The 56,170-nt window shown below is 49.3% G+C and carries 58 protein-coding genes, 3 pseudogenes and 1 other annotated feature; of the genes and pseudogenes, 10 read left to right on the top strand and 51 right to left on the bottom strand.

Annotation, left to right across the window (positions count from 1 at the left end):
* Positions 1-16: 16 nt before the first annotated feature.
* Positions 17-814, bottom strand: a complete 798-nt coding sequence (locus J7E21_RS14865; protein ID WP_251048043.1) for a M15 family metallopeptidase — start codon at positions 812-814, stop codon at positions 17-19.
* A 190-nt stretch (positions 815-1,004) separates the two neighbouring features.
* Between J7E21_RS14865 and J7E21_RS14860 the strand changes: the two genes are divergently transcribed.
* Positions 1,005-2,156 (top strand): 3-phenylpropionate MFS transporter, encoded by a 1,152-nt coding sequence (locus J7E21_RS14860; RefSeq protein ID WP_215109173.1) that lies wholly within the window; start codon positions 1,005-1,007, stop codon positions 2,154-2,156.
* A 220-nt stretch (positions 2,157-2,376) separates the two neighbouring features.
* Here the strand turns inward: J7E21_RS14860 and J7E21_RS14855 are convergent, their stop codons facing one another.
* The 4 genes from J7E21_RS14855 to J7E21_RS14840 all read right to left on the bottom strand — a co-directional run bounded on the left by J7E21_RS14855 (position 2,377) and on the right by J7E21_RS14840 (position 5,677).
* Positions 2,377-2,622 (bottom strand): hypothetical protein, encoded by a 246-nt coding sequence (locus J7E21_RS14855; protein WP_215109170.1) that lies wholly within the window; start codon positions 2,620-2,622, stop codon positions 2,377-2,379.
* 48 nt (positions 2,623-2,670) lie between these two features.
* Positions 2,671-3,504: a membrane protein insertase YidC gene (yidC, locus tag J7E21_RS14850; protein ID WP_215109167.1), complete on the bottom strand. Its 834-nt coding sequence runs from the start codon at positions 3,502-3,504 to the stop codon at positions 2,671-2,673.
* A 218-nt stretch (positions 3,505-3,722) separates the two neighbouring features.
* Positions 3,723-4,508 (bottom strand): AraC family transcriptional regulator, encoded by a 786-nt coding sequence (locus tag J7E21_RS14845; protein WP_215109165.1) that lies wholly within the window; start codon positions 4,506-4,508, stop codon positions 3,723-3,725.
* Between the two features lie 275 nt (positions 4,509-4,783).
* Positions 4,784-5,677 carry a diacylglycerol/lipid kinase family protein gene (locus J7E21_RS14840; protein WP_215109162.1) on the bottom strand — a complete coding sequence of 298 codons (894 nt, stop codon included), beginning with the start codon at positions 5,675-5,677 and terminating at the stop codon, positions 4,784-4,786.
* A 197-nt stretch (positions 5,678-5,874) separates the two neighbouring features.
* Between J7E21_RS14840 and J7E21_RS14835 the strand changes: the two genes are divergently transcribed.
* Complete coding sequence (locus J7E21_RS14835; RefSeq protein ID WP_215109159.1) at positions 5,875-6,996, top strand: MFS transporter; 1,122 nt, start codon at positions 5,875-5,877, stop codon at positions 6,994-6,996.
* A gap of 75 nt (positions 6,997-7,071) precedes the next feature.
* On the opposite strand, the gene J7E21_RS14830 is transcribed toward J7E21_RS14835, so the two are convergent.
* Positions 7,072-7,476 carry a hypothetical protein gene (locus J7E21_RS14830; RefSeq protein ID WP_215109156.1) on the bottom strand — a complete coding sequence of 135 codons (405 nt, stop codon included), beginning with the start codon at positions 7,474-7,476 and terminating at the stop codon, positions 7,072-7,074.
* Between the two features lie 60 nt (positions 7,477-7,536).
* On the bottom strand, positions 7,537-8,001 hold the full coding sequence (locus tag J7E21_RS14825) for a GNAT family N-acetyltransferase (protein ID WP_215109154.1): 465 nt from the start codon (positions 7,999-8,001) through the stop codon (positions 7,537-7,539).
* A gap of 94 nt (positions 8,002-8,095) precedes the next feature.
* Between J7E21_RS14825 and J7E21_RS14820 the strand changes: the two genes are divergently transcribed.
* Positions 8,096-8,587: a GNAT family N-acetyltransferase gene (locus J7E21_RS14820; RefSeq protein ID WP_215109151.1), complete on the top strand. Its 492-nt coding sequence runs from the start codon at positions 8,096-8,098 to the stop codon at positions 8,585-8,587.
* Positions 8,588-8,688: 101 nt separating this feature from the next.
* Here J7E21_RS14820 and J7E21_RS14815 read toward each other — a convergent pair whose 3' ends face one another.
* The 6 genes from J7E21_RS14815 to mntR all read right to left on the bottom strand — a co-directional run bounded on the left by J7E21_RS14815 (position 8,689) and on the right by mntR (position 13,698).
* The gene (locus tag J7E21_RS14815) at positions 8,689-9,234 is read right to left on the bottom strand and encodes a DUF4064 domain-containing protein (protein WP_215109148.1); all 546 of its coding nucleotides are present in this window, start codon (positions 9,232-9,234) and stop codon (positions 8,689-8,691) included.
* 493 nt (positions 9,235-9,727) lie between these two features.
* Positions 9,728-10,009: a GNAT family N-acetyltransferase gene (locus tag J7E21_RS14810; RefSeq protein WP_215109145.1), complete on the bottom strand. Its 282-nt coding sequence runs from the start codon at positions 10,007-10,009 to the stop codon at positions 9,728-9,730.
* Between the two features lie 21 nt (positions 10,010-10,030).
* On the bottom strand, positions 10,031-10,999 hold the full coding sequence (locus J7E21_RS14805) for a ring-cleaving dioxygenase (protein ID WP_215109143.1): 969 nt from the start codon (positions 10,997-10,999) through the stop codon (positions 10,031-10,033).
* A 451-nt stretch (positions 11,000-11,450) separates the two neighbouring features.
* Positions 11,451-12,338, bottom strand: coding sequence for a DUF1002 domain-containing protein (locus J7E21_RS14800; RefSeq protein ID WP_215109140.1), 888 nt, complete (start codon positions 12,336-12,338; stop codon positions 11,451-11,453).
* A gap of 52 nt (positions 12,339-12,390) precedes the next feature.
* Positions 12,391-13,251, bottom strand: coding sequence for a CvfB family protein (locus tag J7E21_RS14795; RefSeq protein WP_215109138.1), 861 nt, complete (start codon positions 13,249-13,251; stop codon positions 12,391-12,393).
* 24 nt (positions 13,252-13,275) lie between these two features.
* Positions 13,276-13,698 (bottom strand): transcriptional regulator MntR, encoded by a 423-nt coding sequence (gene mntR / locus J7E21_RS14790; protein ID WP_215109135.1) that lies wholly within the window; start codon positions 13,696-13,698, stop codon positions 13,276-13,278.
* A 230-nt stretch (positions 13,699-13,928) separates the two neighbouring features.
* Here mntR and J7E21_RS14785 point away from each other — a divergent pair, with 230 nt between their 5' ends.
* Positions 13,929-14,084: a lmo0937 family membrane protein gene (locus J7E21_RS14785; RefSeq protein ID WP_215109133.1), complete on the top strand. Its 156-nt coding sequence runs from the start codon at positions 13,929-13,931 to the stop codon at positions 14,082-14,084.
* 60 nt (positions 14,085-14,144) lie between these two features.
* On the opposite strand, the gene J7E21_RS14780 is transcribed toward J7E21_RS14785, so the two are convergent.
* The 3 genes from J7E21_RS14780 to J7E21_RS14770 are packed head-to-tail and all read right to left on the bottom strand — an operon-like array spanning position 14,145 to position 17,703.
* Entirely contained in the window at positions 14,145-15,263 is a 1,119-nt protein-coding gene (locus J7E21_RS14780; protein WP_215109131.1) for a GNAT family N-acetyltransferase, read from the bottom strand.
* Between the two features lie 21 nt (positions 15,264-15,284).
* Positions 15,285-17,354 carry a heavy metal translocating P-type ATPase gene (locus tag J7E21_RS14775; RefSeq protein WP_215109129.1) on the bottom strand — a complete coding sequence of 690 codons (2,070 nt, stop codon included), beginning with the start codon at positions 17,352-17,354 and terminating at the stop codon, positions 15,285-15,287.
* Entirely contained in the window at positions 17,332-17,703 is a 372-nt protein-coding gene (locus J7E21_RS14770; RefSeq protein ID WP_215109125.1) for an ArsR/SmtB family transcription factor, read from the bottom strand. The genes J7E21_RS14775 and J7E21_RS14770 overlap by 23 nt, the downstream gene beginning before the upstream one ends.
* Positions 17,704-17,884: 181 nt before the next feature.
* On the opposite strand from J7E21_RS14770, the gene J7E21_RS14765 reads away from it, so the two are divergent.
* Together J7E21_RS14765 and J7E21_RS14760 are read left to right on the top strand one after the other, a co-directional pair.
* Positions 17,885-18,304 (top strand): universal stress protein, encoded by a 420-nt coding sequence (locus J7E21_RS14765; protein WP_215109122.1) that lies wholly within the window; start codon positions 17,885-17,887, stop codon positions 18,302-18,304.
* Positions 18,305-18,427: 123 nt separating this feature from the next.
* The gene (locus J7E21_RS14760; protein ID WP_215109121.1) at positions 18,428-19,414 is read left to right on the top strand and encodes a DmpA family aminopeptidase; all 987 of its coding nucleotides are present in this window, start codon (positions 18,428-18,430) and stop codon (positions 19,412-19,414) included.
* Positions 19,415-19,461: 47 nt separating this feature from the next.
* Here the strand turns inward: J7E21_RS14760 and J7E21_RS14755 are convergent, their stop codons facing one another.
* The 5 genes from J7E21_RS14755 to murB form a co-directional block, all read right to left on the bottom strand.
* Positions 19,462-19,800, bottom strand: coding sequence for a fluoride efflux transporter FluC (locus J7E21_RS14755; protein ID WP_215109118.1), 339 nt, complete (start codon positions 19,798-19,800; stop codon positions 19,462-19,464).
* Positions 19,797-20,150, bottom strand: coding sequence for a fluoride efflux transporter FluC (locus tag J7E21_RS14750; RefSeq protein WP_215109115.1), 354 nt, complete (start codon positions 20,148-20,150; stop codon positions 19,797-19,799). Before J7E21_RS14750 ends, J7E21_RS14755 begins: the two co-directional genes overlap by 4 nt.
* Positions 20,151-20,182: 32 nt before the next feature.
* Positions 20,183-22,537, bottom strand: a complete 2,355-nt coding sequence (locus J7E21_RS14745) for a penicillin acylase family protein (RefSeq protein ID WP_215109112.1) — start codon at positions 22,535-22,537, stop codon at positions 20,183-20,185.
* An 85-nt stretch (positions 22,538-22,622) separates the two neighbouring features.
* Positions 22,623-24,098 carry a potassium/proton antiporter gene (locus J7E21_RS14740; RefSeq protein ID WP_215109181.1) on the bottom strand — a complete coding sequence of 492 codons (1,476 nt, stop codon included), beginning with the start codon at positions 24,096-24,098 and terminating at the stop codon, positions 22,623-22,625.
* Between the two features lie 98 nt (positions 24,099-24,196).
* A complete protein-coding gene (gene murB, locus J7E21_RS14735) occupies positions 24,197-25,114 on the bottom strand; it encodes a UDP-N-acetylmuramate dehydrogenase (protein WP_215109109.1) in 918 nt (305 codons plus the stop codon).
* A 201-nt stretch (positions 25,115-25,315) separates the two neighbouring features.
* On the opposite strand from murB, the gene J7E21_RS14730 reads away from it, so the two are divergent.
* Positions 25,316-25,840, top strand: a complete 525-nt coding sequence (locus J7E21_RS14730) for a YceI family protein (RefSeq protein ID WP_215109107.1) — start codon at positions 25,316-25,318, stop codon at positions 25,838-25,840.
* A gap of 52 nt (positions 25,841-25,892) precedes the next feature.
* Here J7E21_RS14730 and J7E21_RS14725 read toward each other — a convergent pair whose 3' ends face one another.
* From J7E21_RS14725 to J7E21_RS14710, 4 genes are all read right to left on the bottom strand, one after another.
* Positions 25,893-27,446, bottom strand: coding sequence for an FAD-dependent oxidoreductase (locus J7E21_RS14725; RefSeq protein WP_215109105.1), 1,554 nt, complete (start codon positions 27,444-27,446; stop codon positions 25,893-25,895).
* A gap of 709 nt (positions 27,447-28,155) precedes the next feature.
* Positions 28,156-28,794, bottom strand: coding sequence for an FMN-dependent NADH-azoreductase (locus J7E21_RS14720; RefSeq protein ID WP_215109103.1), 639 nt, complete (start codon positions 28,792-28,794; stop codon positions 28,156-28,158).
* 96 nt (positions 28,795-28,890) lie between these two features.
* Positions 28,891-29,607 carry a DsbA family oxidoreductase gene (locus J7E21_RS14715; RefSeq protein ID WP_215109100.1) on the bottom strand — a complete coding sequence of 239 codons (717 nt, stop codon included), beginning with the start codon at positions 29,605-29,607 and terminating at the stop codon, positions 28,891-28,893.
* A gap of 113 nt (positions 29,608-29,720) precedes the next feature.
* Complete coding sequence (locus tag J7E21_RS14710) at positions 29,721-30,647, bottom strand: manganese-dependent inorganic pyrophosphatase (RefSeq protein WP_215109098.1); 927 nt, start codon at positions 30,645-30,647, stop codon at positions 29,721-29,723.
* Positions 30,648-30,868: 221 nt separating this feature from the next.
* Here J7E21_RS14710 and J7E21_RS14705 point away from each other — a divergent pair, with 221 nt between their 5' ends.
* Entirely contained in the window at positions 30,869-31,675 is an 807-nt protein-coding gene (locus J7E21_RS14705; RefSeq protein ID WP_251048042.1) for a GNAT family N-acetyltransferase, read from the top strand.
* 71 nt (positions 31,676-31,746) lie between these two features.
* On the opposite strand, the gene J7E21_RS14700 is transcribed toward J7E21_RS14705, so the two are convergent.
* The 22 genes from J7E21_RS14700 to J7E21_RS14605 form a co-directional block, all read right to left on the bottom strand.
* Positions 31,747-33,042 carry an arsenic transporter gene (locus J7E21_RS14700; RefSeq protein WP_215109094.1) on the bottom strand — a complete coding sequence of 432 codons (1,296 nt, stop codon included), beginning with the start codon at positions 33,040-33,042 and terminating at the stop codon, positions 31,747-31,749.
* A 15-nt stretch (positions 33,043-33,057) separates the two neighbouring features.
* Positions 33,058-33,387: an ArsR/SmtB family transcription factor gene (locus J7E21_RS14695; protein WP_215109091.1), complete on the bottom strand. Its 330-nt coding sequence runs from the start codon at positions 33,385-33,387 to the stop codon at positions 33,058-33,060.
* A 134-nt stretch (positions 33,388-33,521) separates the two neighbouring features.
* Positions 33,522-34,040, bottom strand: coding sequence for a type 1 glutamine amidotransferase domain-containing protein (locus tag J7E21_RS14690; RefSeq protein ID WP_215109088.1), 519 nt, complete (start codon positions 34,038-34,040; stop codon positions 33,522-33,524).
* A gap of 70 nt (positions 34,041-34,110) precedes the next feature.
* Positions 34,111-34,704, bottom strand: a complete 594-nt coding sequence (locus J7E21_RS14685; RefSeq protein WP_215109087.1) for a DNA-3-methyladenine glycosylase — start codon at positions 34,702-34,704, stop codon at positions 34,111-34,113.
* Positions 34,705-34,725: 21 nt separating this feature from the next.
* Positions 34,726-35,496, bottom strand: a complete 771-nt coding sequence (trpA, locus tag J7E21_RS14680) for a tryptophan synthase subunit alpha (RefSeq protein ID WP_215109086.1) — start codon at positions 35,494-35,496, stop codon at positions 34,726-34,728.
* A complete protein-coding gene (trpB, locus tag J7E21_RS14675) occupies positions 35,493-37,301 on the bottom strand; it encodes a tryptophan synthase subunit beta (RefSeq protein ID WP_215109084.1) in 1,809 nt (602 codons plus the stop codon). The genes trpA and trpB overlap by 4 nt, the downstream gene beginning before the upstream one ends.
* Positions 37,298-38,071, bottom strand: a complete 774-nt coding sequence (trpC, locus tag J7E21_RS14670; protein WP_215109083.1) for an indole-3-glycerol phosphate synthase TrpC — start codon at positions 38,069-38,071, stop codon at positions 37,298-37,300. Before trpC ends, trpB begins: the two co-directional genes overlap by 4 nt.
* Positions 38,068-39,060: an anthranilate phosphoribosyltransferase gene (trpD, locus tag J7E21_RS14665; RefSeq protein WP_215109081.1), complete on the bottom strand. Its 993-nt coding sequence runs from the start codon at positions 39,058-39,060 to the stop codon at positions 38,068-38,070. Before trpD ends, trpC begins: the two co-directional genes overlap by 4 nt.
* Before the next feature lie 62 nt (positions 39,061-39,122).
* Positions 39,123-39,350, bottom strand: a binding site (T-box leader).
* 146 nt (positions 39,351-39,496) lie between these two features.
* Positions 39,497-40,480 (bottom strand): CaiB/BaiF CoA transferase family protein, encoded by a 984-nt coding sequence (locus J7E21_RS14660; RefSeq protein ID WP_215109080.1) that lies wholly within the window; start codon positions 40,478-40,480, stop codon positions 39,497-39,499.
* The gene (locus tag J7E21_RS14655; RefSeq protein WP_215109079.1) at positions 40,481-41,629 is read right to left on the bottom strand and encodes an acyl-CoA dehydrogenase family protein; all 1,149 of its coding nucleotides are present in this window, start codon (positions 41,627-41,629) and stop codon (positions 40,481-40,483) included.
* A 24-nt stretch (positions 41,630-41,653) separates the two neighbouring features.
* Positions 41,654-42,424: a 3-hydroxyacyl-CoA dehydrogenase gene (locus J7E21_RS14650; RefSeq protein WP_215109077.1), complete on the bottom strand. Its 771-nt coding sequence runs from the start codon at positions 42,422-42,424 to the stop codon at positions 41,654-41,656.
* 30 nt (positions 42,425-42,454) lie between these two features.
* Positions 42,455-43,606 (bottom strand): thiolase family protein, encoded by a 1,152-nt coding sequence (locus J7E21_RS14645; RefSeq protein ID WP_215109076.1) that lies wholly within the window; start codon positions 43,604-43,606, stop codon positions 42,455-42,457.
* A 175-nt stretch (positions 43,607-43,781) separates the two neighbouring features.
* Entirely contained in the window at positions 43,782-44,675 is an 894-nt protein-coding gene (locus J7E21_RS14640; RefSeq protein WP_215109075.1) for a glycine betaine ABC transporter substrate-binding protein, read from the bottom strand.
* A gap of 89 nt (positions 44,676-44,764) precedes the next feature.
* Positions 44,765-45,403 carry an ABC transporter permease gene (locus J7E21_RS14635; RefSeq protein ID WP_215109073.1) on the bottom strand — a complete coding sequence of 213 codons (639 nt, stop codon included), beginning with the start codon at positions 45,401-45,403 and terminating at the stop codon, positions 44,765-44,767.
* Positions 45,400-46,368, bottom strand: a complete 969-nt coding sequence (locus J7E21_RS14630) for an ABC transporter ATP-binding protein (protein WP_215109071.1) — start codon at positions 46,366-46,368, stop codon at positions 45,400-45,402. Before J7E21_RS14630 ends, J7E21_RS14635 begins: the two co-directional genes overlap by 4 nt.
* Before the next feature lie 53 nt (positions 46,369-46,421).
* Positions 46,422-47,276, bottom strand: a complete 855-nt coding sequence (locus J7E21_RS14625) for a GNAT family N-acetyltransferase (RefSeq protein ID WP_215109069.1) — start codon at positions 47,274-47,276, stop codon at positions 46,422-46,424.
* Between the two features lie 118 nt (positions 47,277-47,394).
* The gene (locus J7E21_RS14620) at positions 47,395-48,612 is read right to left on the bottom strand and encodes an MFS transporter (protein WP_215109067.1); all 1,218 of its coding nucleotides are present in this window, start codon (positions 48,610-48,612) and stop codon (positions 47,395-47,397) included.
* A gap of 26 nt (positions 48,613-48,638) precedes the next feature.
* Positions 48,639-48,905 carry a DUF4003 family protein gene (locus tag J7E21_RS16375; RefSeq protein WP_251048041.1) on the bottom strand — a complete coding sequence of 89 codons (267 nt, stop codon included), beginning with the start codon at positions 48,903-48,905 and terminating at the stop codon, positions 48,639-48,641.
* A gap of 50 nt (positions 48,906-48,955) precedes the next feature.
* Positions 48,956-49,099, bottom strand: coding sequence for a DUF4003 domain-containing protein (locus tag J7E21_RS16370; protein WP_251048040.1), 144 nt, complete (start codon positions 49,097-49,099; stop codon positions 48,956-48,958).
* A 3-nt stretch (positions 49,100-49,102) separates the two neighbouring features.
* The gene (locus J7E21_RS16365) at positions 49,103-49,543 is read right to left on the bottom strand and encodes a DUF4003 family protein (protein WP_251048039.1); all 441 of its coding nucleotides are present in this window, start codon (positions 49,541-49,543) and stop codon (positions 49,103-49,105) included.
* A gap of 80 nt (positions 49,544-49,623) precedes the next feature.
* The gene (zupT, locus tag J7E21_RS14610) at positions 49,624-50,433 is read right to left on the bottom strand and encodes a zinc transporter ZupT (RefSeq protein WP_215109065.1); all 810 of its coding nucleotides are present in this window, start codon (positions 50,431-50,433) and stop codon (positions 49,624-49,626) included.
* Positions 50,434-50,538: 105 nt separating this feature from the next.
* Positions 50,539-51,177: a uracil-DNA glycosylase gene (locus tag J7E21_RS14605; protein WP_215109178.1), complete on the bottom strand. Its 639-nt coding sequence runs from the start codon at positions 51,175-51,177 to the stop codon at positions 50,539-50,541.
* 197 nt (positions 51,178-51,374) lie between these two features.
* Between J7E21_RS14605 and J7E21_RS14600 the strand changes: the two genes are divergently transcribed.
* Both J7E21_RS14600 and J7E21_RS14595 read left to right on the top strand, forming a co-directional pair.
* A complete protein-coding gene (locus J7E21_RS14600; RefSeq protein WP_215109064.1) occupies positions 51,375-51,716 on the top strand; it encodes a P-II family nitrogen regulator in 342 nt (113 codons plus the stop codon).
* A 12-nt stretch (positions 51,717-51,728) separates the two neighbouring features.
* Complete coding sequence (locus J7E21_RS14595) at positions 51,729-53,012, top strand: ammonium transporter (RefSeq protein ID WP_215109062.1); 1,284 nt, start codon at positions 51,729-51,731, stop codon at positions 53,010-53,012.
* Positions 53,013-53,093: 81 nt separating this feature from the next.
* Here J7E21_RS14595 and J7E21_RS14590 read toward each other — a convergent pair whose 3' ends face one another.
* From J7E21_RS14590 to J7E21_RS16620, 4 genes and pseudogenes are all read right to left on the bottom strand, one after another.
* A complete protein-coding gene (locus J7E21_RS14590) occupies positions 53,094-53,738 on the bottom strand; it encodes a phosphatase PAP2 family protein (RefSeq protein WP_215109060.1) in 645 nt (214 codons plus the stop codon).
* Between the two features lie 149 nt (positions 53,739-53,887).
* Positions 53,888-54,542, bottom strand: a pseudogene (locus tag J7E21_RS14585) (iron ABC transporter ATP-binding protein).
* A gap of 92 nt (positions 54,543-54,634) precedes the next feature.
* A pseudogene (locus tag J7E21_RS16360) lies at positions 54,635-55,006 on the bottom strand (iron chelate uptake ABC transporter family permease subunit); the annotation flags it as partial.
* 7 nt (positions 55,007-55,013) lie between these two features.
* Positions 55,014-55,303, bottom strand: a pseudogene (locus J7E21_RS16620) (iron chelate uptake ABC transporter family permease subunit); the annotation flags it as partial.
* Between the last annotated feature and the right edge of the window lie 867 nt (positions 55,304-56,170).

The raw sequence follows: 56,170 nt of genomic DNA, 5'->3' as shown, positions 1-56,170 counted from the left end.
GATTTATGAAATTGATTCAAATACCTAAATATTCTTCTAGCGTGATGTTTTGCTTGTAGATCGCGGTGGCGGCTTCTTTGCCGACATAGCGGAAATGCCAGGATTCGTGCATATAGCCGGTAATTTGTTCCTTGCCTTCCGGGTAGCGCAGGATAAAGCCATAGTTATGGGCGTTTTCTTTCACCCATTTGCCTCCGGCTGTTTCGCCGAAGGATGCGGATGCCCAGTGCTGTTCCTGGCCGGCCTCGCCGATGTCAAAAGCCATTCCTGTTTGGTGCTCGGAGAAGCCAGGACGTGCGCTGTAGCGGTCGGCAGCTTGCTGGCCGTCTTTAGCAACATAGCCTTCGTATAATTCTTTTTGTCTCGCAAAGCCGCGGTATGTGCTGAATGCGACCAACTGCAACCCGTCGTCAGCGGCCGCTTGAGCCATTGTGTCATATGCGGCGCGCGTATCTGCATCTTCACCTGGCGCGTAAGTTTCAGGCAGCGGGTGCTGTTTGTTTGCCAGCAAGATGCCGCCCACTATGGTCGGTTCTGTCGGCAATTGGTCGATGTCCGGGTAAACTGTTGCGTCTTTTGGTGCCGGTGCTGCAGGGGCTTCTTCTTTTGGCTCTGCTGCAGGCTGTTCGGCTGGTTCTTCAGGGGTTTGTTGTTCTTCGCTCACTGCCGGTTCCTCCTGTTCGTCTGGCACTTGCTGTTCGGTTTCTGCTGGTTGTTCGGTAAATGCTTGCGCTAATGCTTTCATGCTTTCTTCCGTATCCCAGTTATGCATAGAGAGCCAGACTGCGGCAAGTGCTGCCCATATTGCTGTCATTGCGATCACCATCCATTTTATATAAAATTTCCTGTCGAATTCGATTTTCTTTTTTTGAGGTTTCATTGGCTGGCCAACTTTCCTATGATTTCCTTTTCCATTCTATCATTTTCTTTCTGGAAATTCCCCTAGCGAGAAAATATTTCGGTATACTTTAAAAAGACTTTCTGAAAAGAGTGGAGATTTATTCATGAACAATCAAAAATGGCTTTCATTGAACTTTTTTGCGTTCTTCTTTACATGGGGCGTCTTTTTGCCTTACTGGACCGGCTGGTTGACGAATGAAAAAGGACTCAGCGTCTCGGCTGCCAGTGTGATTATGGGCGCTGGCATGATCGCCCGTTCGCTTTCGACTTTGTTTTTCTTTCCGCTCCTGACACGCCTGTTTTCACTCGGGCGCTTGATGCAGATCTTGGCCATCCTGTCGTTTATCATGATGGCTTTCTACATTCCGGCAAACTCCTATACAATGCTTTTCATCATTACATTCGCTTTTAGCTTTGTGTATCCGAATTTGCTGCCCGCGATGGAAAGTGGTGCGACGGTATTGATGCAGACGGACCGCATCCATTATGGCAAAAGCCGGTCTTACGGTTCTCTTGGCTATACCATCGCGTTATTGATTGTTGGTGCGGCGACTGCCATATGGCAGGAAAACGCAATTTTATGGACCATGCTTTTAGGGCTTCTTTTTATGGCGGTCACCCAGTCACTAGCCTCCCCGGTACCGCTTCAGACCAAGCCCGAACGGCGACAGTCCAAAGGGCCTAGCACGACGATGGAACTGCTGAAATCAAAAGGGTTTTTGACGATACTCATCATCACCATCCTGCTCCAGGGGGCGCATGCCGCCTATTATAATTACGGTTTTATTTACCTTCAGGACATCGGTGTCAATAGCTTCTATATTGGCCTTATTTTAAATGTGGCGGTCATTTTCGAAATCGTCTTTTTCGTCAAAGCCGATACACTGTTCGAGAAATGGTCGGTGTCCTCGATGTTCCTGCTTGCGGGAGTAGGGTCGACCGTGCGCTGGATTTTGATTTTCCTGTTCCCATCCGTCTGGGTGTTCATCCTGGCACAGACGCTTCATGCGTTATCTTTCGGCGTGGCGCATTTCGCCTTTATCCGCTATATTTTTAAAAAGCTCGATCCCGTGTATATTCCCGCCGCGCAAGGGATGTATGCAGCGCTTGGCATGAGTCTCAGTGTAGCGCTTTTGACATTCATCGGCGGCTATTTATACGAAATCGATCCGGGCTACGCATTCCTCGGCATGGCTGCATCATCATTCCCGGCTATTGTGCTTGTCTTATTGACGCGCAAGCGCTTCGGCTATTAATAATATTTAAAAATAATGTTTCGACCCCCACATTGTTGCCAAACGCGACGAATCATTTGGTATAATTGTGAAAGGGAGCTGGGAACTTTTGAAACAAATATCAGAGTGCGACATCCTGACCCTCATGAGTCAGTTGGACTTTCTGCTCGAAGAACGCAAAAAAGATAAACACCATTATACAGAAACAGCACAGGCTAATTAGCCCGTGCTGTTTTTTTCTTTAGATGAAGATGGTTCCAAGAACGACGAAGAACAAAATAGCGAAGATGATCGCCATCCCCTTCATCCATTTTGCTTCGCGGTCCATGCCGCGTTCTTTCATTTGTTTATAGCGGAACGTGTTCGTCAAAACGAACAGCAGCGTCATGAACAATACAGCGATTTCCATTCTGCCCATAAACAAAAAGGCAATAGCGATAATACTTAAAAACAAAATCAAAACACCTTGTATGATTTTCGCACTCATCAACATCTCTCCTAAAAAAGAGGCCGGCATTTGTGCCGGCCCTTGTGGTTATTTTTTCTCTTCATCTGTTTCCTTCTCTTCATCTGTTTCCTTCTCTTCATCTGTTTCCTTCTCTTCCACTGCTTCCAACGCTATTTCCGGGTGCTCCGAATAGAATTTCCGGCCGATGAACGTTTGAATGATCAACAAGACCCCTCCGACTGCCCAGTATACCGGCAAAGCGGCCATGGACGTGAATGAGATGAACATGATCATGATCGGCGATAGGTAGATGAAAAACTTCATCTGCTTTTGCTGTTGCTCCGGCATGGTCCACATGGACACTTTCGCCTGGAAGAAGTAGACTGCACCAGCGATCAGAGTCATCGCGATGTCAGGCGATCCGAGGCTGAACCAGAGGAATTCATGCGAACGCACATCCGGCGAGTAGAGAATCGCGAAATACAAGCCCATGATAATCGGCATCTGAATCACAACGGGCAAACAGCCCATATTGAGCGGATTGACGTCGTGCTTCTTGTAAAGCCCCATCATTTCCTGCTGGAGTTTCGTTTGCTCTTCTTTATCCTTTGTTTCTTTCAAGCGCTTCTGGATGTCTTCCATTTCTGGACGCATCTTATCCATCTTCACTTTCATTCCTTGCTGGCGCTTATATGTGCGCAGCATGAACGGCATCAGGACGAGGCGGATGATGATGGTGATGACGACAATCGCCATCCCGTAGCTTCCTCCGAAGAGGTTCCCTAAATAATCGAGTGAGAAATCAAATGGCGCTACAAAAACGGTGTAGAAAAATCCTTCTTTGTTTTCAACAGCTGAACAGCCGCTCAAGAACGCGATCGTTGCCGCAAGCATGAGTAGTAATGTAAGTTTCTTTTTCACGTTTGTCACCTTCACCTTTTTGGACTACTAAGAAGTATAACGATATGACTGCAAAATTTCAATGCACGGTCTAGACACTAGCCGCTTTTTTCATTTTTGTGACAGAAATTAGGCATAAGAAAAAGGAGAAACCATTCTCCTTTTTCTCGCTTCATCGGCCCGTAAGACTACTTCTTCTTCAAGCAGGAGTTGAACCCCCACGGACTATAAGCTTGTCTTTATTTAGCATTCGGCAACGTATAGCGGAAATATGGAATGTGCTGGCTATCGCGGAATTGCTTCGGCGTCACCGAAGTATATTTTTTGAAGATCCGTGTAAAATAACTTTGGTTGCAGAAATGGAACTGCTTGGAGATTTCTGAAATCCCTTTATTGGAGTGGCGCAAATAGTACTGGGACTCTTCGACACGGCGTACATTCAAGTATTCAACTAAGGTAATGCCGGCGTGTTCACGGAAAATACGCGACAAGTGGCTCGTCGAAATATTGAAATGCTTGGCGATTTCCTCTACCGATAAATCCCGCTCGACTTCATCGTTGATGAAGATCACGACTTTGTTGACGGTTTGGTGGCCGAATGACGGTTGCTTGCGTTCTGAAATGATGGATGTGAAAAATTCGATCAACTCATCAGCTACGTACATGAACTCGGAATCGTTCATATGCTTGTCGACCAATTCGACACAAGCCGCATTGAAGGCAAAAGCTTTTTTCGGCGGCACTCGCATTTCATATAATTTTCGCGCCATGACAGATGACAAAATAATGTAATAATTACGCACAGTACGGATAATGTCTTTTCCTGCATGAAGGGCCAGCATGTCGATTAATTCACGCAAAGTTTCTTTCGCACGATCTTTCTCCAAGTTGTGGATTTCATGCATCAGTTGAGTTTCCACTTCAAAGAACCTTTCGAGTCCCTCGAGCTGAGCGACTTTTTCAGTTTCGTTCATAAAAATTCTGGAAATAGTTTCCTGAATGGATGGTGTTTCGAGTATATTCATCTTCTCCCCGGCTTTCTATGCAAAAAATTTATTGAATCTATTCTTTTAAATAACTACTGAATAAATAATAATAATAGCGTTTTACAGATAATTTTACAAGTTTTTAAGCATATTGTTCTAATTTTTTTTACAAACATATGACATCAGTAACATATAAAGCCAATTATACACTTATCAGTACGATTCAGCGATGGAAAAGTTTCATTTCCCAGTAATTTTACAGAAAATAACAAAGAGACCGCCATAACCGAACGGTCTCTTGCAGCTAGCCGCTATTATTCGAGTTCTCCCGGCACGATAGCACGGATATGCCGCGGCAAAATGTCAATATCAAAAGGCGTGGTGCTTCCTTCATCCCCGTCAATATTGCAGGATAAGGGCTCACTGGTGCGGATTGATACATGCGTCGTTTGAATGGCTTCAACAGCCGGGTCCTCTTCAAACTTCCCACGGACCAATGCTGCCGCCATCCGCGCATATGCAGGAAGCGCCGAATTTTCAACGATGTACATATGCAGCAGGCCATCGTCGGTCAACGCTTCAGGCGCCAATTTTTCAAAGCCTCCGACCGAATTGGTCAATGCCACGAGAACGAGTTTTGCTTCCCCTTGCCACGCTCCGTGATCGTGTTCGATGACAAATTCGGTTGCTTGATCGGAAGCCGCCGCTTTGATGCCTTCGACAAAGTAAGCGAAAGCCCCGAGTTTTGTTTTTTGTTCCGGTTCTACTTCATAGGTCGATTCAGCGATATCGCCGATTGCTAAAATATTCATGAAATAATGATCGCCGACTTTGCCGATGTCGACACGCTTTTCACGCCCGGTCTTCAAGCCTTCAATCGCCTCGTCCGGCTTGAGCGAAATGCCGAGTGCACGGGCGAAGTCATTTACTGTGCCGAGCGGAACCAATCCAAACAGCGGTTCGTGCGGCTTTTCCGCCAGGCCGGATAACGCTTCGTTGATCGTGCCATCCCCACCCATCGCGACGACTAGATCATATTGTTTCTCACAAGCTTCCTCGGCAAACTGGGTGGCATCGCCAGGGCCTGTCGTTTCACGGGTATCGGCTTCATACCCCATCTCCCCCAATGTTTCTTCTGCCAAGTCCTTATAATCCGCTGCCTGTTCCTTCCCTGAGGAAGGGTTCCAAATGAACATCGCTTTTTTCATCTTTTTCCCTCCGGTGCTATAATAAGTTCACATTGCTTCAATACCCTAACCACTAGCTTTTGTAATCCACCTCATCGCAATTTTTTTGCGAAGCTCGACTAAATAAAAATTTGAGCAATCAGCCGTTTTTTGGAATATCATCAACTATAACCACATGGTCAATTTAATATATTCATTCACAGGAAGTGGGGAACCCGTTGCGCTTTTTTATTTACGTCATCATATTCTTCGCTTTTTTCGACTTATTTGCCCAATTGCCTATCATTAGTCCGTTTGCCGTGTCGCTCGGTGCCGGCCCGTTCTTGGCAGGGCTCGCTGTCGGCATGTATTCCTTGTCGAATACATTCGGCAATATTCTCTCAGGCATCTTCTCGGATCGTAAAGGCCCGTTTGCCATTCTATTGATCGGACTCGCCTCCACGAGCGCGGCGTTATTCATTTACGGATTTGCCGAAGGCCCATATAGCCTCTTGGCCATCCGTTTTGTCCATGGTTTCGCCGCTGGATTGACGGTTCCGGCAGCTTTTACGTATTTGGCGAACCGCACGGACCATAGCCGGCGCGGCAAAAACGCGGCTATTTCAGGCGCTTTTGTCGGCCTTGCAGCTATTATCGGCCCAGCATACGGCGCCATTTATACGAGCCGCGGCAGCGTTCCGGAAACCATGGCGCTGACTGGCAGTTTGATTGCCTTCATCGCCATTGCGGCATTTTTCTTTCTGCGCAACCACCAAGTAAAGAATCCTCCGAAAACAGCAGAACAGCGCGCCGCGTTCCATTGGAATCCAGGAATTGTGCGCTCGTTTTCCGGCGCGTTCTTCTTGATGTTCTCACAAGGCGTGCTCGCTTATATGCTGCCGCTGAAAGTCGAAGCGCTTGGCTATTCTGCGCAGCTGAGCGGCTTGTTGCTGAGTGCTTTCGGCTTATCGGCCATTCTTGTGTTCTTGCTGCCGATTAACCGGCTATTTGACGCTGTGCAACCGCTTGTTACCTTGATCACCGGCTTTTCCATCATGGGCGCCTCTATGCTGGCGCTTGCGAATGTTTCGACTGAAGCTTTGCTATACGCGACGATGTGCACATACGGCTTCGGCTTTGCCTTATTGTTCCCTTCCATCAATTCTTTATTGGTCGATGCGACAACCCCCGGTTCCCGGGGGCGTGCTTACGGCTATTTCTACGCCTTTTTCTCACTCGGCGTTGTCGCGGGTTCAAGTGTGACAGGTGCACTAGCGCTCAGTTCAGATGGTGGTTTTCTGTTTACAGGTATATTATTGTGGATCATTGCCTTATCCAATTTATTCGTGCACAAGCGGTAATTGCTATTGTGTATGTTAAGGCTAACAAAAAGGCCGCCCCGGCAATTGAATGCGCCGGGGCGGCCTTTTAAAAAATTAGAGCTTGTCCGTGTTCAAACGCGGTTCTGAAGAAACGGATTGCGTGTTTTCAGCCTTTTCTTCGCTGTCATCGTTTGAAGACAATTTAACATCCTCTTTTTTTTCATCCTTTTCTTTTTGCTCTTTTTCATTGTAATATTGGACAGTTGCTTGTGTGCCGCCTTCTGCAGTCATTTTGTTTTCCTGCAGGTCTGTCTGGTCCAAGCCTTCACTTTTTTCATCTTGCTTGTTTTTGTTCTGATCTAAGTTTTGGGATTCCATATACTCACTCACCTTCGCTTTCACGTCATTAAATGCAACAGTTGCTTTCTCGCGGTTTTCCGGTTTCTTGAAATATGCATATGCACCGGCTGCCAGTCCTGCTAAAAGCAGGCCTCTGCCGCCACCTTTTCTCTTCGCCATTTGCAGCACTCCTTTTACATCTATTCTTAGCTTCAGTTTACCCTATTTCATAAAAGCTAATCATGTTTCATCCGCAGCCAGTTTGATCGAGCGTTTCATGTCGATATGCGGGATCCCATCTTCGTCATAGACTTCTGAAATTGCTTCAAAACCGAAGGAGCCGTAAAATTCCTTCAAATATTCTTGGCCTTGCAATTGAATTTCAGGTTCTTGCCATTGTTCGTTGATGTGGCGGATGCTGCGCTCGAGCAATTCTTTCGCCAATCCGCGGCCGCGCGCTTCTTTTCGTACGATAACACGCCCAATCGATGGCAGCTCGTATTTCTCGCCAGCCGGCACGAGACGTGAATAGGCAAGGACTTCGCCTTGTTCTTGATAGACGATATGGGTAGATCCCACATCGAGGCCATCGAGTTCGGGGTACGGACAATTTTGTTCCACGACAAATACTTCGACACGCAGCTTTAAAATATTGTATAATTCTTGTGCTGTGAATTCATCAAATCGATAACTATTCCATGCCATAATCTATCGCCTCCTGTAATTTCATTATTCCACATCAATGGCTATTTAGGCTAGGGTTTGATATGATAACGAAAATAATTCCAGAGGTGATTGCATGATTCGTAAAGGTATTCCCGCAGATATTGCATCTGTAAGGGAAATCGCTCACATCAGTTGGAATGATACGTACGCAGGGATCATTCCTTCTCCCATACAACAAAAGTTTTTGGAACAATCTTATTCGACGCCTATGCTTGAAATGCGCATGGAGCGGACGCTTCTTTTGCTGGCTGAACAAGATGGCCAAGCGATTGGCTTCGCCAATTTCACGAAAGTGGATGAAGACGGCGATGCTGAATTGATTGCAATGTATATGAAGCCGGAGCACCAGCGTTCCGGCTACGGCAAGCAATTACTGGTGGACGGTTTGTCACACTTGAAAGGCGGACAGCAGCTATTTGTTTACGTTGAAAGCGAAAACACGAAAGGCCGCAATTTCTATGAAGCCAATGGTTTTCAGTTGCTCGAAGAATTTGAAGAGTTGTTCGAAGGCCATCCTCTTCAAACCGCCAAATACGTTTTCGATTTGACAAACGGCACCAAATAAATAGGTTTTCCTGGAGACGGGCGAACTGCAGCAATTTTCCAAATCGAACTGAACATCAAAACCCCTACAAGCCAAATCGGCTTGTAGGGGTTTTTTCGGAATTATAGCGGACGATATGGCGTGTCGTCTTCACGCGCCACTGTTTCGTTGCGCGCTATCGGTTCATTGCGCCCCATCAGTCCATCTTCATGCATCGGCGGCTTGCGCACGAAGCACATGATAGCCGCGATGTAGAATAGGATGGACGTCAGCGATAAGATCCCGGCAAAGATGCCGGCAATAATGAAGAAGATTCCGGCCGTATTGACGGATTCGACCGATTTCAGCTTAATTATCGCCAAAATAGCAAAAACGGTACTCACAGCAAGCAAGGCGACCAATATCCAACCGACGACATCAAAGACTTGGACAAATGCATTAAAGGCGTCTACGGCCATTTCGGCATCTTGTGGACTCGTCATCATCGGATCATTGCGCAAGTCCTGCTCCATCTGGTTATGCATTTCGCTTCCTTCGAAACCACTTAAGCTCGTAATCACGAAAATCGCGAAAATGATGCCGAGCACATTAAAGATTGTGCCGATAATGCCGAGCACTTTCTCGCCTGTCCGATTCAGGGTGCCACGATATTCTGGTGTTTGGTTCATAAAAATCCTCCCATTTCAGTTTCGGAGCGGTCCGGCATATTCTGAAAAATATGCGAGTATATTGAGACGCTCCTTAATTTTTAATAATGATTGCTTCTTCCCTATCATACGCTCTTCCATCGTGTTGGTTTCGCATTATTCCAATTCCCTTTAAAAACTTATTAAAACTTGTTTAAGTTTTGTTAAGCTGGGTATTTTAATACTATCAGCAAGACAAATAACATAAATTAAAAGGGGTTCTAAATAATGGAAAATAAACTAATTTTTAATCAAGCAGATTTCATGTACGGAGTAGGCGGCGCATCTATCCTGACGGCCATCGTATTTTTCATGACTAGCCTGTAAGAATGGGTGACACTATGAGCCAAGCATTCATTAATGAATAGAAAAGCAATCCATTCCCAGAGGAGGAAACGGATTGCTTTTTCTGTGTTTATCTCACTTTTACAGCCAGTGGGGATCCAAAGCCGCTACTGATTGAAGTTTCTCTTTATTATGCTTTAACGTCACTGTATTCATCGTAGCGTTCAAATACATCGGCTACATAAGAGCATACCGGCTCCATTTTGTATTGGTGCTCGCGGGCATAGGCTGCTGCATGGTCCACTAACTTTTTCGCAAGCCCTTTGTGGCGAAGGGATTCTTCGACGTACGTATACTCCATGACCATCAAATCAGCCATCTGTGTCCACGTAATTTCCGCTTTCACTTGGTCCCCAGTTGCATCCCGAAAAGCGAATTCGTCCTGCCCGAGTTCTGTAAATTTCAATTCCATCGGTTTAATTCCTCCTTGGTTTCAATTATTGATTTCCAGTGGCCGAAGCGACGCTTCAATTTCAGAGCGTCTCGGCTCAAGAAATGGCGGCAAAGCCACTTTTTCTCCGAGCGTCTCCCCTGCTTCATCTGTCGCAAATCCGGGTTCATCTGTCGACAACTCAAATAGAATGCCGTTCGGTTCGCGAAAATAAATCGCTTTGAAATAATAGCGATCGACTTCACCGGACGTCTGGAAGCCATTGGAACGCAAATATTCATTCCATTTATCATATTCTTCAAATGTTTTCACACGAAACGCTACATGGTGGACACTGCCTCGCCCGGGGCGTTCCGGTGGCAGGTCGGTGCGTTCCTCTAGGTGTATTTCGCCGCCGGGGCCGCCTTCTCCTGTCGAGAATACCATAATTTCCGGCTGGGCTTCCACTTCTGGAGTGTATGTGCCGATTTCACTAAAGCCGAGAATGTCCGTTAACACTTTAGCTGTCCGTTCAGCTTTTCTGACCGTCAGACGGACCGGACCAAGCCCGCGAATGGCGAACTCTTCCGGCACGCTTGCTTTGGTCCAAGGCACTCCGAAGCCGATGCCTGTGCCATCATCTACAACTAACATGAGGCGGGATCCTTCGAAATCCTGAAACTCCACCGTCTCACGGCCGAAACGCTCGGTTTTTTCACCATACGGCACATCGAATTCGCGGAAACGTTCGAGCCAATAATCCAATGCCTCACTAGACGGGATACGGAATCCGGTATTGCTGATGGATGTGACGCCCGGATAAGTGCGCCCAGCCATCGGGATGTCGAAATAGGTCATATCCGTTCCCGGTGTGCCGACTGCATCGGCATAAAACAAATGGTAAGAAGATGGATTATCTTGGTTCACGCTTTTTTTGACGAGGCGCATGCCAAGAATACGCGTAAAGAAATCATGGTTTTTGTCTGCATTGGCGGTGATTGCTGAAACGTGATGAATGCCTGCTACTTGCATGAAGAAACACCCTCTCTTTTTTATCCTGCTTTAGCTTTCACTTCTTCAAGTGCGAGCTTGACTGAGTGCAAAAGCCCAATTAGATCAACTAATAATCAGCAGGGGAAGCCCCATTTGATTGAAGTTTCCCATTATCTCGGATTCGAGATTATTACATTCAGTTTATCATTTCCTCTGCTGTTTCTACAAGAGAGCTGTTTAGAACACATAAGGTCTGGACTATGTCTTAAGTGTTAGCTTTACCCTACAAGAATTTACGAATTTTCATACGTCTTCATCTATTGACTGGTGGTAATGGAAGCGGCATCTGGCTGCACGACCCAGCAGAAAATGTCCGCTTCCATTACCACCAGCGACTACTACCAAAATAAAAAAAGACTGCCCCTAAAGTCATTTTCATGACCTTTTGGGACAACCTCTTCCTCAATATAACTTGTTTTGCAATAATACTTTAGTTGAACCAGCCACGTACGGTGTTGGCAAGGTCGCGGAAAAACTGTTTCACGCTTTCCCAGAAGCCTTCATCGTTGACGATGGTGCCGATTTTGTCTTCAATTGTTTTGCCCAAGTCTTCCAGTTGAGTCGACCATTTCGAAAAATCGATGTCGAGCTGGCGGATGCGGTCCATCAGATCGACTAGCAATTCGCGATCTTCCGGGCTCAGTTCAATTTGCAGACGGTCCAATTGCTCTTCAACAATCTGTTCGACATCTTCACGGCTCGCCGGATTTTGCTCGGCGATCTGCTTTTTGATTTCCGTCAGCAATTCGCTGACTTTCTGGTCATCGACGCCGCCTTCGGATAACTCCGTCGCGACAGATAATTCATCGTTTGCAACGTCCGTCCGTTCCGGGTCCAATTCTTCCCCGTTCACTTCGTAAGCTTTATAGATGCCGACCAGCGCCGAGTGGCCAGTCACCGCACGCGGTGCAGCAACTTCCACTGTCGCGTTCTCGATGCCCGCCGTCAACATCGCGTTGGCGTACATATCGGTCGTGACTTGTGTAATGTTTTCAGGTGTGGCAATTTCAATGACTAGCCCTTCACCTTCTTCTGTACGGGTGATTTTAGCTGAAGAGAACATACGGGCACGGGAATCGCCATCTTTAATGTATTTGACCAGATCTTGCCCCGTCACTTCGATTTCTTCCACTTCGGCCTCCTCAGCCACTTCCAGGCTTTCAGCGACTTGCGCTTTTTCATCTGCCGATAAATTGCCGCCATAAACGACAATCGGCAAGCCGAACTTTTCATTTATCCCGACATTAGCGGAAGTCGTGCCGGCAAAAGCCAGCACAAAGGCGATCGCCAATGCGGCAAGTGTGATTGTTTTTTTCATGATGTTTAGCCCCCTTCTCCAAATTAGTACGCATTTGCAGCAGAAAGGTTCCTTAGCCGATCAATTTTGTCCAGCCCTCTTCTTGAACAATCCGACGTTCTTTGTACAAACGGCCGAGTGCGCGCTTGAATGACGCTTTGCTCATACCGAACATTTCCATGATCTCATCCGGTGAAGACTTATCCGTAAACGGCATCTGGCCGCCCGCATTCTCCAAATAGCGGAGAATTTCTGCCGAATCGTCCGACAGGCGCTCCTGCTTGCGCGGCAAAAGCGAGCCGTTCAGCGTGCCATCGTCTTTAACATCGATGATGCGCACGGATCTTTCTTCGCCTAGGCGCGGCTCTGCTTCGCGCTCTGTTTCATGGACGAATACACGGTACATCTCAGGGACTGTCAGCATAAATGAACCGACCGGCAACAGGCGGTATGCCCGTGCTTTCAAATCCTTATTGTACAATTCCGCTGGTGCCGACTCGCATAATTCCAATACCGTTTCTTCCGTTGCCAAACGCCCGTATAAATCTCCGTAGCGGTCTGTGCGCAAGGTCATGAAAATATGATCGCCTGGCTGCGGCCATAATTCCTGCACTTGAGGCAAGTCGGCCGGCAATACAAAAACTTCACGCGTCGTGCCGATATCGACGACAGCACCCTCGCGCGCTGAGATCTTCAATACTTTTGCCCAGCCGTATTCACTTGGCAAAATATGCGGAATCATCGGTGTCGCCGAAATGCCGCCTTGGCGATTGCGGTATAAAAAGACCTCGATTTGTTCGCCGATTTCTTGTCCTTCTTCGATTTCAGATGCGTTCATCATTACTTCATCGCCGGAGCCGTCTGTCAAAATCCACTGGGATGTTGACCGGTCCTTAATGCGCAATGTCGCTTTTAATCCTGGATGCAAAGCCATATTGCAAACCTCCTCTATGTCGTTTCACTGTTTTTTTTGTTCTTTGCTTAAGAGCTGGAGTTTTTTTACGACTTCTGCGTCTTCTTCCAATAACTGGACGAGATCTGCGATGCGGTCGATCGAATTCCAGCTCAAGTGATGTTCAATGCCTTCAACGTCTTCGTATATTTTGCTTTCCTCAACACCGATCAGCCGCAAAAACTGCTCAAGCAAATCATGGCGTTGCAAGAGGCGCTTTCCAAGCTTCTGCCCTTTTGGCGTCAGCATCAAGCCGCGGTAGCGTTCGTAGATCAAATACCCATCCTTATCCAGTTTTTGCACCATCTTCGTCACGGACGATGGCAGCACAGAAAGCGCCTCCGCAATATCCGAGACGCGCGCATAGCCTTTTTGCTCAATTAATGAATAAATAATTTCAATATGATCTTCCATACTTGGAGTAGGCAAATTCCGTTCCTCCCTCACGTCACTATGTTCAGTTTACTATATCGGCGGCCCCCAAACAACTGAGGGCAGGCGTTCTGTCCATACTAGATTTTGCACCAACGAGCGATTTCGCGTTTAAAACAGAAGAATCCGCTCAATTCATTTTTATGTAGGTTTAAGTTATTTTCGTGCAGGGTATTGTATAGATATGATACAAAATTTACATGAAATTGAAAGGCAGGTGGAAATAAATGGGACGTATTCTTTGGATTATTTTAGTAGTAATTCTTGCTGTATGGGTAATCGGATTCTTAATGGACGTAGCAGGCGGACTTATTCATATTCTTTTGATTATCGCAGCAATCGTATTGATCGTGAACTTGGTTACTGGTAGGAAGGGTGCTTAGATATTAAACGCCTAAATATAACCCCCGTGGGAGCAGAGTTTTCTGTTCCACGGGGGTTTTTCATGCCCTGATTTTTGCATAAACACAAGTATCACGCACTTTACCATCGTGTCTGGATATGCTGTCTTTACGCAATATTCCTTCTAAGTCGAAGCCGAGGCGCTCGGCTACCGCACGGCTCCGCACATTATCCGGGTCACAGCGGATTTCGACGCGGTTCGCCTCTAGTTCTTCAAACGCAAAGCGCGTAATGCGCTCTACCGCTTCAGTCACATAGCCTTTGCCCTCATAGCGACTGTCTACCCAATAACCGATTTCAAACTTACGCACTTCCCAGTCGATGCGATGCAAACCGCTCGAACCGATGAATTGTTTGCTCTTCTTATCGAAAAAATGAAGGCGCAAATCTTTGCGCAGCTCGAAATCAGCCGCAGCCTCGATTAAATTCGCCGTCATCTCTGTTAGATCCGGCGCTTTTTGAGCAAATGGCATCCACGGGCGCAGTGCTGCGAGTGAATGGCGCACCGCTTCAAAACTGAGCATGGCATCTTCTTTTTTCGGAGCACGGATCAATAGCCGCTCCGACTCGAATGCTTCGGGAAACTCCAGCAACAGTGGATTGAAAGGCGGTTCAGCAGCCATCTTCACACCATCGTCCCACATAACCGGCGTCGTCACACCCGCTTGCCAGTCTTCACGGGTCATGCCGTATGTCACCGCATCATAATAACGGTTTTGTTTCGGTGAAAACCACGCTTGGCGCAAATGCGCTTCTTTGACAAATCCGGTTCGTTCAAAAGCTTTGCGCATCGCGAAATTATCGTGGCGCGTATGGCCCTCGAGCCTAATTTTCTTCTCTGTCAGCGAAAAAACAAAATCCGCAATCATGCGCAGTGCTTTCGGTCCGTAGCCTTGGCCACGGTACGAATCGGCGATGCGCAGGTCAAACAGCGGAATTTCATCCTGCAAATCAAAAATCTTAACCAAGCCCACTTGTTCGCCTTCATCGTTTTCGATCCAGAAGGTTTTGACCTGATCCGATTTATAACCGCCCTCTACGATCGTTTTCTCGATCAATGCACGTACCGGATGTTCATGGCCGTGATAGGGCCACGAGTTGGTCGTCATAAACTCGATCAATTTCTCTTGTTCTTCCATAGTCCATTCAGTTAACTTCAAATCAAAACCCCCAAACGCCCCTTACTTCTGGACTTTCACCAAGCGCAATGCATTCAAAATGACCAATAGCGTTGCTCCCATGTCCGCAAAGATTGCGATCCACAATGTTAGCCAGCCCGGGATGATCAACAACAAAGCCAGGATTTTCAGTGCCAGTGCAAAGATGATATTTTCCTTTATTATACGCAAAGTTTTTCTGCTTAGTCGAATAGTATAAGGAAGTTTCTCCAAATCGTCCGCCATCAGGGCGATATCCGCCGTTTCTAGCGCCGCATCCGTACCTGCCCCGCCCATCGCGATGCCGATATCCGCCGCGGCAAGCGCCGGTGCATCGTTAATGCCATCGCCGACCATCGCTACACGGCCATATTTCGCCTGCAAGTCTTTCACGGCGGAGAGTTTATCTTCCGGCATCAACCCGGCGCGGATGTCCGTAACGCCGATTTCTGCAGCGATCGCTTGTGCGGTCGCCGGATGGTCGCCGGTCAGCATAATCGTCCGATCGATGCCGATTCCCTTCAATGTTTCGATAATGCTTGGACTTTCTTCCCGGATGGCATCTGCCACGCCGAGTACACCGAACAAGTGCTTATCGGAAAATATCGCCATGACGGACTTGCCATTTTCCTGCAAACGGAACGCCGCTTCCGGCACGTGGAAGCCATGCTCTTCTGCCCATTTCAAACTGCCGACCCGAACTATCGTGCCACCGATTTCTGCATGCACGCCTTTTCCGGTCACAGAATAGAAGCGTTCGGACGGATAGCGTTCCGGGGCTTGCTTCGTAATCGCACGCGCAAGCGGATGCTGCGACAGCGCTTCGACCGACGCGGCGAGCTTCACGACTTCATCTCGCTCGTAGCCTTCTTCCGGCAAGACGTCCGTCAGTTCCGGATAGCCTTTCGTCAAGGTGCCGGTTTTATCGAACGCGACTGCCTGTATGCGCCCGGTTTCTTCCAAGTGGATGCCGCCTTTGATCAGTACGCCCTGGCGCGCAGCATTGCCGATGGCCGTAACGATGGCGACAGGCGTCGAAACGACGAGCGCACACGGACAGCCGACAACGAGCACTGCAAGCCCCTGGTAAACCCATAATTCCCAATTGCCGGTCAGGAAACCGGGAATCAGTGCGACCATAAATGCGACAGCGATAATCGCCGGCGTGTAGAACTTAGCGAATCGGTCAACGAATTGCTGGGACGGCGCTTTTTCTGCCTGTGCTTCTTCCACGAGATGAATGATTTTCGCGATGGTCGTATCTTCCGCACGTTTGGTGACGGTCACTTCCAGCGCGCCTTCCTCGTTCATCGTGCCGGCAAACACTTCATCACCCGGCTGTTTCATCGCCGGGAGCGATTCCCCGGTGATTGCCGCTTGGTTGACGGAGGATTCCCCGCGAAGCACATCGCCATCCATCGCAATTTTCTGGCCCGGTTTGACGATCAACACATCGCCGATGCGGATCTCGTCCGTTTCCAATTCGATCAGTTCGCCGCCGCGCTGGATGAGCGCACGTGACGGAGCAAGATCCATCAGCGCGCGAATCGAATGGCGCGCTTTGTTCATCGAGAACGATTCCAGTGCTTCACTGATGGCGAATAAGAACACGACGACTGCGCCCTCCCGCCATTCCCCGATAATGACCGCACCGATGATGGCGATTGTCATCAAGGTTTTCATATCGAACTCAAGCCGGCTGAGGTTTTTCAAGCCGGTCGTAAACATATGGTAGCCACCGATGAGCATCGAGGCACCGAACAGGCCGATCGACCATGGATTCGTCTCGCCAAGTTGGAATGAAGCGATGATTCCAACTACGAGAAAGACGAAGGAAATCGCCGTTTCAATCGTTTGGCGCCGCTTATGGAACGGCACATGCGGCACGCGTTCTCTTTCCGGATAGACACGGATATGGTCGAATGCCCCCGCTTTTTCCAGTTCTTCAATCGAGACATTGCCGTCGATGCGCAATTTCGATGCACCGAAATTCAGCTCGACGTGTTTTGCTTCCGGCAAATTGCGTATGTTCTGCTCGAACTTCGCCGCACAGCTAGTGCACGACAGATTTTCAAGACGATAGGTTTTGCTCATCGGAAACACCCTCTTTCGCATGTTCGTTTGCGATGGTCACCAGCTGCCGCACATGGTCATCCGACAGCGAATAATAGATCTGCTTGCCCTTGCGCTCAGATTTCGCCAAATCCCGCTCGCGCAAATAACGCAAGTGATGAGAAGCCGTCGCCGTCGAAGAACCGATCACCGCCGCGATATCGCAGACGCACATTTCCGGCTCGACCGTCAGTGCATAAGCGATTTTCAGCCGTGTTTCATCCGCCAGCGCCTTGAATAGTGCCGCTACGCCTTTGAGTCCCACCATATTCCGCTGCACCCGCTCGACTGCTTCGGGATGGACTTTTGTAATTTCACACACTTCTTTCATCCTGCTCACACCCTTCATTCAAACCTTCATTTGATTGATTTCAGTATACGTCCATCCCATCTATCAGTCAAACCTTTGTTTGAATGAAAAAAATTAAGCATTCCACGATATACCCCTAGGGGTTTGTGCTATACTGTGATTAGATGAAAGCGATTACAGTATAAGACAGGGGGAAATGATTATGTACCGAAACCTATTAGTAGCAATGGATGGATCTGAACATTCCAAGCGTGCGGCTGAAGAAGCGATCAAGCTCGTCAAGGAAACGCCTGACGCCGAAGTGACGATTGTTTACGCCATCGATTATGATAAAGCGGAAAAAGAAATTAGCAAAGGGCAGACCAATGAACAAGTAGCAACAGCGAGACGTGAATTTCTGGCGCCGCTCGAAGACCTGTTCCAGAGAGAGGGCATCACTTCAAAGACCGTCGTCCTGAACGGTTCTCCAGCCCCTGCAATCATAGACCACGCTAATGAACACAGCTATGATGCGGTCGTCATCGGCAGCCGCGGCTTGAACCCGGTCCAACAGTTCGTTCTCGGCAGCGTCAGCCATAAAGTGGTGAAACGTGTGAAAGCGCCCGTCCTGATCGTCAAATAAGAAACTTTAATCAGCAGTGCTCTTCATCCCCACTGACCGTTAAAGTGGATAAATCACCAGCCGCCCGGTTTTCCACCGGGCGGCTTCTTGCTATAATGCAAGAAAACAGAAATGGGGATTATGATGCAAAAAGGAAAACTGAATTCCATCACTGACGTGCCAGGCGTCAAGGTCGGTCATGTCACACTCGATGAAAAGGTCGATGAAAATGAATCTGTCTGCACCGGCGTCACCGCCATCCTTCCGCACACCGGCAACTGGTTCGAACAAAAAGTGCCAGCCGCATCATTCGTGCTGAATGGCTTCGGGAAAACGGCGGGGCTCATACAAGTCGATGAACTCGGCGTCCTCGAATCCCCAATCATGTTGACGAATACATTCAGCGTCGCGGCGGTTTTGCAGGGGACGATGGAATATATGCTCGCGGAAAATCCGGCAATCGGCGACTCCACCAGCTCTTTGAACCTTGTCGTCGGCGAATGCAACGACAGTTATTTGAATTCAATGAGGCGAATGGCGGTCGAACCCGCACACGCCGCACAGGCTATCCAATCGGCCTCCACCGATTTCGAGCAAGGGTCGGTCGGTGCCGGAAAAGGAATGATTTGCTACGGTGTCAAAGGCGGCATCGGCTCTTCCTCCCGCATCGCAGAATATGAAGACCAACGCTTCACAACAGGAGTTCTCGCTTTAACGAATTTCGGGCGCAAAGAAGAAATCGCCATCGCCAACTGGCAATCCGAAAGCACAAACGACAAACGGCCGGATGGTTCGGTCATCATTATCGCTGCGACCGATGCACCGCTTGACAGCCGCCAGTTAAAGCGGCTCGCGAAACGCGCCGCCATCGGCCTTGGCCGTACCGGCACCCACGTACATAATGGCAGCGGCGACATCATCATTGCCTTCTCAACTGCCTATACGATTCCTCATAAACAAGCTGCGCCGTTTACTGAGATGAAGTTATTGCGCGATGACCACGAACTGATGGCATTTTTGTTCCAAGGCGTCATTGAATCAACTGAAGAAGCCGTCTACCAATCGCTATTCCACGCCGACACGACGGTTGGGCGCATGGGACGCACCGTCGAAAAAGGAAGCTTTCCATAATGCAAAAACCAGAAAAGCCATTCCGCCAACTAGCGGAATGGCTTTTCTTAAAATGATGATGCTGCGTAATAACCAACAGCAAACAGCAGCAAGCCCGCAAGGAGCGTGGCGAAAATATACATAACTGCCTGTCTCCATTTGCCGTCTTCGAAATCTTTCACGCAATCGAGCGCCATCGTGGAAAAAGTCGTGAAAGCGCCAAGAAAACCGAAGATTCCCGAAGCCGCTGCTACCCCTCCGCCCAAGCATAGCCCGATTGCAAGCGAACCGCTACTATTGACAAACCAAGTCGCAAGCTTCGGCTGCTTGAAACGACTTTCTGCCAAAACGTAGCATAGATAGCGGGTGACAGCCCCCAAAAATCCGAACACTGCGATGCCGATCATCGACTGGCTCCCTTGCGACCGACCCACAGCCCTAAAGCCGCTGCTGCAATGGAAGCTGTGGTCATGCCGAATGCATAAAGAATGCCTGCCGGTAAGGACGATTCAAGCAGTGCGAACCATTGTGCCGAAAACGCCGAAAAGCTGGTGAAAGAGCCGATTAACCCGGTCGAGACGAACAGGCGGGTTTCTGCAGAGTGGTTCAACAAGCGGGCGGCAACGATGCCTATAACCAGGCTGCCAAGGATGTTCACCAGCCATAAACCGATCCCTGCTCCGGCGAATTGAAATACCGCCGCCCGGAGCAATGACCCTATCATTCCGCCAAATCCTACAGCGAGTATATTTTTCATAAAATCCCCCGAATACTTTTCTTCAGTATACCCTACTCGGCGGTCAACGTTAACGTCGCTCCATCTATGTCGCCTGTAATGCTCGTTTCATGGAAATCGCCTTGCGCCCATTTATCGACTTGGTTATGGAAAAAGTCGGATTTGATATGGCCGCTGAGCCCCGGCCCGACAATATGATAAGCTTTCGACAAGTCCGAAAGATCCGCCACAAAACGCCAGGATGCGCCATGGTCCACATCGCCGTCATCGTTGAAAGCAGCAGCTTGGACGGTGATGTTCGAGCCGCCGACCGGCACTTTGCCCGGATTCAAAAAGCGTTCGAGAATCGGCGATGCGCCGGCGACCGGATGTGGGAACGTCAATTGGTGATAAGCGCCCCATTCCCAGTCTGCAGGATCGTCTCCCTGTGTTTCTTCGATATCAGCGAGCGCCAGGCCGAGCGAGTCGGCAAGCCATTTACCGGTGCCGCCGTATTCGCTGACCCACGCCCCTTCATCGCCGCGGAAGGAGCGGCGCAATAATTCATCGGTAATGTGATTTTTTCCGGACAGCATGCCGTACACATCTTCCGGAAACTGTTCTTCGAATAATGTATGCGGCAATTGGCGCATACACATATGGAAAACGAACGGCGCTGCCTGATCGGTTCCGTCCACCTGGTCCCATTCTCTAAGCAATGCGAACAGCTCTTCGTGCTCATCGGTCACATTTGCCACTTCTGCCATCATCGGGGCGAGAAACTCAGCGGCATACAAATTCCGCTGGTCCATCTGCAGCGCCATCATATCTTCCGCCGTCAGCTTGTCGCTGCCCCCGAGCACTTGTGCAATGCGCTCGTAGCGGTACGGCTGTGCCCAAAAGTCCGTAATGTGGTGCGGATAGCTGTCGTCAACCACCTGGTTGTTGGCCGTGGCGATAAAACCGGATTCCGGGTTGACGGAGCGCGGCAATTCATCAAATGGCACATAACCATCCCATCCATACTCGCTGGAATCGCCCGGCACCGGCAATTGCCCATCTCCTTGTTTGCGTATCGGGATGCGCCCGTTTGCTTTATAGGCGATTGTGCCATCGGTGGAAGCGAATACGAAATTCTGCGCAGGTGCCTGGAAATCTTCCAATGCGGTTTCAAACTGTTCCCAGTTTTCCGCTTTGTTGAAGTTTAATACCGCCTGCAGTTCGAGCGTCGGTTCAAGCGCCGTCCATTGCATGGAAAAAACTGCTGACGGTGATTCCTCTTCATACAGAACCGGCGACACGACGGGTCCATGACGCGTCACCAGCACTTCAAAATCGATTGTTTCTCCGTCTTTCACTTTGATCGGCTCTTTCCGCACTTGCGCCTGTTCCCACTCGCCATCATAACGGAACTCTGTCGGATTATCAGGATTCGGTATTTCAATATAGAGGTCCTGCACATCCGGGCCGACATTCGTCACGCCCCACGCAATGGTTTCATTATGGCCGAGGATAATACCCGGGATGCCCGCGAAAATGACGCCGCTGACGTTTTGCTCGGGTGATTGGAGATGCATTTGATACCAAATCGATGGTGTGCTGAGGCCGAGGTGCGGATCATCCGCCAGCAGCGGCATGCCGCTTTCGGTCTTGCTACCCGACACGACCCAGTTGTTGCTGCCGTTGAATTCCGGCGGGATCAATGACGGATCAAATGCACCGGCAACTGTGACTGGCTGTTTTCTGTTCGCTTTCAGAATGGCCGGAGCCTCTTCCGGATAGCGGATGAACAGTTCGCGCGCTTTGTCTTCCGGAAATTCATTGAGCGCCCAATGCCTGACAGCCAAAGAATTCCAATGCCCACCGAGATCATACGCCATGAATTTTCCGATTGCCAGCGAATCCACGGGCGTCCACGGTTCCGGTTCATAGCCGAGCAGTGCGAATTCATAGCTGAGGCGCCCATCTTCTTGTGCTTCCTCGATATATGCATTGACGCCTTGTGCATACCATTCGAGCACCTGCTTGGCATTATCCCCGTAGCCTTGCCACGAAGCTTCGCCAGCAGCCCGCAAGCTGAATGTACGGAAATATTTATCGGTATCGACCGCCGCTTCACCGATCACTTCCGCTAAACGCCCGCTTGCCTGGCGCCTCGACAAATCCATTTGAAACAAACGGTCCTGCGCCTGGACGTAGCCTTGCGCCCGGTAAAGATCGGCATCATTTGCCGCTTGAATATGCGGCACGCCGACCTCATCCCGCGTCACCGTCACTTCTTCATCCAAAATCGGCACCGATGCTTCCCCTTCAATGACCGGCTTCGATTTCGATATGTAAGCGTTTGCAAAAAAGAGCGCACCTGCTGATAGCACCAACAACGCACCTACTGCAATGAGCAACCATTTTCCCCACTTCTTTCTCTTCATCCTTACTCCCCCTTTTTGCTTTCCATTCGACTGATTCGGTGGAAAATCCTTCCTCTATACAAAAAAGCTTGCCCTATAGGCAAGCTTAGTTGACGAAATCTTCTTCGCCGAGTACCAATTTCACTTTTGGCACTTGTTTCTTTTCGGTGAGGACATACAGCACATCGCCTTTTTTGAGCCGTGTCGTTCCGGTTGGCATGACCAATTTCCCGGAACGGATGATGGCGCTGATCAATGTTTGGTTTGGAAGACCGATTGTCTGGACCAATTGACCGGCGAACGGTGATTTTTCCGACAACTCCACTTCCAGCATTTCTGCATTCGCCCGGTCCATCGACACCAACTCCAGCGAGTGGATGCGCTTCGGTACCGGACGGCCATTTAATCCAAGTTTTTTCGCAATGAATGGAATGGTCGAACCTTGCAATAAGGCAGAAGTTAACACGATAAATGAAACGATATTGAAAAACAGAATGCTGTTTTCCACCCCGGCAAGCATCGGGAACGTCGCCAAAACGATCGGGACTGCTCCGCGAAGCCCTGCCCAGGACATGAACAGCTTTTCTTTTATATCGTAATCAAAGAAAGCGGTACTGATGAATACGGCAACTGGGCGCGCGATAAAAATCAAGACGAAAGAAAGCACAAGCCCTTTCCAAATCAGTTCCCACTCCGCCAATTGGCTCGGGAAAACGAGCAATCCGAGAATGATGAACATGAGGATCTGCATCAACCACGCGAACCCTTCATGGAAACTGATAATCGAATAGCTATGCGTCAAATCACGCGTTCCGATCACAAGTGCAGCTAAGTAGACCGCAAGTAAGCCACTCCCGCCAAGGACTCCCGTGAAGCTATAAATAAACACCGCAAAGCCTGCCGCGAGTACCGCATAAAGGCCAGAAGCATCGAGTTGGATCCTGTTGATGGTCCACGACGCGAAAAAGCCAAGTGCCAGGCCAAGTACCGCGCCAAGACCCATTTGAAGAAGGAAACTGCCGAGCATCGACCAGACCGATGCATCCGGAATCATGATCAATTGAACAAAGGCGATCGTCAAAAACATCGCCATCGGATCATTCGTCCCCGATTCCGCCTCTAACGTTGAGGAGATTTTGGATTTGATGTTCTGGCCCGCAAGAACCGAGAACACCGCTGCAGCATCTGTCGATCCGACAATCGAACCAAGCAGAAGCGCCTGGAGCCACGTCAGATCAAAGACATAATAAGCTGCTACAGCGACAATGCCTGTCGTGATCAAGACCCCGAGTGTCGCCAAGATGAGCGATGCGCCAAGAACTGGACGAATATGCGTCCACTGGGTTTGCAAGCCACCTTCGAAGAGAATGATGATGAGGGCGACAATTCCAACCATCTGTGCAATTTCTGCATTGGAGAAATAAATAAGTCCGGAAACATCACTGCCTAAGAGCATACCGAGGAACATAAACAAGACGAGAGAGGGGACACCGGCGCGGGCCGATACTTTCGTCATCAAAACACCGGCTAAGAGGAAAATTCCGCCGAAGAGGATCACGCCATCTACAGTAAAATCTTGTATATTGACCACCGCCCCCAAATTACTTTGAATTCATTATACCATAATAATGGCGCCAATTAAAAAAGCAGCACTCCAGGAAAGGAGTGCTGCTGCTAAAATCAAGCCATATCTTCGCCGACGATTTTCACTTCAAGCTCCAAATCGATGCCGAATTTCTCAGAGACCGCTTTTTTGACCATTTCAATGGTTTGAATGTAATCATTTGCAGTTGCATTGTTTTTGTTGACGATAAACCCGGCATGCTTTGTTGACACTTCCGCCCCGCCAAAGCCTGTGCCCTGCAACCCGCTTTCCTGGATCAGCTTACCGGCAAAATTGCCCGGCGGCCGTTTAAAGACACTGCCTGCAGACGGAAACTCAAGCGGCTGCTTGCTTTCGCGCTGGAACCTTAATTCATCCATTTTCGCATTGATGATGCGCTGTTCGCCGATTTCAAGGCCGAACTCGGAAGACAAGACGTAAAAGCCTTTCTTCGTAATGATGCTTTTCCGGTAGCCGAGTTCCAGCTCGTCTTTCGACAACACAAGCTTTTCCCCTTCTCTCGTCAACACCGTCGCCTGGACGATCACATCTTTGATTTCTCCGCCGTATGCGCCGGCATTCATCGCCATTGCGCCGCCGATCGATCCAGGAATTCCACAAGCGAACTCGAGCCCTGTCAACTGACGGTCTGCTGCTGTGCGCGATACTTTCTTAATATCCGCACCGCCTTGTGCAATGACTGCCGTACCATTGATCATGATTCCGTCAAGCTTTTTAAAAGTCAGCACGATTCCGCGGACACCGCCGTCCCGGACGACCATATTCGATCCATTCCCGAGCATCAACAGCGGGATATCATTATCATATGCATATTTTACAGTATAAGCCACTTCATCTTCTGTTGTCGGTGCTACAAATATGTCAGCCGGCCCGCCCATTTTCGTCAATGTGTGCAAGTGCAACGGCTCATCCATTTTGACGTGATCTTCAACCACAAAGCGGCGCAAATCCGTCAACCAATTTTCTTTCATCATTCCAAGCAAATCCCTTCTAAACTTTTCGCTCTTAATAGTATCCATTTTTCATCATGTTTTGACAAGTAATATTGTCCTGTTAGGGACTAAAGTCTTTGTAATTTTATCTTTAATTAAAACTATTTTAATTAAAATATATTGACTCCGAGATATTAACTGTTTATAGTAAAGGTAATACATTAGAAATTGGAGGAATTACACATGAAAAAATGGACAGTAGATCAAGCGCACTCAGAAATCGGATTTTCCGTTAAACACATGATGATTTCAAAAGTAAAAGGCTCTTTCGCTTCTTATGAAGCACAGGTGGAAGCAAACGAAAACGATCTACAAAACGCGTTGATCGATTTCAAAATCGACGTAACAAGCATCGACACAAATAACGAAGACCGCGACAACCACTTGCGTTCGGCAGATTTCTTCGACGCTGAACAGCATCCGCATATTACGTTCAACGCTACAGACATCCGCAAAAAAGACGATGACGAATACGAGCTGACAGGTGATTTGACGATCAAAGACGTTACACGCCCAGCGAAATTCGAAGCGGAATACGGCGGCAAAGCCACCAACCCTTGGGGCGTGGAAGTTGTTGCTTACAGCGTCAGCGGCAAAATCAACCGCAAAGATTTCGGTTTGACATGGAACCAAGCACTTGAAACAGGCGGCGTCCTCGTCGGCGAAGACGTCAAATTGAACTTGGAAATCCAAGCAAACCCAGCATAATCCATAATAAAAAGGAAGCAGCCGAGGCTGCTTCCTTTTTTTGTGCGTTAAACTACATTCCGCCTTCCAACTTCTTCAGCGGTTTCACTGCCGGACCTTCCAATACTTCTCCGGTATACGAAAAGCGCGAGCCGTGGCACGGGCAATCCCAGGATGTTTCAGCATTGTTCCAAGCTACGTCACAGCCCATATGCGTACATGTCGGTTTGACGAGATGCACTTGGCCGTACTCGTCGCGGAACCCGCCTGCTTTTTTGCCATCCACTTTCACGAGGCCGCCTTGCCCTTTTTCCAGATCATCAACGGTCTTCGAAGGTTTCTTCAGTTTTCCAGTCACGAGTTCTTTCGCAACCGACACATTGTCTTTCAGGAAACTAGCCGCATCGGCCGTTTTCGTTTTCGGGCGTGTCGGATCGAACAGCGCAGCATAAGGGTTGTCACGACCGACAATCTGATCCGTTAAAATCCGTGCTGCCGCAGCTCCGTTCGACATTCCCCATTTATGGAACCCGGTCGCGACTAAAATATGCTCATAGCCGGCAGTAATCGTGCCGACATATGGAATTTTATCCAAAGTCGTCATATCCTGCGATGACCAGCGATATGGAATTTCCGTTAGACCGAAATAATCCTCGCCGAACTTCGCCAAGTTCTCGTAATGCTCCATCGTATCGACTGAACTTTGGCCAGCCGCATGTCCATCGCCGCCAAGCAGCAAAAGCTTTTCACCATTCTCGCCTGGCGTATAGCGGATCGAGCGGGACGGGCTGTCAGCACTGATGTACATGCCTTCAGGAATCCTCCCTTCTGCCCGGACCGCGATGGCATAGGAGCGGTTGACCGACAACCGGGAAAAATACATGCCGTCAAAATCGTTGAACGGATAATGCGTAGCGACGACAACTTTGTCGCACGATAAATGCGATAAGTTTTCCGTCTGGATGACGGGATCTTTTTTGCTCAAAATCTTCACCGCACGACTTTGTTCGTGAATGTCCACACCCATTTTCTCCAGCTCTTTCACAAGACCCGCCAAAAACTTCACCGGATGGAACTGCGCTTGATTGCGCATGACAAGCGCTTCCGTCACAGGAAATGGCAGCTCCGACTCTTCGCGTGCCAATCCGCCCTCGATGCCTAGCTGTTCGTAAGCTTCTGCTTCTTTTCTCACCAGCTTGGCACTGGAATCTTGCGTCGAATAGATGAATGCGTCCTGGTGCGAGAAATCACAGTCGATGTTCAGTTCTTTTGCCGTTTCCTCAATAAACTTCAAGCCTTCCATATTGGCTTCATAGTATAACTTTGCTTGCTTTTCACCGGCCAGCTTGATCAGCGGTGCATAATACAAGCCGTGCTGCGCCGAAATTTTCGCGGTCGTATAACCCGTGACGCCATCGATCAATTTCCCGGCATCAAGAAGCGTCACTTTCTTTCCTTCTTTCGCTAACAAATACGCGGTAATGATCCCTGCAATACCTGCACCGATCACCCCGACTTCCGTGGACTTATTGCCTGTAAAGGCCGGATAATCCGGCAACTCTTTATACGCTCTCCAAAAAGACTGTTTCGACTCGGGAATACGGCTTTGCTGTTCATTATGCGGCATGCTGCCCCTCCTTTATAAAATGTTTTACTTATTAATTGTCTACCCCTATCGGGAAATCATTAATCAACGAATGCACGAGGCTTGAGCAAGGCGAAAGTCGAGCAAATATCTGAAGGGTAAATATAGTTGAATCTTTTTCACAAGAAAGTCCATTTAATTTTTTCATCCGCAATAGATTCGCCAACTCGCTTTGGGTTAGCCTCTTGCGCGAGGTGGCTGTCAGATTTCATTATTTCGAGTTAGTAAAGACTGTTATGTGCTTCTGCAGGGTTCATCCACGGTTGGGGGAATCGCTTCCTGAGTGATGGAGAATGCTAGAAATTGAACTGGGATCTATGCACGAAAAGATGATGCAATATATTTTAGCATCGCACATTGATCCAGGTGAATGAAATGACGATTCCAAAGAGTGTATCCATCTATTTTTCACTTACTAATTCGAGACAATGAGGAGATTTAATACTCCTCTAAAAATAGAGATGGAGTGGAAACTGCCGACTTCTGGGGGACTGCGCGGGACTGGCGAGACANNGCTCGACGCCCCCCCCCCCCCCCGGCAAGCGGCAGTTGAAGCGCAATCTCAAGCCCTACTTTTTCACACTAACAATCAAAATTCATTCACTTTTTTTTAAAATCAATCTCTCACCAATTATTCTAAAAACAAAAAAGACGGAAACGCCGAAGCGTTTCCGTCTTAACCAATTCAATCTTATGCGTTTACGCTTACTTTAGAAAGTGAACCTGCAGACTCTTTTACGCGTTCCATGCCATCAGTGATGATTTGCTCAGCGCGGTCTGGATACATGTTGTGCCCTTCGATGATCACTTCTTCGATATCCATAATGCCGAAGAAATTCATGATTGCGCGGACATAGTTGACGCTCATTTCTCTAGGTGCCATTTCTGGAGTCGAGTAGACGCCGCCGCGTGCATTCAAGATGATGACCTTTTTCTCAGGAACCAAGCCAACTGGGCCTTCAGCCGTGTATTTGAACGTCATGCCTGCACGGTAGATGTAGTCGATGAACGTCTGCAACGGTGCAGGGATCGTCATATTCCATAGTGGGAAAGCAAAAACGATAACGTCTGCATCCATGAATGCGTCCATCGCTTTATTGGCAGCTGTCAAAATGCGCTGCTCCAAATCCGTTAATTCTTCGGCTTGAGCGGATTTCTGGATTGCATCGAAGAAATCCTGGCCAAAGTACGGCATATCTTCTTGGAATACATCAAAGGTATTGACGACTGCGTCTGTTTCCAAGTTGTGCATGAATACTTCGTGCATTTTACTTGAAATGCCCTCTGAAGCTGGACGGTTATTTGCTTTTACGACTAAAATATTTTTCACTTGTAAAACTCCTTTTACGCTATCATTATTATTCTTTAATTCAAGAATTATTAATAATAAATAATCAGGGAACGAAAGTCAATCAGCTTGCTCGGCTTAGTCTCCGTCACAGGAATCTCCTGTGCAGAAACTCGTCTCTTTCTTGCCGAGGCCGAGTGGCTTGAGCGCTGGGCGCACGCCTTCTTCTTCCCCGATTTGCTCCAGCGCTTCAATGAATGCTTCGAGCGGCTGAGCACCGGAAATGGCGTATTTGTGGTTGACGACAAAAAACGGGACGCCGTGCACACCGATTTGACGGGCTTCCTGGATATCCTGTTCGACTTCGCTTTGGAATTGATCCGATGTCAAAACGGCCGCTGCCTGTTGCCGGTCGAGACCCGCTTTTTCCACGATCGCCAGCAAAATTTCGGCATTGCTGATATTGTGCGCTTTTTCAAAGTAATGATGCATCAACAGCTCTGTCAATTGATATTCCCCGCCTTGGGTTTCGGCCCATTTAACGAGCCGGTGGGCAGAGAATGTATTGGCGTGAGGCATATTTTCCACATCGTAATTCAAGTCGAATGCCTTGGCATGTTCTGCAACACCGACTGTCATTTGTTTCGCTTGTTCGAGGCTTTGCCCCATTTTTTCCGCTAAATGTTCATAAGCGAGCTTTTCGGAATCAACTGGAGCTTGCGCATCCAGTTCATATGCTTTAAATGTAATCTCCGCTTGGTTCGCATAGCCCGAGCGCTCGAGCGCTTGTTCTAGTGTGCGCTTTCCTATATAACAGAATGGGCAAACGTAATCTGACCAGACTTCAATTTTCATAACTATTCACCTCGCCACTTACTATAGCAATGAACCGGTAGGCGTCACAATTTTTTTGCTTGAAAAGAATTGCCAATTTCCTCTATCAAAAAAACTGACCCCCTCTATGGGGATCAGTTCAAAGCTTCCGTAATGAACGGAACGATTTGTTTTTTTCTGGAGACGACGCCAGGCAAGAGTACACGGTTGCCGGTGACTGCGGACCCGAAAGCCCCTTCAATAATGTCGGTTCGGCGCCCTATGACGATAGCTTCTGAGTTATTGTTCAAAATATCGGTAACCGTGAACACGAACAAGTCCAGACCTTTTGTAGTCACTAGATCCTGAATCAACACTTCCAACTCTGCTTGGCGATTCAGGACTTCGGATACATCGATGGCGTTCACTTGCGCCACTTCGAACCGGTGGCCGCCCGCTTCAAATTCCTTCGAATCGAGTGAAACTAAATCTTCCAATGTTTTATTGCTCAAATCCGCTCCAGCTTTCAGCATGGCAAGTCCGTACTTTTGCGCGTCGACGCCGGCAATTTCCGCGAGCTCTTTCGCTGCTTGGACGTCCTGCTCTGTGCAGGTTGGAGATTTGAAGAGCAACGAATCGGAAATGATTGCCGAAAGCATCAAGCCGGCAATTTCTGCAGGTATCTCAACCCCATGCTCTTTGTAGAGCTTCAGGAGAATCGTGGTTGTGCAGCCAACAGGTTCTGCCCGGAAATAAACCGGATCTGCCGTTTTAAAATTGGCGATGCGGTGATGATCGATTACTTCGATCACTTGCACGTCGTCAATATCGTCAATGCTTTGCTGGCGTTCATTATGGTCGACAAGGATAACTTGCTCTACTTCGTCTGCCGCACGCTCTACGAGACGAGGCGTTTGTGCTTTAAATTGCTCGAGCGCATACAGCGTCTCATTGTTTACCTCGCCGAGGCGAACGGCTTCAGCGTCCATTCCGAGCTCTTTCTTCAAATGAGCATAAGCAATCGCTGAACAGATTGAGTCTGTATCTGGATTTTTATGGCCTAGTACAAAAATTTTTGACATGGGTAATAGCCTCCTGGCTTGTGTAGTTTCTGTGATTATTCTATCACAAGTTGCCGAACTAGAAAAAACCTGCGACTGACATCCTAGTCAAAAACAGCATAACACCAACAATGTATAGAGATGATTTTAGAATTGTCAGTAATTTTATATATAACTATGTACTTTAGCATATACTAATGGTATTATATGACTAACTAATTCTATGTTTTCGGAAGGAAGAGATGATAGTGACTATATTACTGGAAAAGAAATACATCCCTCTATCCCATTATTTTCAAGCCGCCACAAATTCCCGTATCCGTTTGAACTTCTCGGAGATTGAACAAATCATGGGGCAGAACTTGCCCAACGCCGCTTACCTGAACAGAAGCTGGTGGAAGAAATCGAAGCCGCCCGCAAAACACTTCCATGCATGGATGGATGCCGGCTACCGCGTAACGGAAGTCGAACCCGATCGCTATATTGTCTTTGAAAAAGTGGACACCAACAACAAAGCCGCAGATAAAGATGCCGAGGATAAGGACATCCTGCTGATCCGCACCGCCGAGCACGGGGATGCGCGCTCGCTGGCGATGCTCCAAAAAACAGTGGAAGGCGAGTCCGACTTCATGCTGTATGGTAAAGATGAGCGTTCCCTGTCCACACAGCGCGTCCGAAAACAAATCATTGAATGGAAGCAAAGCGGCCATTCGGCGTTCATCATCGCCATATTAAACGGCCAGCACGTCGGCTATTTGATGGTCATCGGCAGCGATGCAAAGCGTGCGTCCCACCGCGCTGCACTGGTCATCGGCCTATTGAAGGAAGCACATGGCAAAGGCATCGCCAAGTCATTGCTTGAAAAAGCGGAAGACTGGGCCAAGCAAAAAGAAATTACCCGCTTGGAGTTGACGGTCGTCGAGGACAACGAGCGAGCCCGCAAACTGTATGAAAAAGCAGGATTCGAAGCAGAAGGAACACGCCGCCGCTCCTTGATCATCAACGGCAAAGAGCATGATGAAATCTACTTAGCCAAGTTTTTGGATTAAACGCCTGACACAATAAAAACGTCCGCCATTCATTTTCGAATGGCGGACGTTTTTTTGCACTTATCATGAAATCAATTCAGCACCGTCAGCCACCAATACAAGCCGGTCAAGGTGATGAACAAAGTCGGGACTGTCAAAATGATGCCGACTTTGAAATAATAGGCCCAGCTGATTTCAACGCCTTTTGTCTTCAATACGTGAAGCCATAACAGCGTCGCAAGCGAGCCGATTGGCGTAATCTTCGGGCCAAGGTCGGAACCGATGACATTGGCGTAGATCAAAGCATCGCGCATGACACCGTCTGTATTCGTTTCAGCGATTGCTAACGCATTGATCATGACGGTCGGCATATTGTTCATGCCGGAAGACAGAATCGCTGCGATAAAGCCCATTCCGATGGTCGCGGCATAAAGGCCATGCCCTGCCGTCCACTCAATCGCCTGTGCCAAAACAGAAGTCAGGCCGACGTTGCGCAAACCGTAGACGACGACATACATGCCGATCGAGAAGAAGACAATCGCCCATGGCGCACTTTTTAGGACCGTCATCGTTTCGACGTGCTTACTGTTGCGCGCAATCGCCAGAAAGATGATGGCAATCGAACCGGCAATGAAGGATACCGGTATCTCGAGCGACTCGCTCATGAAATAGCCGATCAGCAAAACAGCGAGGACTACCCAAGACAAGCGGAAAATACGGATGTCCTTGATGGCCGATTCCGGTTTTTTCAAAACACTCGGATCAAAGCGGCCCGGAATGTCTTTTCTAAAGAATAAAAACAGCACGACCATACTTGCAATTATACTGAACAAGTTCGGCACGAACATATGCAGTGCATATTCCGTAAAGCCGATGCCGAAAAAATCAGCTGAGACGATATTGACCAAGTTGCTGATGACAAACGGCAATGACGCAGTATCAGCGATAAAGCCTGATGCCATGATAAATGGCAAAATCATCGTATCTCTAAACTTCAACGCCCGCACCATAGCGAGAACGATCGGCGTCAAGATAAGTGCCGCTCCGTCATTGGCGAACAGCGCCGCCACGACTGCACCAAGCAGCGTGACAAGTAAAAACATACGCAACCCGCTGCCTTTGGAGAACCGCGCCATGTGAAGCGCTGCCCATTCGAAAAAGCCGATTTCATCCAAAATGAGTGAAATGATGATCAACGCGACAAAGGTCAATGTCGCATTCCAGACAATCCCTGTTACATCCCAGACATCGCCAAAATCAACGACGCCGAATAATAAGGCAACAATTGCACCGGCGATGGCCGACCAGCCGATCGACAACCCGCGCGGCTGCCAAATGACAAAAATAAGGGTAATGAGAAAAATAATAATTGCTAACCAAACATCCATTTCAGTTCCAGCTCCTTAACTACAATTCACTTTTTTTCCTTCAGCAATGAGTGACTCGACTGTGCGCTTTGGCTCCGGCAGCATCGTAAGAAGCGATGTCAGGACAGCAAAAAGCGCATGCTCCCTATTTAACGACCAGATTGTCCAGCGCCCACGCTTTTCTTCGCAGATAAGGCCCGCCTGCTTGAGTTTCCGCATATGCTGGCTGATGGCCGGCTGCGTCATATCGAGCAGTTCCGTAAATTCACAAATGCACAATGCCTCTTTCGATAGGTATTTCAAAATCAGCATACGGGTTTCATCACTCACTGCTTTCAAACTTTGTTCCATCTGTTTATAGTCCATTTACGTCACCTCTTTTTGACAATGGGTTCATTATATAAGTGTTTACTTATGTATGCAAGGGGACATTTGAAATTCTTCCTATATTTTTTGGAACGAAAAAACCGCTCCCTTTATGGGAACGGTTTTTGCTGTTGTTATTTGTTTTCAAGCAATTTCAAGGACTCACGGTTGAATGCCGGGATATCATCCGGCTGGCGGCTCGTGACCAATTGGTTTTGGCACACGACCACTTCTTCATCGACGACTTTTGCACCAGCATACTCCATATCGACTTGAATCGATTTGTAGCCTGTTGCATCACGGCCTTCCAAAGCTTTCGCAGTAATCAATAGCTGCGGCCCGTGGCAGATTGCGAATACCGGTTTTTTCGCATCCATGAACGCTTTCGTAAATTTCACAAAGCGCTCATCAGCACGCAATTGGTCCGGTGAGAATCCGCCCGGCAATAGCAATGCGTCAAATTCATCCGGGCTTACTTCGTCGATGCCTTTGTCGATCGTGACAACCGCTTCGCCTTGTTTACCCGTAACTTTCTTGCCTGCTTCTTTTTCGATATTGATCAGTTCATGGCCTGCCTCATTAAAGGCTTTTGCTGGCTCTGTATACTCCACATCTTCGAACATGTCTGTAATTAAAGTTGCAATTTTCGCCACTTTCCTTCACTCCTTCTGTTTAAATACTCCCTATCAGTATTCCACGAATTGGAAACCTTAAACATCCGGATTACGGGCGAAATTTCGAGACAAACGGATTTTCCGTCTCCCAAAAGCGGTATGGAAAATGGACCGCTTCTGCTGAATTGCCGATGCCGATGCGAGGTCCTTTCGACACCGCACGGACCGCTTCGCCCTCTGCAATGTAAAGCGGGCGCTCGGTGAAATGATGGCCGTTATAGTCCATCGTGATGCCCATCGCTTTCGTCAGTTTTCCTGGACCGCTTGTCCATTGCTTCATCGGCATATGCCGCCCTCTCCGCTCTGCCATAAAATCGATTCCGTCGACCGGCTCGATGGCACGGATGAGAATGGCGCGCGGCGTTTCTTCCGGACCACTGACGACGTTCAATAGCGTATGTGTATGCATCTGGTACGTATAAACAAGCCCGGATTTCCCGAACATGATTTCTGTCCTTTTCGTGCGGCGGTTACCGAAACTGTGCGCAGCACGGTCTTCCGCACCCATATAAGCTTCAGTCTCAACGATACGGCCTGCAACGATTCCGTCCGGTAGTTCATGGACTAGTATTTTCCCTAATAAATCGCGCGACAAATCAAGCGTCGGCGCTTCAAAAAAAATCGCATCCAAAGGTTTAAACATGACAATCCCTCCTATACGGCATTATACCGAATGCGGGACGGTCACTGCATCAATCAAAGGTTCGATGTCTGCGATGCGGCCTTCGTGAAATGCCTGGACAATTGCGCTGCCGACAATAAAACCGTCGACATCTTCCCGCAACATATCGACATGGCTTTCTTTCGAGATGCCAAACCCGGCATACACCGGTACCGGGCTCAAGTCCCGGACTTTGCGTGTGAACGCGCCAACTTCTTCTGCCAAATCATCACGGGTTCCGGTAATCCCGGTCACCGTCACCGCATAAACAAAGCCTTCCGCTTCTTTCAGAATTTCTTTCAAGCGGCTGTCGATGGTCGTCAAAGTCACGAGCTGCACGAGTACGAGCCCTTGCTGTTTAGCGAACGGCTCGATCAATTGCCGGTGTTCAAACGGCAAATCCGGAATGATGATACCTGTTGCTCCGGATTTTTTTGCTTCTTCCGTGAAACGCTCTGCGCCGAATCGGAGAACCGGGTTCAAATACGTCATGATGATGAGCGGTACTTTCACTTCAAATTCGAAACCTTTCATCGCAGCGAGCACTTTCTCAAGCGTCACACCTTCCGCGAGCGCCCGGTTTCCGGCCGCTTCGATCGTCGGGCCGTCCGCTACAGGATCGGAGAACGGGATGCCAACTTCAATGGCGGTCACTCCGCGCTCTTGAAGATACTGGATTTGCTCACCTAGTTTTTCGAGTCCGCCGTCACCGGCCATAATATAAGCGACGAAAGCTTTGTGCCCCGCTTCTTTTAATTCTTCTAATCTTTTCATGACAGCCCCTCCAATCTTTCGGCGTATGTCGCCATATCCTTGTCGCCGCGGCCGGATACGCAAATGATGAGAATGTCTCCCTGCCCCATTGCCTGCGCTTGCTTTTTCGCTTCCGCTACAGCATGAGCTGATTCCAATGCCGGGATGATGCCTTCCAAACGGGACATTTCGACGACTGAAGCGAGCGCTTCGTCGTCTGTAATCGCTTCGTATGTGACACGTCCGATGTCTGCAAGATGTGCATGCTCCGGTCCAATACCCGGATAATCAAGGCCTGCGGAAATCGAATGCGCTTCCTGCACTTGCCCCGCATCGTCTTGCAGAAGTTTCATCATGGCTCCGTGGAGCACTCCGTCTGAACCTTTTGTCAAAGTCGCAGCGTGGCGGTCGGTATCGACGCCTTCTCCTGCCGCTTCAGCACCGATCAATCGGACCGCTTCATCATTAACAAATGGGTAGAACATGCCGATGGCGTTTGAGCCGCCGCCGATGCATGCGACGATTGCATCCGGCAGACGGCCTTCTTTATCAAGGATCTGGCGTTTCGTCTCCTTGCCGATGACGCTTTGGAAATCCCGTACCATCGTCGGGAACGGGTGGGGCCCAAGTGCCGAACCGATCAAATAATGGGTGTCTTCGACATTGGTCACCCAATAGCGCAACGCTTCGTTCACGGCATCTTTCAGCGTCCCGCTTCCTTTTGATACACTTTCCACACGCGCACCTAAAAGTTTCATACGGAAGACATTCAGCTGCTGGCGCTTGATATCTTCTTCGCCCATGAAAACGACGCAATCTAAATCGAACAAGGCGCAAATCGTAGCCGTCGCAACACCGTGCTGGCCGGCTCCGGTCTCAGCGACAATTTTGCGCTTGCCCATGCGTTGTGCGAGCAAGGCTTGGCCGATGGCATTGTTCACTTTATGCGCTCCAGTATGGTTTAAATCTTCGCGCTTCAAGTAAATTTTCGGTCCGCCCCACGCTTCCGTCATACGGGCAGCAAAGGTCAGCGGCTGTTCACGGCCAACATATTCGCGCAAATAATCATGGTATTCTTTCTGGAACTCAGGGTCGTTCTTCGCTTCTTCATACGCTATTTCGAGCTCTTTGACCGCTTTCATCAAAGTTTCCGGAACAAACTGGCCGCCGTAGCGCCCAAAAAATCCTACCGGGTCTATTGTTTTCTCTTTTGTTCTCTCCATCGAATCACCCTTTGCCTGTAGTATGAATTGCTGGATCTTTGCTTCGTCTTTTCGGCCGTCCGTTTCCACGCCGCTCGAAACGTCGACCATGAACGGATTGGTCTGGCTGATTGCTGCTTGTATATTATCTGCATTCAATCCACCTGCTAAAATCAGGCGGCTATTATCCAAGTTGGTGTTTTCGAGAAGGCTCCAATCAAATACATGCCCGCTCCCGCCGCGGTATTCGGTCCCTGGCGCATCGACCAATACATAGTCCGCAATCGAACTTTCAAGCTTTCGAACATCTTCTTGCGTCCGGATTGAGAATGCCTGGATCACTGGCACATCAATGCGCCTGATCAATTCATCCGGTTCGTCTCCGTGCAATTGCACCATCGTCAGCGGAACCATCTCGACCGCTGTTGCGATTTCTTCGAAGGAAGCATTGACGAACACACCAATCCGCTCCACCGCTTCCGGTGCGAGACGGGACAGTTGCGCCGCACGCTCCACCGATACGCGGCGCCTGCTCGGCGCAAAAACAAAACCGATCGCATCCGCTGGCGATGCCGCTCTCACGTGCTGTTCTTCCATTAATCCGCAAATTTTCACACGCGTCATTGTCCTGCCTCCTGCCCTGTGGCCCGGCGGATCCACGTTTCCGGATCTTCTGAACGCATTAAGGCTTCTCCGACCAAAACGCCTTTTGCACCGAGTTCATAAGCATAATGCGCATCCGCCGCGCTGTTCATGCCGCTTTCGCTGATCAACACCGCGCTGCTGTGAAACGGGAATTTTTTCGCCAGTTCCGCCGTGCGTTCGAGCGACACTTCGAATGTCTTCAAATTGCGGTTATTGACGCCGATCAGCTGTGCACCGAGCGCCACGGCTTTCTCAAGTTCTGCCGCATCGTGCACTTCTACTAAAACTTCCAAGCCCAAATCATCCGCATAGCGGAATAACCGCTCTAGTTCTTCGTCCGTAAGCGCCGCGACAATGAGCAGAATAATCGTTGCACCGGCAGCTTGTGCCCGCTCAAGTTGTATTTCACTGACCATGAAATCTTTGCACAACACCGGAACCGATACTGCACGCGCCACTTTCCGCAAATCTTCGATGGAACCTTTGAAATACTGTTCATCCGTCAAAACGGAAATGGCGGCTGCACCGGCGCTTGCGTATTTCTCCGCCTGCTCCACTACATCCACTTCCATGCGGATGGCGCCTTTTGACGGGGAAGCGCGTTTGATTTCCGAAATGACTCCGCGGCTTTTCCGCAAGGATTCGATGAGTTTCGGCTTTGCCGGATACTGCTCGGTTAGCGGGTAAGCATGTTCATATGTGGTGATTTCCTGTCTTTTCGTTTCCATGATTTTGTCTAGAATGGTCATACGAGCACCCCCGATGCTAAGCGATGCAATTCAAATACGCGCGCCGTTTCCCCGGAGAGAATCGACTCTTTCGCCTGGCGTACGCCTTGTGCAATGCTTTCAGCACGGCCGCTCACATAAAGGCCCGCTCCAGCATTGAGTGCCACCGTGTCCAAGTAGGCGCTCGGTATGCCGCTGACCACTTGTTCAAAGATCTCGGCATTGCGCTTCGAATCTCCTCCGCGAATCGCTTCAATCGGCGCGACATCCAGTCCGACTTCATGCGGATGGACCGTCATGCTGCGTTTTCCGTTTTCGTCAAAGACGATCAACTGATTCGTTCCGACAAGGGACAGTTCATCAAGCCCTCCTGCGCCGTGGACGATCGCTCCTCTTTTTCTGCCGAGCCGCATAAGCGCATCGGCCATCGGCTCCATCATATCAGGGCGGTAAACACCGCTCATTTGAATGGTGATCGGCAACGGATTCGCAAGCGGCCCGACCAGATTAAAGATGGTCGGCGTGCCGATTTCCTTGCGCACTTGCCGCAAGCTCCCGAGTGCCGGGTGAATGGCTGGTGCGAACAAAAAGGCGATGCCGGTTTGTTCGACGAGTGTCGGAAGTTCCGCGACAGACAGCTTTGTCGAAATCCCGAGCTCTTCGAGTACATCCGAGCTGCCGGTTTTGCTGGACACGCTCCGGTTGCCGTGCTTGGCGACGTTCATGCCGCAGCCCGCCAGGACAAATGCCGTCAATGTGCTGATGTTGAAGCTATCGGATTTATCGCCGCCTGTGCCGCAAACATCCACCAGCTCACCTTTTATTTCGGGAAGCTTCACTGCCTTTTCCCGCATGGCGAGGACCATCCCGACCAGTTCATCGGCCGTCTCGCCTTTTGTATGCAAAGCACTCAAAAACTCTTTCATTTGTTGCGGGTTCATACGTCCTTCGAGCAATTTCAATGCTTGATGTTTCATTGTTTGTTCGTTCATATTCTCTACTCTGCTCATCTCAATCTCTCCTCGTCTCGTTTTAGAATACAAAAATCCCCGCAACCGAAATCTATTCCGGTTGCGGGGACGGTTTTAAACCGCGGTACCACCACGCATTAATGCAATTTTGCACTCACTTAAAAGGCTTACGCCTTTCCCTTTAACGCAGGGGTACGTCCGCCATACTCGCTTCCGCTTTCCGGCTGGCTCTCCTAAGTCCATTCGCACAGCACACCCAATCAGCTCCCACCAGCCGCTGACTCTCTAAATAGATGCCACTGCCTACTCGTCTCATTCCTCGATTTACACTGTTCTGTTCTCATCTCTTCTGGCTCTGCTCTCGAATAGACTTGCCGCTCGTTCAACAAGTTGTTCTTCATACTAAAAGGTTTTGTATATTCTGTCAAGTGTTAAACGATAATTCCCGTTCTTTCTGAAGCCCAAACGAAACTGCTCAGTGCGCTTCGCTTTCTTTAAGCTTAGCCGCACGGTCCCGGAAAAACGGATGGGCATGCCGCTCGCTCGCGCTCAATACCGGCGCCAAACAGCAATCATGAGTCAGTGATAAAGCGTACCACTCCTGCCAGCTTTTGGTCTTGAAAAACGCGGCGACTTCCTTATGCTCCGGCGTTCCCGGCGCATATTCCGCCCAAGCGTGCCAGTCGAAACGCCCCGCCAGCGAACAAAAATTATGCCAAAATTTCTCTTCCAGAGCACCAAGTGTGACATATCTCCCGTCTTTTGTTTCGTAAATCGCATAGCTGATGCGTCCGCCGCCGATTTCCGGAACGCCGTGATCCGATAATCCCCTTGCATGATAGGCATCGTGATTCGGCAAAAATTCCGCCATCACTTCCGCGAGTGCGATATCCAAATAAGCCCCTTCACCGCTCCGGAACTTGCGGATCAAAGCGGCAAGGATTTGTTCACTAGCGAGCAAGCCCCCAGTATAGTCCGCTAACGTATTGGTCGGATGCACCGGTCGGCCGTCTTCACACTTAAGCTGATCGAGTGCACCGGACAGCGCCAAATAATTGAGGTCGTGGCTGCCAAGATGCACCAGTTCCCCCGTTTGGCCATAGCCCGACAATGAACAGTAGATGATATCCTGCTTCAAATGCTTAACGGTTTCATAGTCCAAGCCGAGCTTTTTCATGACACCCGGACGGAAGGTTTCAACCAACACATCGGCAGAACGGATCAAGTCGAGCATCTCCCGCTTTCCGCCTTCAGACTTTAAATCCAAATGAACGATCTGTTTATTGGCGTTATGCGCCTGGTGCACGAGCCCGCCTCCCATTCCGCGCGATGGATCGCCGTTTGGCGGTTCGACTTTGATGACTTCCGCACCAAGCCTCGCGAGCCGCATCCCGGTAAACGGACCTGGCACGTAATAGGTCACATCCAGAACGCGAATACCTGTCAGCGCCCCTTTCACCTACAGGCCCATCCGCTTGGCGATAATGGTTTTCATAATTTCATTCGAGCCGGCATAAATCGCTGCCACCGGGATGTCGCGGTAACGCCTGGCGATTTTGTATTCTTCCATATAACCGTAGCCGCCGTGCAATTGCATGCATTCGCCGGAAATTCTCTTCGCCGTATCCGTCAGCCAGTATTTCGCCATCGACACTTTTGAGACGATATCTTTGCCGGCCATATGTTCTTCGATCAAGGATTCGAGGAATGCTTTGCCGAGTTCGATTTCGGTCGCCATCTCTACCAACTTGAACTGGGTGTTCTGGAAAGCGCTGATCGGCTTGCCGAACGCTTTACGGGATTTCACGTAATCGATCGTCATCTCGAGCATATCTTCTGACGCGATCTGCGCGGCAAGCGCGACGACCAGCCGCTCTTGCTGAAGTTTTTCCATCAAATATGTAAATCCTTTATTTTCTTCCCCGATGAGATTTGCAACCGGCACTTTACAATCTTCGAAATACAATTCTGATGTATCTTGCGCGTGCAGCCCGACTTTGTCGAGCTTGCGCCCTTTCACGAAGCCCGGTGTGCCTTCTTCAACCATCAACAGGGAGATGCCCCGGTGCTTTGGCTCCGCTTTCGTGTCGGTTTTAACGACGACGAGCACATGCGTCGCGTTGATGCCGTTGGTGATGAAGGTTTTTTGGCCGTTGACGATATAATGATCGCCTTGTTTGACCGCCGTGGCGGCGATATTCGCCAGGTCCGATCCCGCTCCTGGTTCGGTCATCGCGATGGCGGTAATCGAGTCTCCGCTGATGAAGCCCGGCAACCAAGCCTGTTTCTGCTGTTCTGTCCCGTATGATTCGACATAAGGAACGGTAATGTCATTATGGAGCCCGACACCGGTCAGACTTGCCCCGACGCGCTCCATTTCTTCTCCGATGATGACGCCGTAGCGGAAATCAAGGCCCAAACCGCCGTATTGCTCTTCTACTTGAGGGCATAAAAAGCCCATATCGCCCATCTTTTTCCAAAACGATTTCGGAATGAGCCGGTCTTTTTCCCATTGATCATAGTTGGGCACCGCTTCTTTCTCTAGAAACTTGCGCAAGGATTTGCGGAACATCATATGCTCTTCTTCTTCAAAACGGTATCTCGCCATTTTCCCCATCCCCCTTTTCTTTCTTTATTTCGGCTGCATGCGGATTGCGCCGTCGAGGCGGATCACTTCCCCATTCAATAACGGATTTTCGACAATGCTTTCCACGAGTTTTGCGTATTCTTCAGGTTTTCCGAGACGCGCCGGAAAAGGCACTGAAGCAGAAAGCGACTCAATCGCCGATTCCGGCAAACCGTCAAACATCGGTGTTTTCATGAGTCCCGGCGCAATCGCCATCACCCGGATGCCGGCGCGTGCGAATTCCCGTGCAATCGGCAAAGTCATCGATACGATACCGCCTTTTGACGCGCTGTAAGCGGCTTGTCCAATTTGCCCTTCAAAAGCTGCGACAGAAGCAGTCGAAATGATGACACCTCTTTCACCGTCTTCATTCGGCTCGTTTTTCTGCATAGCGGCTGCTGCGACCCGCAAGACGTTGAAGCTGCCGATCAAATTGACTTGAATGACTTTTTCGAACCGGTCCAGCGCAAGCGGCTGCCCTTTCGAGACGACTTTTCCAGGCGTGCCGATGCCGGCGCAATTGACGACGAGATTGATGGCCCCAAAATGTTCCACTGCGAGCTCGATATTTTTCTCTACTTGCGCAGCATTTGTGACATCCGTACCGAAATAACTGACTTTCCCACCGCCAAACTCTTCTTCCAATTGCTTGGCGCGCTCCTCGTTCAGGTCAAAAATCGCCGCTTGTCCGCCACTGCTTGCGATATGGCGCACCGTCGCTTCGCCGAGCCCTGATGCGCCACCTGTAACAATTGCTTTTACTTTAGAAAAATCCATCTCATTCTCCCCTTTGCCCAGTTCTATATTTTACGTAAGCCTTTCGATGATGGTCGCATTGGCCATGCCCATGCCTTCGCAAATCGCAAGCAAACCGTAGCGGCTATCCGAACGCTCCAATTCATGCACGAGCGACACCAATAGTTTTGTGCCGGTCGCACCTAACGGATGGCCGAGTGCAATCGCACCGCCGTTAACGTTCAGCTTGCCAGGGTCTCCCCCTATATCTGCGAGCCATGCAAGCGGCACCGGCGCAAACGCTTCGTTCACTTCATAGCGGTCCATGTCTTCGATGGTCAGCCCCGCTTTCTCCAATACTTTTTTCGTTGCGGCAATCGGCCCTGTCAACATCAGTGTCGGGTCAGATCCAACAACGGTACGGGCGAGTATACGCGCTTTCGGCTTCAATCCCAGTTCATCGGCTTTTTCTTTCGACATCAACAGAACTGCGGACGCCCCGTCGCTCATTTGGCTGGCGTTACCCGCAGTGATGACTCCCCCTTCATCAAATGCCGGTTTTAATCCAGCGAGCACTTCTTCTGTCGTTCCGGGTCTTGGTCCTTCGTCTTTTGTGGCGGTTTGCAAGCGGCCTTCTTCATCTGCCGCTTCAACCGGCACGATTTCCTTGTCATAGCGGCCTGCGTCTATTGCGTGCTGTGCACGGTTATGGCTCTGTACGGCATATGTATCTAGCTGTTCACGAGTAAAGCCCCATTTCGCCGCAATCCGCTCTGCCGATAAGCCTTGGTTGATGATCTCGTATTGCTCGGTCAATTTTTTGCTTGGTTTTGCACCTTGCGTATTGGAGAACATCGGAACGCGCGTCATGCTTTCCACTCCACCTGCAATGACGATGTCCATATCGCCCGAGAGGATCGCCTGCGCGCCGAAATGGACCGCTTGCTGGCTCGATCCGCACTGGCGGTCAATCGTCACACCAGGCACATAATCCGGGAATCCGGCAATCAGCGCTGAGGTCCTTGCGATATTCCCGCCTTGTTCACCTGATTGCGACACGCAGCCGAGAATAACATCTTCCACATTTCCTTTATCGACGCCCGCACGCTTGACCAATTCCGCAAGCACGGCGGCCGCCAGTTCATCGGGACGCGTCTCCCGGAATTGCCCTTTTCGCTTGCCGATCGGCGAACGCACAGCTTCTACAATAACTACTTCTCTCATATATAATTCACTCCCTAATTGAAATCGATTCCATTAAACTGAATTGAATGACTATTCACTCATCTAGCTTTATTGTACAAGAACATCCATTAGAATACTACTTGAAAAAGAATGCATGAAAATCATTTGCCACAATATAGCAAAAACCTCCGCAGCATTCGCCGCAGAGGTTTTTTTATTCTTCGATCAATCCTTTATCCACCAAGAACTCCCGCGCTACTTCGTTCGGGATGTCCTGGTCCACATCCACACGCGCGTTCATCGCGAGCATTTCTTCTTCTGTAATCTGGCCAGCCAGATTGTTTAGCAATTCTTCAAGTTCCGGATATTCGTCGAGCGTTTCCATCCGGACGACCGGTACTGCATCGTATTTCGGGAAGAATGACAAATCGTCCTCTGTTGTCTTCAAATCGAACAACTGGATCCGGCTGTCTGTCGTGAAAGCAGGAATGACATCAACATCGCCGCTTTGGACCGCTTCGTACATAATTGCCGGGTCAAAGCTTTCCGTTGCGGAAAACTCGAATGGGTACGTCACCACTAAATCATCAAAACCATCGCCTTGCCGTTCATAGAACGGATGCGGCGCACCAAAACGCATGTTTTCTGATTGCGAGATTTCCGCAAGGTCAGAGTACGTCTTTGCATCATAATCTTTGGTATACGCTAAAGTATAGCCGTTTTCAAAACCGAGCGGCTCGAGCCACGTCGCATTCAACTCTTCTTCATAGCCTGCCCGCACTTCTTCCAACACTTCTTCAGAAGACTGTCCCGGAGTCGACTCGCGCTTCAAGACGTCTTTTAGCCCAGTGCCGGTGTATTCGACGTACAGGTCGATATCTCCGTTTTCAAGTGCCGGCGTCAAAATCGACACTTCTCCTAATCCGTCTTCATAAGAAACGCTATAGTCCGAATTCGATTCAATATATTGCCCGATGATATGCGGCAAAATATACTGCTCTGTCCAAGGTTTCCCTCCGATGACGATCGGCTCCGAATCCCCGCTTCCGCCGCAAGCGGCAAGCAAAGCGGATGTGCCAATCAACATTCCAACTGCTGTTTTTTTCATCAATAATTCCCCCTTAATAATGACTTTGCCCAAAAGCTGTTTGTTTCTAACCCAATGGGTCGGGATTGCGTAACCGCTCCATTTTGGCTTTAGGTTTTCAAGCCTTTTGGCGTTGCGCGTTTTTCAATCGATTTCAAAATGAAATCAAAGCCGATGGCCAGCAATGCGACTGGCAATGCACCGGCAAGCACCAGCGAGTTATTGTACGATTGCAGACCGCGGTAGATGATATCACCTAATCCACCCGCCCCAACAAATGTCGCCAGAGTGGCAATGCCGACCGTTAAGACGGTCGCTGTGCGGATACCCGCCATGATGAACGGCAGCGCCAGCGGCAATTCGATTTGGCGCAGAATCTGCGTTCTAGTCATGCCCATTCCGCGACCGGCTTCGATCGTCGAGCCGTCGACTCCAACGATGCCAGCGTATGTATTGCGCAAAATCGGCAGGAGCGCGTAAATAATGAGTGCGATTAAAGCAGTCGGCGACCCAATGCCAAGAATCGGCACGAGAAAACCGAACAGCGCCAAGCTCGGAATCGTTTGAAAGATAGCAGTCACCCCGATAATAGGCTCAGCAAACCGGCGGTAGCGTGCAATCAAGATACCGGTCGGCAAAGCGATTGCAATGCCGATCGCCACCGCAACAAACGATAAATAAATATGTTCGAGAAATGCGTTTTGGATCATATCTTGGCGGCTGATGAGCGTATCGATAAATTCCATCATACGAGCGCCTCCTTTTCCTCATGAAGCGCTGCTTTTAATAATTCCCGCTCTCCGGCAAAGCCGATCACTTCGCCGTTTGCCACAACTGCAAGACGCGGCTTTCCGCTTTTCTCCAACAATTGATGCGCTTCACTGACGGTCATTTTGGCCTCTACCTGCTCCGCTTCTCCTGCCCACGCAGTGTCCAACAGGAACGAAAACTCTTTCAAGCGGCGATCCCCGAACGAACGTTTTTGGTTGATGCGTTCAGCACCGATAAAGCTGTGGACAAATTCATTCGCCGGCTCGTCGATCAATTGCTGCGGCGTGCCGATTTGTTCAATCTGCCCATCTCGCATCACTACAATAGTATCAGCAATTTTCAAAGCTTCATCCATATCGTGCGTAACAAAAACAATCGTTTTATGGATTTCCTGCTGCAAATGGCGCAGCTCGTCCTGCAATTGTTCGCGACTAATCGGATCAAGCGCCGAAAAAGGCTCGTCCATCAAGACGATGTTCGGATCTCCCGCAAGCGCCCGGACAACGCCTACTCGCTGCTGCTGCCCGCCGCTTAGCTCCAGTGGGTAGCGCTCCATGAAGATGGCCGGGTCCAACCCGACCAGTTGCAGTAATTCTTTGGCGCGCTCTTCTGTCTTGTCTGCCGGCCAATTCAACAACTTTGGAACGAGTGAGACGTTTTCCTTAATGGTCATGTGCGGAAACAGGCCGATCCGCTGAATGACATAGCCGATTGACCGCCTCAGTTTCACTTCATCCATCTCGGTAATCGGCTCGTCGTCTATGTATATGGCTCCTGCCGTCGGATTCTCGAGCTTGTTCACCATCTTCATCAAGGTCGTTTTGCCGCAGCCACTCGGGCCGATGATAGCGGTCAGCTGTCGCGCAGGCAAGATGAGCGAAATATCTTTCAACGCTTCTGTACCATCCGGAAATTGTTTCGTGACCTTGTCAAAGCGGATCATCCGCCTCTCCCCCTTTCAATCGGTCGTTTCCCTATACCCTTTCACACAGGCCTTTACTCCTGCGGCACTGCTTCAAATTTCAAGTGTACAGGGTTGGCGATTTGCTCATAGCCGATTTCCTGGTAAATTTTATTCGACGTTCCATTGCTTAAGTCAGTGTACAATATGGCAAAATCATATTCTTCTAGAAGCTCTTCGGTCACTTCGGCAACCAACGAGCGTGCATAGCCTTTTTTCCGCAGTTCTTTTGGCGTAAATACAAACGATACGGTAATACCATGCTTGGAGGGTCGCGCTTTCTTTACACAGGACACCGTACGGCCTTCATGCTCCCAAAGAAACACTTCTTTCCGGTTGATGAAATCGGCTATTTTTTCTTCGGCTTCAGCTTGCGCCGGACTGCCGTTGCCCGTCTCTTCCCCGAATAACAGATACCAATCGATCAGCAGCGGGGCGTCGAGCCGATTCGCCACACGCCAGCTGCCGGGGCTTTTCGGGAGTTTTTTCCGCACCGCATCGATGCGGTATAAGCCCTGGTCCATCGCGACATTAGCTTGTTCACCGGTATAGCCGCTCCATGCCTGCGCGAATTTCTGCGCCGCTGCTTTATCGCCGATGACGCCCGGGACAACGAGGCCCGCCTCATGGAACTTTTGCGCAACCAGTGCTTCAGCTCCCGCGGATTCACGCAAGACAATCAGTTGCAGCGGATGTGGAGGCGTCATTAAAGCAAGCGCTGCGACGCCTTCCACATCTTCCGCCAGGCCGATTACGAACTTTTCATAGCGCCCTTCTTTAATCTGTGCCAGAACGCCGAGAAATAAACTATAACGATCTTCCTTCTTCGACAGCAACGCCCACGCTGCTTCAGCATACGCACTACTATCTTGATACCATTTCCATTCCATGACTCCACACTCGTTTCCATTAAATTCATTTGATTAATACTTATTAGCTAAATCCTACTCATTTCCTCTTTTCGCTTTTGAGAAAACAAAAACGCAGGCTCATTCGGCCCGCGTTTCGTTAATCCAATTCCATTTGTTTTGTTTCGGTTCCAAGAAAAGCAACTGCCGAAGCACCGATCAAAATCGAGACGCAGAAAATCGCAAATATGATATTGATGCCAAAGCCCGCCGTCAGCATCGAGCCGACTAGGAGCGGCCCTAAAATTCCACCGATACGCCCAAAAGATGCGGCCATTCCTGTGCCGGTCGCCCGGATGACGGTCGGGTATTGCTCGGGTGAGTATGCGTAAAGCGCTCCCCACGCACCGAGGTTGAAGAACGACAACAATGCGCCTGAGACGAGAAGCCCCGTCACAGTTTCCACATTGCCAAACGCTAAAGCAGACCCGGCAGTTCCGATCAAATACGTCACCAGAACGAACTTCCTGCCGGCGCGCTCGATCAGCCAAGCCGCCGAGAAATACCCTGGCAGCTGCGCCAGCGTCATAATCAATACATATTGGAAACTTTGAATCAACGGAAATCCTTTCATCACCATGACGCTCGGCAACCATAGGAACATTCCGTAATAGGAAAAGACGACGGTAAACCAGACAATCCACAGCATCATCGTCGGACGCCGATACGTTTTCGACCAAACTTCACGGACATTCGTGGAAACTGAACGCAACACGTTCTTTTTCGCAGTAAATTGTGGTGAATCCGGCAAATTGAGGCGCAGGTAAAGTGCGTAAAACGCCGGCAATGCCGTCAGCAACAGCGCGACCCGCCAACCGTACGTAGGAATGACGAAGTACGAAATGATCGCAGCCACCAACCAACCGGCTGCCCAAAAACTTTCCAGCAAAACTACGATGCGGCCACGGTCTTTTGCCGGGACGCTCTCAGACACTAACGTCGCTGCGACCGGCAGCTCCCCGCCAAGCCCCATGCCGACAAAGAAACGCAGGATCAAGAAAGCTGCTAGCGTGGTGGTAAAGGCGGAAATGCCGCTTGCCACCGAAAAGAGCAATAAAGTAATGATGAAGATCTTCTTGCGGCCGACACGGTCTGCGTAAACCCCGAAGACGAAAGCTCCGACAGCCATCCCGATGGAGTTGACGGCACCGATCCAGCCCATTTCCTGGGAAGTGAGGCCCCAGTCTTGATGGAGTGCGGCGATGACGAAAGCCAAAATCCCGACATCCATGGCATCGAAAAGCCAGCCGAGTCCAGCTACCCCCAATAGTTTGCGTTGTGAAATTGTTTTTGTCGTTTTCTCATTTGTGATGGTCATGTACTTTCCCCTTGTCTTGACACTTGTCACAGATTATTTACAGCTTCACTATACGCCTCTAGGCATGTCGTGACAAGCATCGCCGCTTGCTGCGCTTGCAGAAGCATTTCAACAGAAGCCGCAAACATCGCCGTTTCACTGTCGCGAAGCTCCACTGATTCGGCCATGACCAATTGCACAGCAAAAGGCAATGCCCATTTCTTGTACCAGCGGAACAGTTTTGACCCTTCCAGTTCGCGCATCATTTCCGCGACAGACTTCAGTGCAGCCCCGTCCGCTTTAGCGATCGCCAAAAAGCCGACAACCGGATAATGCGCTGAGCGGACCTTTATGTTTTCCGCCTTTAAAAATCACGGATTGCCACGACGCGCCCAGCCCCCTCCGGCTGAAACGAAGGCGAATCAAACGCCATCGCCTGGCTGAGCCATTGCAGATGATTTCCTGGCGAGAACCCTTGCGGCCGCAGTTCGGTATAGTAACGGTTCATCGTCTAAGCCCGTTCTTTCAGGTTTCCTTCGCGCCTTCCAAGCAGCACCACATACGGAATGTCTTCACTTGAAGTTAAAAACGGCTGCTGGGCTTTCATCGCATCATACAATCCCCTTGCCCTCTTTGCTTCTTCCGGCGCTTCCATCACCAAACCGCCAAGATACGTATACGCACTCTTCCAAAACTTCTCTTGCACCAGCGCCTGCTGATTGGCGTTCAAGCGCACCAAGCCTTGCGCCACCGGTTCATCCTCTAACACCAGATAAGCGACAACAATGTGATGAAGATGTGCACGAAGCGGCGAAGCGAATCCTTCTGTACTTTTGATCAATTGGGAAGCTTTATTATGGATGTCCGCATCGAATGCGCGACCGCGGCTCAGGTAAATCATCGTGACAGCGAGCGCGACTTGCTTAGCCCAGCGTTTTAGACACTTGCTCAAACGTTTCTTCGATCTTTTTTATTTCCATAGAAAACGCCTCCTTGACCGTTTGTACGGTCAAGGAGGCGCAAAGTTTCAAGTTATGCAAGAAGAACTAAGCTAAGAGCCATTACGAGCATCCCGGCAATTAATCCGTAAATCGACAGATGCGCTTCATCGTAGCGCTTCGCTGCCGGCAGCAATTCATCCAGTGAGATGAATACCATGATGCCCGCCACCCCGGCAAAGACGATGCCAAATAAAGTGTCGCTGAGAAACGGCATCAAGAATAGCCACGCGACAATCGCGCCGAACGGTTCGGCTAAGCCGGAAAGAAAACTGTACTTAAAAGCTTTTTTCTTGCTGCCGGTTGCGTAATAAATCGGCACAGAAACCGCGATGCCTTCCGGAATATTGTGGATTGCTACAGCAATCGCAATCGCGATGCCGAGCGCCGGATCTTGCATTGCGGACATGAACGTCGCAATGCCTTCCGGAAAGTTATGGATGGCAATTGCCAAGGCCGTGAAGATCCCCATTTTCCGGAGCCGTGCATATTCGTCGTTCGTCGGGCCGTCATCCATATCTTCAACCGTTTTCACTTCATGCGGATTTCCCAGTTGAGGCAATATACGATCCAACACTGCCATGAAAATCATGCCGCCGAAAAAGCCTAGAAGCGTCAGCCAATAGCCGTTGGTTTCCCCGTGGGCAGCCGTCAAAGCATCTTTTGATTTAAAGAAAATTTCGATCATTGATACGTAAATCATTACACCTGCTGAGAAACCGAGTGACACAGACAGGAATTTCGTATTGGTACGTGAAGCAAAAAAGGCTATAAAACTGCCGATCCCTGTTGCAAGTCCAGCGAAAACAGTTAAGCCCAGCGCGAATAACACCGTACTGTCCATAAAGCCAACTTCCTTCCGTTTCTAATGAATAAGGTTATTCTACGCCAAAAGTTTCCTTCGTGCAACTTTTTTTAACACGGAAAGTTTTCCCATTATTCATGCAGCTTATGAACGGATCAATCGCCCGATTTTTTCCCAATCCGAATCCCGATATTCACGGACAACAGGATTGTAGAATACACTCGCCGGATGGAAGGTCGGAAAAATATGATAGCTCTCTGTTGTTTTTTCGAATGAAGCGTTTTCCTCGTCCCAATAGAAAATCGGCGTCTCGATTAAAGTTCCGTGCAATTGCGTAATTTTCGCTTTTGGGCCGACAAGCCGCTGCAAGCCGATATTTCCGAGCGTCACAATCAAAGGCGGCTTCGTCGCACGGATTTCTTCATCCAATATCGGCGCATGGGCAATGATTTCTTTCTTATTCGGTGTGCGGTTGTATTTCCGCTCCACTACTTCACCGTTCCGCTTACGTTTTTCTCCCCATTTATACGGGCGGCTTCTGACCGCACTCGTAATATAGACGTCTTCTCTCGACAAACCGATGTCTGCAAGCGACGCCATCAATTCTTTTCCGGCGCGGCCCGTGAACGGGATGCCCGTCTCCACTTCGTTCTCGCCCGGCGCTTCCCCGACCAGCATCAAAGCGGGCTTTTCCGGACCACTTCCCCAAACAAAGCCTTCGACTGCATATTCCGCTATGCGTTGTTTTCCCCATTCGGCCAAATCTTCTGGAATTCGATACATCGTCATCACCTTTTCTTTTTTTATTGCGAAATAACCCCTTATTCGCCGTTATTAGTAGCTTTTTCGTTGTTTCCATGTCAGATAATCTAACATCAATTAAAAATAATGCTTGCATTGTCAGAAAATATTGATTAATATGTTAACAAACCTAACATAAAAGATTCATGTTAGAAAACCTAACACGAGGAGGAAGAAGCATGAAAAAGATTGAGACTATTATCCGCCCTTCGGTTTTTGCAGATGTTCGGCAAGCCTTAGCTCTAGAAGGAATCGACGGCTTGACCGTAACGGAAATCGCCGGAATCGGCAAGCAGGAAGGGCGCATTGGCTTGTTCCGTGGAAATACTTACCGCATGGAATTCTCTCCAAAACTAAAATTGGAGATGGTCGTCGAGGATGACAAAGTCGAAGACATCATCCAAGCGCTGCTCGATTACGCCTCCACCGGGAAAGTCGGAGATGGAAAGATTTTCATCTTGCCTGTGGAAGAAGCCATACGCATCAGAACAAAAGAACGCGGCGCTGTCGCGATTGGATAAGGGGAGATTATTATGGAAGCTGTACAAAGTTCAGTCGATATGCTGTGGGTCATGCTCGGAGCAATGCTTGTATTCTTCATGCACGCCGGATTCGCTATGGTGGAAACCGGATTTACCCGCTCTAAAAATACCCTCAATATTTTAATGAAAAACATGATCACCATTTCACTTGGATCGATTCTTTACTTCATTGTCGGATACGCCATTATGTTCGGTCCATCTTCATTTGGGTTAATCGGAACAGAAGGATTCGCGTTGTCAGGTGTAACAGACATCGGGTTCTTCGTCTTCCAGGCAGTTTTCGCCGCCACATGCGCGACGATCATCTCAGGTGCCGTTGCCGAACGCATGCATTTGACCGCTTATATTTTGCTGACTGTAGCCATGACAGCCATCATCTATCCGATTGTCGGACACTGGGTATGGGGTGGCGGTTGGTTGTCTCAAATCGGCTTTATCGACTTTGCCGGATCTACCGTCGTCCACTTGACAGGAGCTGTCGCAGCTTTTGTCGCAGCATGGAAAATCGGACCGCGCCTCGGGAAATACTCCGGGAAAACCGTCAACTCGATTCCCGGCCATAGCTTGCCACTCGGCGCTCTCGGCGTCTTCATCCTGTGGCTCGGCTGGTTCGGCTTTAACGGAGGCAGTACGCTCGCAGCAGATCCTGCGCTTGTCCCGCCAGTCATCGCCAACACCTTGCTTGCCGCATCTGCCGGCGTTTTGGCGACGGCGCTCTACACCCGCTTCCGCTACGGCCGGATTGATGGCACGCTTACAATGAACGGCGCGCTTGCAGGTCTCGTCGGAATCACCGCCGGAGCTGCCAACGTATCATTCCTCGGCGCGATCGTCATCGGACTGCTAGCTGGGATCATCATGACTGAAGCTGTTCATATATTAGATACGAAAATTCGTGTGGACGATCCGGTAGGGGCTGTATCCGTCCACGGTATTGCTGGGATTTGGGGAACTCTTGCAATCGGTTTCTTCGATGTCAACAACGGGCTTCTTTATGGAGGCGGTGCTGAAATTCTCGGAATCCAAGCAGTCGGCATACTGGCCGTCGTCGCCTGGGCATCCGTCACTACAGGAGCTGTGCTCTTTCTCATCAATGTCGTGACGCCGCTGCGTGTGACAGCTGAAGAGGAAGAAATCGGATTAGACTTTTCGGAACACGGTTCCCAAGCTTATTCGATGCAAGACGTGTTGCGCGGTTCATCCGGCCGAACAGACAATTTTGCCGACCGGCTGAATCAGTTGGGAGACGAACGTCCCGTATCCGGGAAAGTATAATAGAGAGAAAAAACATAGGGGTCATAATAAAAATAGAAACCGAACAGAGAAGCGTCCTTCTCCGTTCGGTTTTTTCATTTTTTATAATTCCCGTACGCTCGCCTCTTCGCTCTGCACTTGCCTGCGCTTGCGGAACTGCCGCTCCCGCATCTCATACCAAATGGCAACTAGCACAAACCATGTATAGCCGAGGAACATGCCCGCCAACACGTCTGAGAGATAATGCTCGCCCCCCGCAACGCGGGACAAAGCCACCACAACCGACAGGGCAATGGCAGTTCCCCAAATCAATAGCCGTGTCGATTTATTCGCTGCTCTTCCCCCGAGAAAATAAGCGAGTGTGAATAAATACAATAACCCGACCATTGCATGGTTGGATGGAAAGCTATAAGACGCGAGTTCTTGAGGAAAATCCGGCCTTGGCCGCTCAAACCATTCTTTCAGCAAATGATTCAGCGCGTTCCCTGCACCGACTGTGAGAAAGACGAATAGCATTCCTCTGTAATCTTTCCGGAAAATCCAAAGAAATAGCAGAAGCGAAAAGCTGACAGTGAAGATCACCCATTGGTCTCCGATAAAGGACATCGCATCGAGCCAACCGATCCCACCTATTAGGGAGGCTGCCCGCTCGTCCAGCTCCCGCACCGGTTCTTGCTGATAATAGAACAAAATACCGAAAAATCCGAGCAGCGTAGCCATTGCCAGCGGATAAAAAATACGTTTCATTCCCTACACCTTCTTCCTTAGCGCTACCTGATCATAGGGCTTGTTGGAAAGTCTTACTATACCAATACCCTTTAGGAAACAAAAAAACCTGCATAGAAGTAAACTTCCACACAGGTTCCATATTTCCTTGTTTGGATCACAATCAGCCTTTACGAATTAAAACACACGCAAATCCGGCAATCATTCATTTGCTGAATCGGAATGTCCATATCGTAGATTTCTTTTAAAGCGGCCGATTGGATGATTTCTTCTGTCGGGCCATCTTTGACGACACGGCCGTTTTTCAATGCGACAATCCGGTCCGAATAAACGGAGGCGAAATTGATGTCATGCAATACGATGACGACCGTCTTACCGCGTTCGTCCACGAGGCGGCGCAAGATTTTCATAATCTGCACCGAATGTTTCATATCCAAGTTGTTCAGCGGTTCATCGAGCAAAACATAATCCGTGTCCTGTGCGATGACCATCGCGATAAAGGCGCGTTGGCGCTGGCCGCCCGACAACTCGTCCAAATAAGAATCTTCCATATCTCCAAGGTATCGCCTGGTCGACCATTTGTTCATCTTCTGCATTCAAACGGCCTCTCGAATATGGGAAGCGCCCAAACGATACCAGTTCACGAATCGTCAAGCGCACATTCATGAAATTCGACTGCTTTAAAATGGACACACGCTTCGAAAAGTCCTTTGACTTCATTTGCTTCTTGTTGGTATTATCAATCAGCACTTCTCCGGTATCTGCATCCAACAAACGGCTGACCATCGACAATAGCGTCGATTTCCCCGCGCCGTTCGGTCCAATAAACGACGTAATTTGCCCTTGCCGAATATCGACCGATACATTTTCCACAACTTGTTACTTGCCATACAATTTTGTCAGTTCCCGAACTTGGATCATTTAGACCGACTCTCCCTTAATAGCAGATAGATGAAATAAATACCACCGATGAAATTGATGATGACGCTGAGCGTCGTATTGAACGCGAAGACGCGCTCTACGACCCATTGGCCGCCGACCAGCGCCAAAATGCTGATGACGCTCGCTCCCGTGATCAACACGGAATGCTTATATGATTTAAAGAACTGGTAAGACAAATTCGCCACGATTAAGCCGAAAAACGTGATCGGCCCGACGAGTGCTGTCGCGATGGCGATCAACACCGCCGCGAGCACGAGCATTTTCTTGACGATTGCATCGTACTCGACACCCAAATTGACCGCCGTATCCCGACCGAGCGACAACACATCGAGCGAGGCATTATGGCGCCAAGCCAAACCGAAGCATCGACACGAGAATGCCGAGCCGCGTCGCATCAAGTGTACCGGCAGTGGTCGGAGAGGCGAATTTATTGCGACTCAATTGCTGCATGATGAGCCCAGCCATGCTCATGCCAGCCCCGCCAATAAAATCGCGATGAGTCGCGGAAAGCGGCTGACAAGGAAAATCTGTGTTTCTTCTGAAGTGAAATCCAAAAGATCTGCCGGACTGATGCTGCTGACCCCAACAAACAGGGAAACTAAAGACAGGACGATCAATATTGGTATTAAAATACGTTTTTTCATGAATGATGCTCCCTATCCGCTGTTCCATATAATTAAGAATGATAATTATTATCAGTTATTAACTGATTTTTAGTATAGCAGTATAAAAAATAGCGTTAAGGGTTAATTGAGAATCACTTTCAACAGACTTTTTTCCCCACAATGTTCACCGTTTATTCGGATTCGTGGAGCTTTTTCTATTCACCCCACCTAGATGTGGGGGTTATGAGATTTTGAGTGGAAGGTTGAAAAGTGCGAGCGGTTTGTTTTAAGAATCATCTAGATATCCGCCGCCCCGCTTTGGGTTGGCCTCCTGCAGTGAGCCCGGAAAACCACCTGTCTCAGTGCTTCGGCTCACCCGTGAGCGCAAGGCGGCTTTTCATTCCCACTGACTCTAGCCTGTAAAAATTGCGTTACTCCTATAGATTTCATCCACTGGTGGGGAAATCGCTTCCTTAGTGGAGCGTAGTGAACAGAAAACTGATTTAACCTGCACAGTGAATGACCAGAATAACTTTTGCGACACCTTTTCTTGGAAATCTTATTAAGTGTCGATTTTATTAACAGTGAGATCTTTGCTATTGGTTGCTAATTTAAAAGTTGAAGAAAATACCAACCAATATAAACATAGAGATGGAGCGCAGGTCGGCGACGCCTGAGGGAGCAGCGAAGCGACGGGTTTGAGAGCCCCAGCAGGAGCGCGCGGTTTTTGCGCGACGAGGAGGCTCGATTCCCGCCCATACCTGTCAACTTAAGAAATTCCCGCGGATTTTTCGCGGGAATTTCGAAGTGGTTTAGGTTTGGTTTTGTGTGGAACTGGCAATAGAAATAATTAAGAACGCCAAATAAACCTCCGGGCGGGAGGCTGATTTTTTGGGTTCTTCTACT

The organism is Planococcus sp. ISL-109 (assembly GCF_018613655.1).
Taxonomy (GTDB): Bacteria; Bacillota; Bacilli; order Bacillales_A; family Planococcaceae; genus Planococcus.
Note: the sequence above shows the minus strand (reverse complement) of the source record. Positions and strands in the feature narration are given on the sequence as shown.

What these genes read in the sequence shown, in the direction of transcription:
- J7E21_RS14865 (WP_251048043.1), bottom strand. Translation starts at nt 814, where the DNA reads ATGACAGCAATATGGGCAGCACTTGCCGCAGTCTGGCTCTCTATGCAT.
- J7E21_RS14860 (WP_215109173.1), top strand. Translation starts at nt 1,005, where the DNA reads ATGAACAATCAAAAATGGCTTTCATTGAACTTTTTTGCGTTCTTCTTT.
- J7E21_RS14855 (WP_215109170.1), bottom strand. Translation starts at nt 2,622, where the DNA reads ATGAGTGCGAAAATCATACAAGGTGTTTTGATTTTGTTTTTAAGTATT.
- J7E21_RS14845 (WP_215109165.1), bottom strand. Translation starts at nt 4,508, where the DNA reads ATGAATATACTCGAAACACCATCCATTCAGGAAACTATTTCCAGAATT.
- J7E21_RS14840 (WP_215109162.1), bottom strand. Translation starts at nt 5,677, where the DNA reads ATGAAAAAAGCGATGTTCATTTGGAACCCTTCCTCAGGGAAGGAACAG.
- J7E21_RS14830 (WP_215109156.1), bottom strand. Translation starts at nt 7,476, where the DNA reads ATGGCGAAGAGAAAAGGTGGCGGCAGAGGCCTGCTTTTAGCAGGACTG.
- J7E21_RS14825 (WP_215109154.1), bottom strand. Translation starts at nt 8,001, where the DNA reads ATGGCATGGAATAGTTATCGATTTGATGAATTCACAGCACAAGAATTA.
- J7E21_RS14820 (WP_215109151.1), top strand. Translation starts at nt 8,096, where the DNA reads ATGATTCGTAAAGGTATTCCCGCAGATATTGCATCTGTAAGGGAAATC.
- J7E21_RS14815 (WP_215109148.1), bottom strand. Translation starts at nt 9,234, where the DNA reads ATGAACCAAACACCAGAATATCGTGGCACCCTGAATCGGACAGGCGAG.
- J7E21_RS14810 (WP_215109145.1), bottom strand. Translation starts at nt 10,009, where the DNA reads ATGGAATTGAAATTTACAGAACTCGGGCAGGACGAATTCGCTTTTCGG.
- J7E21_RS14805 (WP_215109143.1), bottom strand. Translation starts at nt 10,999, where the DNA reads ATGCAAGTAGCAGGCATTCATCACGTTTCAGCAATCACCGCCAATGCA.
- J7E21_RS14800 (WP_215109140.1), bottom strand. Translation starts at nt 12,338, where the DNA reads ATGAAAAAAACAATCACACTTGCCGCATTGGCGATCGCCTTTGTGCTG.
- J7E21_RS14795 (WP_215109138.1), bottom strand. Translation starts at nt 13,251, where the DNA reads ATGGCTTTGCATCCAGGATTAAAAGCGACATTGCGCATTAAGGACCGG.
- J7E21_RS14785 (WP_215109133.1), top strand. Translation starts at nt 13,929, where the DNA reads ATGGGACGTATTCTTTGGATTATTTTAGTAGTAATTCTTGCTGTATGG.
- J7E21_RS14775 (WP_215109129.1), bottom strand. Translation starts at nt 17,354, where the DNA reads ATGAGCAAAACCTATCGTCTTGAAAATCTGTCGTGCACTAGCTGTGCG.
- J7E21_RS14770 (WP_215109125.1), bottom strand. Translation starts at nt 17,703, where the DNA reads ATGAAAGAAGTGTGTGAAATTACAAAAGTCCATCCCGAAGCAGTCGAG.
- J7E21_RS14765 (WP_215109122.1), top strand. Translation starts at nt 17,885, where the DNA reads ATGTACCGAAACCTATTAGTAGCAATGGATGGATCTGAACATTCCAAG.
- J7E21_RS14760 (WP_215109121.1), top strand. Translation starts at nt 18,428, where the DNA reads ATGCAAAAAGGAAAACTGAATTCCATCACTGACGTGCCAGGCGTCAAG.
- J7E21_RS14755 (WP_215109118.1), bottom strand. Translation starts at nt 19,800, where the DNA reads ATGATCGGCATCGCAGTGTTCGGATTTTTGGGGGCTGTCACCCGCTAT.
- J7E21_RS14750 (WP_215109115.1), bottom strand. Translation starts at nt 20,150, where the DNA reads ATGAAAAATATACTCGCTGTAGGATTTGGCGGAATGATAGGGTCATTG.
- J7E21_RS14745 (WP_215109112.1), bottom strand. Translation starts at nt 22,537, where the DNA reads ATGAAGAGAAAGAAGTGGGGAAAATGGTTGCTCATTGCAGTAGGTGCG.
- murB (WP_215109109.1), bottom strand. Translation starts at nt 25,114, where the DNA reads ATGATGAAAGAAAATTGGTTGACGGATTTGCGCCGCTTTGTGGTTGAA.
- J7E21_RS14730 (WP_215109107.1), top strand. Translation starts at nt 25,316, where the DNA reads ATGAAAAAATGGACAGTAGATCAAGCGCACTCAGAAATCGGATTTTCC.
- J7E21_RS14725 (WP_215109105.1), bottom strand. Translation starts at nt 27,446, where the DNA reads ATGCCGCATAATGAACAGCAAAGCCGTATTCCCGAGTCGAAACAGTCT.
- J7E21_RS14715 (WP_215109100.1), bottom strand. Translation starts at nt 29,607, where the DNA reads ATGAAAATTGAAGTCTGGTCAGATTACGTTTGCCCATTCTGTTATATA.
- J7E21_RS14710 (WP_215109098.1), bottom strand. Translation starts at nt 30,647, where the DNA reads ATGTCAAAAATTTTTGTACTAGGCCATAAAAATCCAGATACAGACTCA.
- J7E21_RS14705 (WP_251048042.1), top strand. Translation starts at nt 30,869, where the DNA reads ATGATAGTGACTATATTACTGGAAAAGAAATACATCCCTCTATCCCAT.
- J7E21_RS14700 (WP_215109094.1), bottom strand. Translation starts at nt 33,042, where the DNA reads ATGGATGTTTGGTTAGCAATTATTATTTTTCTCATTACCCTTATTTTT.
- J7E21_RS14695 (WP_215109091.1), bottom strand. Translation starts at nt 33,387, where the DNA reads ATGGACTATAAACAGATGGAACAAAGTTTGAAAGCAGTGAGTGATGAA.
- J7E21_RS14685 (WP_215109087.1), bottom strand. Translation starts at nt 34,704, where the DNA reads ATGTTTAAACCTTTGGATGCGATTTTTTTTGAAGCGCCGACGCTTGAT.
- trpA (WP_215109086.1), bottom strand. Translation starts at nt 35,496, where the DNA reads ATGAAAAGATTAGAAGAATTAAAAGAAGCGGGGCACAAAGCTTTCGTC.
- trpB (WP_215109084.1), bottom strand. Translation starts at nt 37,301, where the DNA reads ATGACGCGTGTGAAAATTTGCGGATTAATGGAAGAACAGCACGTGAGA.
- trpC (WP_215109083.1), bottom strand. Translation starts at nt 38,071, where the DNA reads ATGACCATTCTAGACAAAATCATGGAAACGAAAAGACAGGAAATCACC.
- trpD (WP_215109081.1), bottom strand. Translation starts at nt 39,060, where the DNA reads ATGAGCAGAGTAGAGAATATGAACGAACAAACAATGAAACATCAAGCA.
- J7E21_RS14655 (WP_215109079.1), bottom strand. Translation starts at nt 41,629, where the DNA reads ATGGCGAGATACCGTTTTGAAGAAGAAGAGCATATGATGTTCCGCAAA.
- J7E21_RS14650 (WP_215109077.1), bottom strand. Translation starts at nt 42,424, where the DNA reads ATGGATTTTTCTAAAGTAAAAGCAATTGTTACAGGTGGCGCATCAGGG.
- J7E21_RS14645 (WP_215109076.1), bottom strand. Translation starts at nt 43,606, where the DNA reads ATGAGAGAAGTAGTTATTGTAGAAGCTGTGCGTTCGCCGATCGGCAAG.
- J7E21_RS14640 (WP_215109075.1), bottom strand. Translation starts at nt 44,675, where the DNA reads ATGAAAAAAACAGCAGTTGGAATGTTGATTGGCACATCCGCTTTGCTT.
- J7E21_RS14635 (WP_215109073.1), bottom strand. Translation starts at nt 45,403, where the DNA reads ATGATGGAATTTATCGATACGCTCATCAGCCGCCAAGATATGATCCAA.
- J7E21_RS14630 (WP_215109071.1), bottom strand. Translation starts at nt 46,368, where the DNA reads ATGATCCGCTTTGACAAGGTCACGAAACAATTTCCGGATGGTACAGAA.
- J7E21_RS14625 (WP_215109069.1), bottom strand. Translation starts at nt 47,276, where the DNA reads ATGGAATGGAAATGGTATCAAGATAGTAGTGCGTATGCTGAAGCAGCG.
- J7E21_RS14620 (WP_215109067.1), bottom strand. Translation starts at nt 48,612, where the DNA reads ATGACCATCACAAATGAGAAAACGACAAAAACAATTTCACAACGCAAA.
- J7E21_RS16370 (WP_251048040.1), bottom strand. Translation starts at nt 49,099, where the DNA reads ATGAACCGTTACTATACCGAACTGCGGCCGCAAGGGTTCTCGCCAGGA.
- zupT (WP_215109065.1), bottom strand. Translation starts at nt 50,433, where the DNA reads ATGGACAGTACGGTGTTATTCGCGCTGGGCTTAACTGTTTTCGCTGGA.
- J7E21_RS14605 (WP_215109178.1), bottom strand. Translation starts at nt 51,177, where the DNA reads ATGTATCGAATTCCAGAAGATTTGGCCGAATGGGGAAAACAACGCATA.
- J7E21_RS14600 (WP_215109064.1), top strand. Translation starts at nt 51,375, where the DNA reads ATGAAAAAGATTGAGACTATTATCCGCCCTTCGGTTTTTGCAGATGTT.
- J7E21_RS14595 (WP_215109062.1), top strand. Translation starts at nt 51,729, where the DNA reads ATGGAAGCTGTACAAAGTTCAGTCGATATGCTGTGGGTCATGCTCGGA.
- J7E21_RS14590 (WP_215109060.1), bottom strand. Translation starts at nt 53,738, where the DNA reads ATGAAACGTATTTTTTATCCGCTGGCAATGGCTACGCTGCTCGGATTT.